General features: G+C 72.3%; 49 protein-coding genes and 6 tRNA genes (1 of these 55 only partly in view). 31 read left to right on the top strand and 24 right to left on the bottom strand.

Features of this window, described 5'->3' with window-relative positions:
• The first annotated feature begins 289 nt into the window (after positions 1-289).
• The 8 genes from ACWC5C_RS32865 to ACWC5C_RS32900 all read left to right on the top strand — a co-directional run bounded on the left by ACWC5C_RS32865 (position 290) and on the right by ACWC5C_RS32900 (position 9,277).
• On the top strand, positions 290-1,879 hold the full coding sequence (locus ACWC5C_RS32865; RefSeq protein WP_450881454.1) for a DHA2 family efflux MFS transporter permease subunit: 1,590 nt from the start codon (positions 290-292) through the stop codon (positions 1,877-1,879).
• 123 nt (positions 1,880-2,002) lie between these two features.
• Positions 2,003-2,416 (top strand): DUF3151 domain-containing protein, encoded by a 414-nt coding sequence (locus tag ACWC5C_RS32870; protein ID WP_450881456.1) that lies wholly within the window; start codon positions 2,003-2,005, stop codon positions 2,414-2,416.
• Between the two features lie 214 nt (positions 2,417-2,630).
• A complete protein-coding gene (locus ACWC5C_RS32875) occupies positions 2,631-3,506 on the top strand; it encodes a tryptophan 2,3-dioxygenase family protein (RefSeq protein ID WP_450881458.1) in 876 nt (291 codons plus the stop codon).
• Positions 3,499-4,731 (top strand): kynureninase, encoded by a 1,233-nt coding sequence (kynU, locus tag ACWC5C_RS32880; RefSeq protein WP_450881460.1) that lies wholly within the window; start codon positions 3,499-3,501, stop codon positions 4,729-4,731. Before ACWC5C_RS32875 ends, kynU begins: the two co-directional genes overlap by 8 nt.
• Before the next feature lie 3 nt (positions 4,732-4,734).
• Complete coding sequence (locus ACWC5C_RS32885; protein ID WP_450881462.1) at positions 4,735-5,823, top strand: alpha/beta hydrolase; 1,089 nt, start codon at positions 4,735-4,737, stop codon at positions 5,821-5,823.
• Positions 5,824-5,897: 74 nt separating this feature from the next.
• Positions 5,898-7,307, top strand: coding sequence for a sensor histidine kinase (locus ACWC5C_RS32890; protein WP_450881464.1), 1,410 nt, complete (start codon positions 5,898-5,900; stop codon positions 7,305-7,307).
• Complete coding sequence (locus ACWC5C_RS32895) at positions 7,304-7,984, top strand: response regulator (protein WP_450881466.1); 681 nt, start codon at positions 7,304-7,306, stop codon at positions 7,982-7,984. The genes ACWC5C_RS32890 and ACWC5C_RS32895 overlap by 4 nt, the downstream gene beginning before the upstream one ends.
• A 75-nt stretch (positions 7,985-8,059) precedes the next feature.
• Entirely contained in the window at positions 8,060-9,277 is a 1,218-nt protein-coding gene (locus ACWC5C_RS32900; RefSeq protein ID WP_450881468.1) for a cytochrome P450, read from the top strand.
• An 88-nt stretch (positions 9,278-9,365) separates the two neighbouring features.
• Here ACWC5C_RS32900 and ACWC5C_RS32905 read toward each other — a convergent pair whose 3' ends face one another.
• Both ACWC5C_RS32905 and ACWC5C_RS32910 read right to left on the bottom strand, forming a co-directional pair.
• The gene (locus ACWC5C_RS32905; RefSeq protein WP_450881470.1) at positions 9,366-11,015 is read right to left on the bottom strand and encodes an ABC transporter permease; all 1,650 of its coding nucleotides are present in this window, start codon (positions 11,013-11,015) and stop codon (positions 9,366-9,368) included.
• Complete coding sequence (locus ACWC5C_RS32910) at positions 11,012-11,968, bottom strand: ABC transporter ATP-binding protein (RefSeq protein ID WP_450881472.1); 957 nt, start codon at positions 11,966-11,968, stop codon at positions 11,012-11,014. Before ACWC5C_RS32910 ends, ACWC5C_RS32905 begins: the two co-directional genes overlap by 4 nt.
• Positions 11,969-12,069: 101 nt before the next feature.
• On the opposite strand from ACWC5C_RS32910, the gene ACWC5C_RS32915 reads away from it, so the two are divergent.
• Positions 12,070-12,585 (top strand): GbsR/MarR family transcriptional regulator, encoded by a 516-nt coding sequence (locus ACWC5C_RS32915; protein WP_450881617.1) that lies wholly within the window; start codon positions 12,070-12,072, stop codon positions 12,583-12,585.
• 20 nt (positions 12,586-12,605) lie between these two features.
• Here ACWC5C_RS32915 and ACWC5C_RS32920 read toward each other — a convergent pair whose 3' ends face one another.
• Positions 12,606-13,646 (bottom strand): hypothetical protein, encoded by a 1,041-nt coding sequence (locus ACWC5C_RS32920; RefSeq protein ID WP_450881619.1) that lies wholly within the window; start codon positions 13,644-13,646, stop codon positions 12,606-12,608.
• A gap of 214 nt (positions 13,647-13,860) precedes the next feature.
• On the opposite strand from ACWC5C_RS32920, the gene ACWC5C_RS32925 reads away from it, so the two are divergent.
• A complete protein-coding gene (locus ACWC5C_RS32925) occupies positions 13,861-15,144 on the top strand; it encodes an adenylosuccinate synthase (protein ID WP_385443978.1) in 1,284 nt (427 codons plus the stop codon).
• Positions 15,145-15,233: 89 nt separating this feature from the next.
• Here ACWC5C_RS32925 and ACWC5C_RS32930 read toward each other — a convergent pair whose 3' ends face one another.
• Positions 15,234-17,072 (bottom strand): protein kinase domain-containing protein, encoded by a 1,839-nt coding sequence (locus tag ACWC5C_RS32930; protein ID WP_450881474.1) that lies wholly within the window; start codon positions 17,070-17,072, stop codon positions 15,234-15,236.
• 53 nt (positions 17,073-17,125) lie between these two features.
• Positions 17,126-19,669, bottom strand: a complete 2,544-nt coding sequence (locus ACWC5C_RS32935; RefSeq protein WP_450881476.1) for a protein kinase domain-containing protein — start codon at positions 19,667-19,669, stop codon at positions 17,126-17,128.
• 245 nt (positions 19,670-19,914) lie between these two features.
• On the opposite strand from ACWC5C_RS32935, the gene ACWC5C_RS32940 reads away from it, so the two are divergent.
• From ACWC5C_RS32940 to ACWC5C_RS32950, 3 genes are all read left to right on the top strand, one after another.
• A complete protein-coding gene (locus ACWC5C_RS32940; protein ID WP_450881478.1) occupies positions 19,915-21,285 on the top strand; it encodes an aminotransferase class III-fold pyridoxal phosphate-dependent enzyme in 1,371 nt (456 codons plus the stop codon).
• A 177-nt stretch (positions 21,286-21,462) separates the two neighbouring features.
• A complete protein-coding gene (locus ACWC5C_RS32945; RefSeq protein WP_385443983.1) occupies positions 21,463-22,149 on the top strand; it encodes a GntR family transcriptional regulator in 687 nt (228 codons plus the stop codon).
• A gap of 126 nt (positions 22,150-22,275) precedes the next feature.
• Entirely contained in the window at positions 22,276-22,926 is a 651-nt protein-coding gene (locus tag ACWC5C_RS32950; protein ID WP_385443985.1) for a hypothetical protein, read from the top strand.
• Positions 22,927-22,952: 26 nt separating this feature from the next.
• Here the strand turns inward: ACWC5C_RS32950 and ACWC5C_RS32955 are convergent, their stop codons facing one another.
• A complete protein-coding gene (locus ACWC5C_RS32955) occupies positions 22,953-23,702 on the bottom strand; it encodes an SLATT domain-containing protein (protein WP_450881481.1) in 750 nt (249 codons plus the stop codon).
• A 255-nt stretch (positions 23,703-23,957) separates the two neighbouring features.
• On the opposite strand from ACWC5C_RS32955, the gene purD reads away from it, so the two are divergent.
• From purD to ACWC5C_RS32985, 6 genes are all read left to right on the top strand, one after another.
• On the top strand, positions 23,958-25,247 hold the full coding sequence (purD, locus tag ACWC5C_RS32960) for a phosphoribosylamine--glycine ligase (protein WP_450881621.1): 1,290 nt from the start codon (positions 23,958-23,960) through the stop codon (positions 25,245-25,247).
• A 226-nt stretch (positions 25,248-25,473) separates the two neighbouring features.
• The gene (locus ACWC5C_RS32965) at positions 25,474-27,330 is read left to right on the top strand and encodes a hypothetical protein (protein WP_450881483.1); all 1,857 of its coding nucleotides are present in this window, start codon (positions 25,474-25,476) and stop codon (positions 27,328-27,330) included.
• Positions 27,331-27,613: 283 nt separating this feature from the next.
• Complete coding sequence (locus ACWC5C_RS32970) at positions 27,614-29,077, top strand: N,N-dimethylformamidase beta subunit family domain-containing protein (RefSeq protein WP_450881485.1); 1,464 nt, start codon at positions 27,614-27,616, stop codon at positions 29,075-29,077.
• A gap of 61 nt (positions 29,078-29,138) precedes the next feature.
• Complete coding sequence (locus ACWC5C_RS32975; RefSeq protein WP_450881631.1) at positions 29,139-29,270, top strand: hypothetical protein; 132 nt, start codon at positions 29,139-29,141, stop codon at positions 29,268-29,270.
• 61 nt (positions 29,271-29,331) lie between these two features.
• Positions 29,332-29,463 carry a hypothetical protein gene (locus tag ACWC5C_RS32980; RefSeq protein ID WP_450881633.1) on the top strand — a complete coding sequence of 44 codons (132 nt, stop codon included), beginning with the start codon at positions 29,332-29,334 and terminating at the stop codon, positions 29,461-29,463.
• Between the two features lie 71 nt (positions 29,464-29,534).
• Positions 29,535-30,455: a phosphoribosylaminoimidazolesuccinocarboxamide synthase gene (locus tag ACWC5C_RS32985; protein ID WP_450881487.1), complete on the top strand. Its 921-nt coding sequence runs from the start codon at positions 29,535-29,537 to the stop codon at positions 30,453-30,455.
• 45 nt (positions 30,456-30,500) lie between these two features.
• On the opposite strand, the gene ACWC5C_RS32990 is transcribed toward ACWC5C_RS32985, so the two are convergent.
• The 8 genes from ACWC5C_RS32990 to ACWC5C_RS33025 form a co-directional block, all read right to left on the bottom strand.
• Positions 30,501-30,576: transfer RNA gene (locus tag ACWC5C_RS32990), tRNA-Gly, on the bottom strand.
• Between the two features lie 93 nt (positions 30,577-30,669).
• Positions 30,670-31,290, bottom strand: coding sequence for a response regulator (locus ACWC5C_RS32995; protein ID WP_450881489.1), 621 nt, complete (start codon positions 31,288-31,290; stop codon positions 30,670-30,672).
• Entirely contained in the window at positions 31,287-32,558 is a 1,272-nt protein-coding gene (locus tag ACWC5C_RS33000; RefSeq protein WP_450881491.1) for a sensor histidine kinase, read from the bottom strand. Before ACWC5C_RS33000 ends, ACWC5C_RS32995 begins: the two co-directional genes overlap by 4 nt.
• Before the next feature lie 22 nt (positions 32,559-32,580).
• Positions 32,581-33,399, bottom strand: a complete 819-nt coding sequence (locus tag ACWC5C_RS33005; RefSeq protein WP_450881493.1) for an ABC transporter permease — start codon at positions 33,397-33,399, stop codon at positions 32,581-32,583.
• On the bottom strand, positions 33,396-34,382 hold the full coding sequence (locus ACWC5C_RS33010) for an ABC transporter ATP-binding protein (protein ID WP_450881495.1): 987 nt from the start codon (positions 34,380-34,382) through the stop codon (positions 33,396-33,398). Before ACWC5C_RS33010 ends, ACWC5C_RS33005 begins: the two co-directional genes overlap by 4 nt.
• 139 nt (positions 34,383-34,521) lie before the next feature.
• Positions 34,522-34,597, bottom strand: a tRNA-Gly gene (locus tag ACWC5C_RS33015).
• A gap of 78 nt (positions 34,598-34,675) precedes the next feature.
• Positions 34,676-34,747: transfer RNA gene (locus tag ACWC5C_RS33020), tRNA-Gly, on the bottom strand.
• 115 nt (positions 34,748-34,862) lie between these two features.
• Complete coding sequence (locus ACWC5C_RS33025; RefSeq protein WP_361484002.1) at positions 34,863-35,180, bottom strand: histone-like nucleoid-structuring protein Lsr2; 318 nt, start codon at positions 35,178-35,180, stop codon at positions 34,863-34,865.
• 314 nt (positions 35,181-35,494) lie between these two features.
• Between ACWC5C_RS33025 and purS the strand changes: the two genes are divergently transcribed.
• From purS to purL, 3 genes are read left to right on the top strand one after another with little or no spacing between them, the layout of a single operon-like run.
• The gene (purS, locus tag ACWC5C_RS33030; RefSeq protein ID WP_385444003.1) at positions 35,495-35,773 is read left to right on the top strand and encodes a phosphoribosylformylglycinamidine synthase subunit PurS; all 279 of its coding nucleotides are present in this window, start codon (positions 35,495-35,497) and stop codon (positions 35,771-35,773) included.
• Positions 35,770-36,450, top strand: a complete 681-nt coding sequence (gene purQ, locus ACWC5C_RS33035; RefSeq protein WP_450881498.1) for a phosphoribosylformylglycinamidine synthase subunit PurQ — start codon at positions 35,770-35,772, stop codon at positions 36,448-36,450. Before purS ends, purQ begins: the two co-directional genes overlap by 4 nt.
• Positions 36,447-38,696, top strand: a complete 2,250-nt coding sequence (gene purL / locus ACWC5C_RS33040; RefSeq protein WP_450881500.1) for a phosphoribosylformylglycinamidine synthase subunit PurL — start codon at positions 36,447-36,449, stop codon at positions 38,694-38,696. The genes purQ and purL overlap by 4 nt, the downstream gene beginning before the upstream one ends.
• A gap of 58 nt (positions 38,697-38,754) precedes the next feature.
• Here the strand turns inward: purL and ACWC5C_RS33045 are convergent, their stop codons facing one another.
• Positions 38,755-39,153: a nuclear transport factor 2 family protein gene (locus ACWC5C_RS33045; RefSeq protein WP_450881502.1), complete on the bottom strand. Its 399-nt coding sequence runs from the start codon at positions 39,151-39,153 to the stop codon at positions 38,755-38,757.
• 105 nt (positions 39,154-39,258) lie between these two features.
• Here ACWC5C_RS33045 and ACWC5C_RS33050 point away from each other — a divergent pair, with 105 nt between their 5' ends.
• From ACWC5C_RS33050 to purM, 3 genes are all read left to right on the top strand, one after another.
• Positions 39,259-39,864 (top strand): sterol carrier family protein, encoded by a 606-nt coding sequence (locus ACWC5C_RS33050; protein WP_450881504.1) that lies wholly within the window; start codon positions 39,259-39,261, stop codon positions 39,862-39,864.
• Positions 39,865-39,958: 94 nt separating this feature from the next.
• Positions 39,959-41,518 (top strand): amidophosphoribosyltransferase, encoded by a 1,560-nt coding sequence (purF, locus tag ACWC5C_RS33055; RefSeq protein ID WP_450881506.1) that lies wholly within the window; start codon positions 39,959-39,961, stop codon positions 41,516-41,518.
• A gap of 48 nt (positions 41,519-41,566) precedes the next feature.
• On the top strand, positions 41,567-42,637 hold the full coding sequence (gene purM, locus ACWC5C_RS33060; RefSeq protein ID WP_385444013.1) for a phosphoribosylformylglycinamidine cyclo-ligase: 1,071 nt from the start codon (positions 41,567-41,569) through the stop codon (positions 42,635-42,637).
• A 134-nt stretch (positions 42,638-42,771) separates the two neighbouring features.
• Here the strand turns inward: purM and ACWC5C_RS33065 are convergent, their stop codons facing one another.
• Complete coding sequence (locus ACWC5C_RS33065) at positions 42,772-43,032, bottom strand: DUF3073 domain-containing protein (protein ID WP_385444015.1); 261 nt, start codon at positions 43,030-43,032, stop codon at positions 42,772-42,774.
• Positions 43,033-43,467: 435 nt separating this feature from the next.
• Positions 43,468-44,625 carry a Leu/Phe/Val dehydrogenase gene (locus ACWC5C_RS33070; RefSeq protein WP_450881509.1) on the bottom strand — a complete coding sequence of 386 codons (1,158 nt, stop codon included), beginning with the start codon at positions 44,623-44,625 and terminating at the stop codon, positions 43,468-43,470.
• 176 nt (positions 44,626-44,801) lie between these two features.
• Here ACWC5C_RS33070 and ACWC5C_RS33075 point away from each other — a divergent pair, with 176 nt between their 5' ends.
• A complete protein-coding gene (locus ACWC5C_RS33075; protein ID WP_385444018.1) occupies positions 44,802-45,638 on the top strand; it encodes a hypothetical protein in 837 nt (278 codons plus the stop codon).
• Between the two features lie 507 nt (positions 45,639-46,145).
• A complete protein-coding gene (bldC, locus tag ACWC5C_RS33080; RefSeq protein ID WP_003949541.1) occupies positions 46,146-46,352 on the top strand; it encodes a developmental transcriptional regulator BldC in 207 nt (68 codons plus the stop codon).
• 423 nt (positions 46,353-46,775) lie between these two features.
• On the opposite strand, the gene ACWC5C_RS33085 is transcribed toward bldC, so the two are convergent.
• The 3 genes from ACWC5C_RS33085 to hrpA form a co-directional block, all read right to left on the bottom strand.
• The gene (locus ACWC5C_RS33085) at positions 46,776-46,994 is read right to left on the bottom strand and encodes a DUF6274 family protein (protein WP_450881511.1); all 219 of its coding nucleotides are present in this window, start codon (positions 46,992-46,994) and stop codon (positions 46,776-46,778) included.
• Between the two features lie 121 nt (positions 46,995-47,115).
• Positions 47,116-47,190: transfer RNA gene (locus tag ACWC5C_RS33090), tRNA-Asp, on the bottom strand.
• Positions 47,191-47,323: 133 nt separating this feature from the next.
• The gene (gene hrpA / locus ACWC5C_RS33095) at positions 47,324-51,250 is read right to left on the bottom strand and encodes an ATP-dependent RNA helicase HrpA (protein ID WP_450881513.1); all 3,927 of its coding nucleotides are present in this window, start codon (positions 51,248-51,250) and stop codon (positions 47,324-47,326) included.
• A gap of 110 nt (positions 51,251-51,360) precedes the next feature.
• On the opposite strand from hrpA, the gene ACWC5C_RS33100 reads away from it, so the two are divergent.
• Positions 51,361-52,446 (top strand): ABC transporter permease, encoded by a 1,086-nt coding sequence (locus ACWC5C_RS33100; protein ID WP_450881515.1) that lies wholly within the window; start codon positions 51,361-51,363, stop codon positions 52,444-52,446.
• A 51-nt stretch (positions 52,447-52,497) separates the two neighbouring features.
• On the opposite strand, the gene ACWC5C_RS33105 is transcribed toward ACWC5C_RS33100, so the two are convergent.
• Together ACWC5C_RS33105 and ACWC5C_RS33110 are read right to left on the bottom strand one after the other, a co-directional pair.
• Positions 52,498-52,569: transfer RNA gene (locus ACWC5C_RS33105), tRNA-OTHER, on the bottom strand.
• A 40-nt stretch (positions 52,570-52,609) separates the two neighbouring features.
• Complete coding sequence (locus ACWC5C_RS33110; protein WP_450881623.1) at positions 52,610-52,912, bottom strand: helix-turn-helix domain-containing protein; 303 nt, start codon at positions 52,910-52,912, stop codon at positions 52,610-52,612.
• 495 nt (positions 52,913-53,407) lie between these two features.
• Here ACWC5C_RS33110 and ACWC5C_RS33115 point away from each other — a divergent pair, with 495 nt between their 5' ends.
• On the top strand, positions 53,408-53,815 hold the full coding sequence (locus ACWC5C_RS33115; protein ID WP_450881517.1) for an ATP-binding protein: 408 nt from the start codon (positions 53,408-53,410) through the stop codon (positions 53,813-53,815).
• 81 nt (positions 53,816-53,896) lie between these two features.
• Here the strand turns inward: ACWC5C_RS33115 and ACWC5C_RS33120 are convergent.
• A tRNA-OTHER gene (locus ACWC5C_RS33120) sits at positions 53,897-53,968 on the bottom strand.
• Complete coding sequence (locus ACWC5C_RS33125; RefSeq protein ID WP_450881519.1) at positions 53,954-54,988, bottom strand: LysR family transcriptional regulator; 1,035 nt, start codon at positions 54,986-54,988, stop codon at positions 53,954-53,956. Before ACWC5C_RS33125 ends, ACWC5C_RS33120 begins: the two co-directional genes overlap by 15 nt.
• Positions 54,989-55,240: 252 nt before the next feature.
• Between ACWC5C_RS33125 and ACWC5C_RS33130 the strand changes: the two genes are divergently transcribed.
• Positions 55,241-56,332, top strand: coding sequence for an aminotransferase class I/II-fold pyridoxal phosphate-dependent enzyme (locus ACWC5C_RS33130; RefSeq protein ID WP_450881521.1), 1,092 nt, complete (start codon positions 55,241-55,243; stop codon positions 56,330-56,332).
• A protein-coding gene (locus ACWC5C_RS33135) for a polyprenyl synthetase family protein (RefSeq protein ID WP_450881523.1) crosses the window boundary here: on the top strand, positions 56,329-56,589 show its 5' portion. Its footprint extends 765 nt past the window's final position; only the first 261 of its 1,026 coding nucleotides appear in the window; the start codon lies at positions 56,329-56,331; its stop codon lies beyond the right edge, outside the window. Before ACWC5C_RS33130 ends, ACWC5C_RS33135 begins: the two co-directional genes overlap by 4 nt.

Raw genomic sequence — 56,589 nt, forward strand, 5'->3', positions numbered from 1 at the left:
CCCGGCGGCCGTGGCACCGGTGATCCGTACGGTGTCGCCGACGACCAGTTCGTACCCCTCCGCGCCCAGATCCTTACGGGACGCGTCCACCCCCACCCGGGCCCGTGGGCTGTCCGGGGCCGTCGCCCGCCGCCTCGCCGCAGAGCGACTGGGGCCGCACCGGCCGGAGCCGCAGGGCGGCTGGGCCCGCAGCGGCCGGGCCACGCCGCGGGCGGGCGCGTGGGGCGCCCGCCGGACGCTTCGCGTCTGCGGGCTGGCCGCTTCCGGCGGCTGCGGGGATGATCCAGGTATGAGCGATCCCCCGCCCCGGCGGTCCGGGCGGGCGCGGAGGCGCGCGGGCGGGCCGCCGGGCGCCCCGGCCCCCACCGCCGTGCGGCTCTCCACCGCCGCCGGGCGGTGGGTCGTGCTCACCACCGTGCTGGGCTCCGCGATGGCGCTGCTCGACAGCACCGTCGTCAACGTCGCCCTGCCCCGCATCGGCCTCGACCTCGGCGCCGATCTCGCCGTCCTCCAGTGGACCGTCAACGCCTACCTGCTCACCCTCGCCGGGCTCATCCTCCTCGGCGGGGCGCTCGGGGACCGCTTCGGGCGGCGGCGGGTGTTCATCGTCGGCGTCGTGTGGTTCGCGCTCGCGTCCCTGCTGTGCGGGCTGGCGCCGAACGCCGGGATGCTCATCGCCGCCCGCGCCCTCCAGGGCGTCGGCGGGGCGCTGCTCACCCCCGGCTCGCTGGCGCTGATCCAGTCGGTCATCCACCCCGACGACCGGGCCCGGGCGGTCGGGCTGTGGTCCGGGTTCGGCGGGGTGGGGGCGGCGATCGGGCCGTTCCTCGGGGGCTGGCTGGTGGACGGTCCGGGCTGGCGCTGGGTGTTCTTCCTCAACGTGCCGCTGGCGGCCGTATGCGTCCCGGTCGCGCTGCGGCACGTACCGGAGTCCCGGGATCCGCGGGCGCACGGCCGGTTCGACGTGCTGGGCGCGGTGCTCGGCGCGCTCGCGCTCGGCCTGGTGACGTACGCGCTGATCGCCGCTCCGCAGCGGGGCGCGTCGCTCTCCGTGGTGCTGCCCGCCGTGGCCGGGCTGCTGGCGGGGGTGGCCTTCGTGTACGCGGAGCGGGTGCGCCCCGAGCCGATGCTGCCGCTCTCCCTCTTCTCGTCGCGCCAGTTCACCGCCGTGAACGCGGTGACGCTGTGTGTGTACGCGGCCTTCGGCGGCTTCTTCTTCCTGGTCGTGCTGAACCTCCAGGTGGTCGTCGGCTACTCCGCGCTGGTCGCCGGAACCGCGCTGCTGCCGACGACCCTGCTGATGCTGCTGCTGTCGGCCCGCTCCGGCGAGCTGGGCAAGCGCATCGGCCCGCGCATCCCGCTGACCGTCGGGCCGTTGCTGTGCGCCGCCGGGATGCTGCTGATGACCCGGGCCGGGGTGGGGGCCGTCTACTGGCGGGACGTACTGCCCGCGCTGGTGGTGATGGGGCTGGGCATGGTGGTGCTCGTCGCCCCGCTCACCGCGACCGTGCTGGCCTCGGTGGACGTCGGACGGGCGGGCCTGGCCAGCGGCATCAACAACGCGGCGGCGCGGGCGGCGGGCCTGGTGGCGGTCGCGGCGCTGCCGCTGCTGGCGGGCATGGGCGCGGAGGCGTACCGGTCGGCGGACCGGTTCTCGGAGGCGTTCCGGCGGGCGATGCCGATCTGCGCGGCGGTGCTGGTGCTGGGCGCGCTCATCGCCTGGCGGGCGGTACGGGCGGACGCGCTGGAGCGGGCCGGGGAGCCCGGGGAAGTGGAGGCGGCTGGGGAGCGCCCCTGCCGTCCCGAGTGCGCGTACCACTGCGGGGTGGGCGCCCCGCCGCTGGACCCGGGCGAGCGGCCGCGCAAGCCCCCGGCTTGATCACGCGCCTCGGCCCCCGGCTTGATCACGCGCCTCAGCCCCCCGGCTTGATCACGCGCCTCGCGGCAGTGGACCTTGGTGTGGGGCGGCGGGCGGGGCGGGCGGTCCGGCAGACTGGAACCCATGGCCATTCACGAGAATCTGCTCGGGGGACCGCCCCCGACCCATCTGCCCGACGACCCCGAGCCGCGAGAACTGCTCGCGTCCGGCGCGGCTCCCGCCGAGGTCGCCGCGAAGTACCCGGCCTCCTCGCTCGCCTGGGCCCAGCTCGCCGACGAGGCGTTCGAGAACGGCCGGGTGGTCGAGTCGTACGCGTACGCCCGCACCGGCTACCACCGGGGCCTTGACGCGCTGCGGCGCAGTGGCTGGAAGGGCCACGGCCCCGTCCCCTTCGAGCACGAACCCAACCGGGGTTTCCTGCGCGCCCTGCACGCGCTCGCCCGCGCCGCACAGTCCATCGGTGAGCAGGAGGAGTACGAGCGCTGCGCGTCGTTCCTGCGTGAGAGCTCGCCGACCGCGGCGGACACGCTTTCCTGACCCCTTCCGGGGTGTGGGCCTGCCGGGGCGTTCGTGCCCCGGCAGGCCCGTTGTGCGCCGGTGCGCGGGTGCGGAGCGCACTTGCGAGCGGCGCGCGCGGCACGCATGATGCGGGCAGGGACCACAGAAGTGGCCCCTGAGGGGACCGGGGCTCCGAGACCGAAGGGATGGGGCGGACCGCTACCCGGTGGCGAGCAGTACCTCAGGAGATGCGATGTCGCAGCAGCCTGCCCCGAAATCCGCCCCCGCGCCCGAGGAAGCCGTCCTGACCGACGGCGAACCGGAAGCGCCCCATCTGGACTTCCAGGGCACGACCCCGTACGAGGACTACGTCCGGGCGTCCGTCCTCACCCACCTCCAGCACCCGCTCTCCGACGACCCCGGCGAGATGGTCTTCCTGGTCACCACCCAGGTCATGGAGCTGTGGTTCACCGTCATCGTCCACGAGTGGCACACCGCCGCGCAGGCGCTGCGCGAGGACGACCTGCCCACCGCGCTGGCGGCGCTGGGGCGCTCCACGTACGAGCTGGAGTCGCTGAACGCGTCCTGGAAGCCGCTCGCGCACCTCACGCCCGGCCAGTTCAACGCGTACCGCTCCGCGCTCGGCGACGGCTCCGGCTTCCAGTCCGCGATGTACCGGCGGCTGGAGTTCCTGCTCGGTGAGAAGTCGGCGTCCATGCTGGTCCCGCACCGGGGCGCGCCGCGCGAGCACGCGGAGCTGGAGAAGGCGCTGACCGAGCCAAGCCTCTACGACGAGGTGCTGCGCTTCCTGGACCGCCGTGGCCACGCCATACCCGCCGCCGTGCTGGACCGCGACCCCACCCGCCGGTACGAGCCGGATCCCGGGGTGGAGCGGGTGTGGCAGGAGATCTACTCCGGCCGGTGCGAGGACGAGCTGATCCGGCTCGGCGAGGGGCTGACCGAGGTCGCCGAGCTGGTGTGGCGCTGGCGCAACGACCATCTGGTGGCCACCCGGCGGGCGATGGGCGCCAAGACCGGAACGGGCGGCTCCGCCGGGGTCGCGTGGCTGGAGAAGCGCGCCGCGAAGAACGTGTTCCCCGAGCTGTGGACGGCACGTAGCTATGTCTGAGACGACGCTCCCCCAGGAGCTGACCGCCGAGGCCGACGCGCTCGACGCGGCCGATGAACTCCGCGCCAAGCGCGACGCCTTCGCCCTCGACGACACCGTCTATCTGGACGGCAATTCGCTCGGCGCGCTGCCCCACGCCGTCCCCGCCCGGCTGGCCGATGTCGTGGCCCGCGAATGGGGGCAGCTGCGCATCCGCTCCTGGGAGGAGAGCGGCTGGTGGACCGCGCCCGAGCGGATCGGCGACCGCGTGGGGCGGATCGTCGGCGCAGCTCCCGGGCAGGTGGTGGTCGGTGACTCGACCAGCGTGAACGTCTTCAAGGCGGTCGTCGCGGCCGTACGCATCGCCCAGGAGCGCGGCGCCCACCGCGACCAGATCGTGGTGGACGAGTCCACCTTCCCCACCGACGGCTACATCGCCGAATCCGCCGCCCGCATGACCGGCTGCACCGTGCGGGCCGTGGCGGCGGGCGACGTACCGACCTCGGTCGGGCCGCGCACCGCCGTCGCGCTCGTCAACCACGTCGACTACCGGACCGGCCGCCTCCAGGACCTGCCCGGCACGACGGCCGCCATCCACGCGGCCGGGGCCCTCGCCGTCTGGGACCTCTGCCACAGCGCGGGCGCGCTGCCGGTGGGGCTCGACGCGCACGGGGTCGACCTCGCCGTCGGCTGTACGTACAAGTACCTCAACGGGGGCCCGGGCGCGCCCGCCTATCTGTACGTGGCGCGGGAGCACCAGCCGCGCTTCGACTCCCCGCTCCCCGGCTGGAACTCCCACGCCGACCCCTTCGGCATGACGCCCGCCTACACCCCCGCCGAGGGCGCGGTACGCGGCCGCGTCGGCACCCCCGACATCCTCTCCATGCTCGCGCTGGAGGCCGCGCTGGAGGTGTGGGACGACGTCCCGGTCGAGGCCGTACGGGCCAAGAGCCTGGCCCTGACGGACTTCTTCCTGCGGTGCGTCGAGCGGTACGTCCCGGCCGGGCGCGTCCAGTCCGTCACCCCGGCCGCCCACGCGGAACGCGGCAGCCAGATCGCGCTGCGCTGCGCGGAGGCGGGCCCGGCGATGGCCGAGCTGATCAGGCGCGGGGTCGTCGGCGACTTCCGCCGCCCCGACGTGCTGCGCTTCGGCTTCACCCCGCTCTACACCGGCTTCGCCGAGGTGGAGCGGGCGGCGCGGGTGCTGGCCGAGGTCCTGGAGGACGTACGGAGCGAGGTGGGCTGACCGATGAGCCGTGACGCGGCCGCCGAGGAGGCGTCCCTCTTCGGCCACGCCCCGGTGGCGCCCGACGCGACGGCCGCGTACGGCGAACACCCGGACCAGGTGGTGGACTTCCACCTGCCCCACGACCCGGCGGGCCCCGCCCCGCTGGTCATCCTCTTCCACGGCGGCGCCTGGCGCGCGCCCTACGACCGCCAGCACGTCTCCCCGCTCGCCGCCTACCTCGCGGAACGCGGCTTCGCGGTGGCCCTGGCGGAATACCGCCGAGGCGCGGCCACGGGCGGCGACGCCGAGGCCGGGAGGGCAGCCGCCGGGCGCGACGGCCAAGGCCCGCAGGGCGGGGCGCCGGGCGGCGACGCGGGGGTGTCGGCTGCCGGGCTCGGCGAGGCTGACGGCCCGCGCGTCGCGCAGGGGCGGCCCGGCGGGGCGCGTGCCCCCGGCCGGGAGGCCGGGGTGGGCGGCGACGGCGGGCCGGATCGCGGTGGGCCTCACCGGGAACACCCGCCAGGGGCGCAGCACCTGGCGGGCCGTTGGCCGGAGACCTTCGACGACATCGCCGCCGTGGTGGACCGGGTGCCGGGGCTGGTGCGGGAGTTGGGGCTCGGCGGGGTCGACGCCGGGCGCGTCGTGCTCGCCGGGCATTCCGCGGGCGGGCACGCCGCGCTGTGGGCGGCTGCCCGGCACCGGCTGCCGCCGGGCAGCCGGTGGCGGCTGCCCACGGCTCCTCCGGTGTGCGGCGTGGTCGCGCTCGCCCCGATCGCGGATCTCAACGCCGCCCGCGCGCTGCGGGTGTGCTCGGACGCCGTCGACCAGCTGCTCGGCGACCGGATCGCCGCCCGGCTGCCGCTCGCCGATCCCGCCGCGCTGCTGCCCACTGGCGTGCCCACCGTCCTGGTGCGGGGCGGCACGGACGTCGATGTTCCGCCGCAGGTCGCGGACTCCTTCGCGGCGGCCGGGGCGGTCGCCGGGCAGCCGCCCCGGGTGGTGCGCATCGCCGCCGTCGGGCACTTTCCGCTGATCGACCCGGCCACCGCCGCCGCCCGCACGGTCGCCGACGAGATCGCCCGGCTCACCGCGCGGTCGTCACCCTCGTAGTACCTGAGAGGGACGCCGGACAATCACTATCTGTGGGGACGACGCGGGCCCGCCCGCTCCCTACGGTATGAGGCGTGACCCAGACGATTCCGCGGACCGAACTCCGCATCGCCCGCAGTGCGTTGTCCGGCCTGCGGCAGGACTTGATCGACGACGCGTTCGCCATCCGCCCGCTGCCGCCGCTGAGTTCCGGGCATCCGCTGATGCGCCGGATCCCGGAGCGGGCCCGGCGGTACGTCGGCTGGCTGCCGCACGCCGCGCTCACGGTCTGCGCGTTCTACGTCATGTGCCAGTCGGTCTTCCTGGTGCCCGACGGTATGACCAGCCTGGTCCTGGCCCTGCTGAGTGCGGTGCCGCTGCTTCTGACGCTGTTCCGGCCGGCCGGCGCCTGGTGGCTCTCGTTCGGGGCGAGCGCCGCGACGGGGCTGGGGCTGCTGGGGCTGGATCAGACCGTGGGCTGGCCGTGGCCGATACCGCTGGCCATCTCCCACGTCCTGGTGATGGTGGTGGTCGCGGCCCGCTCGCGTCCCCGGGTGGCCACCGAGATATGGCTGCTCACCGCCCTCCTCGCGGTTGTCGCCGAGTACGTCGACACCGACAGCCGGTACACCTCGGACTCCCTCCAGATGCTGGCCGACAGCCAGATCACCTCGGACAGCGTCCAGATGCTGTTCGTCTCCGGGCTGGCGCTCTGCGCCGTCGTCACCGGGCGCACCCTTGGCGAGAGCAAACGGCGGATCGCGGTGCAGGAGTCGGTGACCGTCGAGGAGCGTTCCCGCCGCACCACGCTGGAGGAGCGCGCGACGATCGCGCGGGAGCTGCACGACGTCGTCGCGCACCACATGTCCGTCATCGCCATCCAGGCGGAGGCCGCCCCGTACCGGGTGGAGAACCCGCCCGAGGAGCTGACCAGGAGCTTCGCGACCATCCGGGAGAACGCGGTGATCGCCCTCACCGAGCTGCGCCGGGTCCTCGGGGTGGTGCGGGCCGATGACATCGGGACGGACACCGACCCCGAGGCGCCCCAGCCCACGCTGGCCGCGCTCGACGGCCTCTTCGCGGGGGTACGGTCGGCGGGCCTGACGGTCGACCACGTCACGACCGGCGCGGTGCGCCCGCTGCCGCAGGGCGTGGAGCTGTCCGCGTACCGCATCGTGCAGGAGGCACTGAGCAACGCGCTGCGCCACGCCCCGGGTTCCACGGCGCGCGTCGAAGTGTCGTATGTGCTGGGCGGTCTCGGGCTGCGCATCGTCAACGGGGCGCCCACCAAGGCGGTGCCGCCCTCGCCGGGCATGGGCCACGGGCTGCTCGGCATGCGGGAGCGGGTCACGATGCTGGGCGGGGAGATACGGGCCGGGGCGAGGGAGGAGGACGGCGGCTACGAGATCACCGTCTTCATCCCGGTCCCGGAGGAGCCGGACCCGGAGACGACAGCCCCGGACCCGGCGGCCTTGGAGGAGACGGCGGCGGAGCCAAAGATATGAAGGCCATCCGCGTGCTGATCGTCGACGACCAGATGATGGTCCGCGAGGGCTTCTCCGTGCTGCTGGGCGCCCAGCCGGACATCGAGGTCGTCGGCGAGGCGGTCGACGGCCGCGAGGCGATAGCCCAGGTCGCGGCGCTGCGCCCGGACGTGGTCCTGATGGACATCCGGATGCCCGAGCTGAACGGGCTGGAGGCGACACGGGAGATCGTCGCGGCGGACGCCGACGCCAAGGTCCTGGTGCTGACCACCTTCGACCTCGACGAGTACGTCTACCAGGCGCTCCGCGCCGGGGCGAGCGGCTTCCTGCTCAAGGACGCCTCGGCCCGTCAGCTCGGCGAGGCGGTGCAGGTGGTGGCGGCGGGGGAGGCGCTGCTGGCGCCCACCGTCACCAAGCGGCTCATCGCGACGTTCTCGCAGCTCGGCGAGTCCGCCCTGCCGGGCGCGGCGCGGCCGGGCCCGCAGGAGCGGCTGGACGAGCTGACCGAGCGGGAGAACGAGGTGCTGGTGCTGGTCGCGAAGGGCCGGTCCAACGCGGAGATAGCGGAGCATCTGGTGGTGGCCGAGTCGACGGTGAAGACCCATGTGAGCCGGGTCCTGGTCAAGCTCGGCCTGCGCGACCGCACCCAGGCCGCGGTCTTCGCGTACGAGGCGCGGCTCGTGACCCCGGGAGGCTGACCAAGGGACCATCGACCCGCCGACAACCGCCGAAGCCCTCTGGAGGACGGGCCGGTCCGGCGATACGGTCCGGTCATGACCAGCCCAGCCCCTGCCTTCGACCCGTGGCAGCCGTCGTTCGTCGCCGACCCCTACCCGGCCTACGCGAGCCTGCGCGAGCGCGGCAGGGCCCACTGGTTCGCGCCGTCCCGCCAGTGGCTGATCCCGCACTTCGAGGACGTACGCGCCCTGCTGACCGACCGGCGGCTGGGCCGTACGTATCTCCACCGCTTCAGCCACGAGGAGTTCGGCCGCACCGCCCCGCCGCCCGAGCACGAGCCGTTCCACACCCTCAACGGCAACGGCATGCTGGACTTGGAGGCGCCGGACCACACCCGGCTGCGGCGGCTTGTCTCCAAGGCGTTCACCCCGCGCACGGTCCAGGCGCTGGTGCCGACGATCCGGCGGCTGGCGGACGGGCTGGTGGACTCGTTCGTCGCCTCCGGCGGCGGCGATCTCATCGCGGCGGTCGCCGAACCGCTGCCGGTCGAGGTCATCGCCGAGATGCTGGGCATCCCGCCCGCCGACCGCCCGGCGCTGCGCCCCTGGTCGGCGGATATCTGCGGGATGTTCGAGCTGAACCCGGGCGAGGAGACGGCGCGCCGCGCGGTCCGGGCCTCGGAGGAGTTCTCGGAGTATCTGCGCGGGCTGATCGCCGCCCGCCGCGAGCACCCGGGCGAGGATCTGATCAGCGCGCTGATCGCCGCGCACGACGAGGGGGACCGGCTCTCCGAGCAAGAGATGGTGTCCACCTGTGTGCTGCTGCTGAACGCGGGCCACGAGGCCACCGTCAACACCACCGGCAACGGCTGGTGGACGCTGTTCCGCCACCCCGACCAGCTGGCCCGGCTGCGGTCCGCCCCGGACGCGCTGCTGTCCACAGCTGTGGACGAGCTGCTGCGCTACGACACCCCGCTCCAGCTGTTCGAGCGCTGGGTCCTGGAGGACATCCGGGTCGGCGACACCCTCATCCCGCGCGGCAGCGAGGTAGCCCTGCTCTTCGGTTCGGCCAACCGCGACCCGGCCCGCTTCGAGCGCCCCGACACCCTCGACCTCGCCCGCGCCGACAACCCCCACCTCAGCTTCGGCGCCGGGATCCACTACTGCCTGGGCGCCCCGCTGGCCCGTATCGAACTCGCCTCGTCCTTCGGCGCGCTGCTGCGCGCCGCGCCCGGGCTGCGGCTCGTCAGGGAGCCGGAGTGGCAGCCGGGTTATGTGATCCGCGGGCTGACGGAGCTGCTGGTGGAGGTCTGAGGTCTGAGGACCCCGGGACACGACTCGGCGCCGGACCCGCCACAGGGGGTGGGCGGGTCCGGCGCCGAGGCACGGAGGCTGACGGAGGTCAGCCGATGTCGCGGCGGCGCAGGGCCACCAGCCCTCCGGCGGTCAGCACGGCCGAGGCCAGCACCATCCACACGAACGGCGCCGCGGTGATGTCGTCACCGGGCAGCTTCGGCAGATGGCTGAACGGCGAGGTGTTCATGATGGACTGCGACACCTTCAGCGCCGGGCCCATCCAGCCGAGCGCGACCACCCAGCCGACCAGGCCCCAGGCGGCGGCCGAGTACTTCGGGAGCGCCCCGATGAGCAGCACCGTCAGGCTGGTGACCAGCCACACCGCGGGCGTCTGGGAGAGCGCGGCGCCCAGGACGCGCGGCAGCGAACCGCCCACGTCGCCCGACGCCAGCCCGTAGCCGAGGCCCAGCGCGAGACCGCCGATGGCCAGCACGGCGACCGGGCCGAGGTAGGAGATGACCAGGTGGCTGGCGGCCCACCGCACCCGGCTGACCGCGTTGGACAGCAGCGGTTCGGCCCGCTGGTCGGTCTCCTCGCCGCGCAGCCGCAGCACGGAGCTGGCGGCGTAGACGGTGAGGATGGTGCCGAGGACGCCGACCATGGAGGCCAGGAAGGCGTCGTTGAGCCCCTGGGCTCCGCCCATCCGCTCGATGATCTCGCGGGTCTGGTCGCTGTCGCCGAGGAAGTCGTCGGCGCCGTCCGAGATGGCGCCGAAGATGGCCCCCGCGAAGACGAACCCGGCGGCCCAGCCGACCAGGGCACCGCGCTGGAGGCGCCAGCCCAGGCCGAAGACGCCCTTCAGGAACGGCCCGGCGGCGGGCGGACCGGGGCGGGTCGCGTAGAAGCTGGCGCCGACGTCGCGGCGCCCGGCCAGCGAGTACGCGACGGAGATCGACGCGGCGGCCAGCACCGCGATCAGCAGCAGCGGCCACCAGCGCTCGGCCGCGAACGGCCGGGCGTACTCGGCCCAGCCCAGCGGCGAGAGCCAGACCAGCACATGGCCGGAGCCCTTGGAGCCGTCCTCGGCGGCGTCACCCGCCATGCGCAGCACGAACGCCACGCCGACCGCGGCCGAGGAGAGCCCCCGGGCGAGCCGCGCGCTCTCGGTGAGCTGGGCGGCGACGGCGGCCAGTCCGCCGAAGGCCATCCCGGACAGGCCCACGGCCAGCCCCAGCGCGACCGCCCCGCTGCCGCCCTGCGCCGCGAGACCGCCCGCGACGAGCAGGGTGACGGCGCCGTTGGCGATGGCCACGGTGAGCAGGGCCGAGGTGAGGCCCGCGCGGCGGCCGACCACACAGGAGGACAGCGCCTCCTGGCGGCCGGTCTCCTCCTCCTCGCGGGTGTGCCGGATGACGATGAGCAGGCTCATGATCGCGGCGAACACGGTGAGGAACGCGCCCACCCGCCAGACGGTGAGCGCGCCGAGCGAGTCGCCGAAGGCGGTGCCGAACAGCGCGCGGGTCGCCCCGTTGCCGTTCATGTCCTGGACGAGCTGGGTGCGCTGGGCGGGCGTCTCGTAGGCGCTGTCGAGGCGGCCCACGGTGCTGGAGGCGGTCAGCCCCAGGCACAGCACCCACACCGGCATCATGATCCGGTCACGGCGCAGCGCGAGCCGCAGCAGGGTGCCGGTGCCGGTCAGGTCGCGGGACGAGCCGCGGGCCCGGCCGGTGACCCGGGCGTCGGCTACGGCGGTCATCGCGCGATCGCCTCTTCGGTGTCGGTGCCGGTCCCGGCCTCGGTGCCCGATTCGGCGCCGGTGCGGGTGACGTCGTCCTGGTAGTGGCGGAGGAACAGCTCTTCCAGGGTGGGCGGGGTGGAGGTGAGGCTGCGCACGCCCGCCTCGGTGAGCCGCCGCAGCACGGCGTCCAGCTTGTCGCTGTCCACCTGGAGCTTGACGTGGCGGTCCTGGACGTCGAGGCCGTGGACGCCGGGCAGCCCGGTCAGCCCGGTGGGCGCGGCGGCCAGCTCGGCGGTCACCGACGTACGGGTCAGATGGCGCAGCTCGGTCAGGGTGCCGGACTCGACCCGCCTGCCCTTGCGGATGATGCTGACCCGCCCGCACAGCGCCTCGACCTCGCTGAGGATGTGGCTGGAGAGCAGCACGGTGCGGCCGCGGTCGCGCTCCTCGGCCACGCACTCGCGGAAGATCTCCTCCATCAGCGGGTCGAGCCCGGAGGTCGGCTCGTCGAGGATCAGCAGCTCGACCTCGGAGGCGAAGGCGGCGACCAGCGCGACCTTCTGGCGGTTGCCCTTGGAGTAGGTGTGGCCCTTCTTGGTCGGGTCCAGCTCGAACCGCTCCAGCAGCTGGGCCCGCCGGGTCTGGTCCAGCCCACCGCGGAGCCGCCCGTACAGGTCGATGACCTCGCCACCGCTCAGGCTGCGCCACAGGGTGACGTCTCCGGGGACGTACGCGATGTGCTGATGGAGGTCGACCGCATCGTGCCAGGGGTCCTTGCCGAGGAGCTGGACCGCACCGGAGTCGGCGCGCAGCAGACCGAGCAGGACTCGGATGCTGGTGGATTTCCCGGCGCCGTTGGGCCCGAGGAAGCCATGGACCTCACCCGCCTCGACTTCGAGGTCGAGGCCGTCCAACGCGTGGGTCCGGCCGAAGGACTTGTGCAGGCCGGACGCGGAGATTGCCGTCTTCATGGTTGCGAAGCTACGCTACTTTCACAAATTTGTGAAGTTAAGGAATCGTATAAACTTATGATGATGTGACGAAGAGAGGAGATGATGAGCCGGTGAGGGAGATGATCGAAGACATCGAAGAACACGACGTACGTGATGACGAGGCGGTGTCCCGGTTCGTCGAGCGGTTCGCCGCCGACCTCGTCGAGGCCGGAATGCAGCGGATGGGCGCCCGCGTCTTGGCGGCTCTGATCGTCTCCGACTCCGGCGCGCTCACCTCCGCCGAACTCGCCGAGCAGCTCCAGATCAGCCCGGCCGCGGTCTCCGGCGCGATCCGCTACCTCGCCCAGGTCGACCTGGTCGCGCGGGAGCGCGAACCGGGCTCCCGGCGCGAGCGCTACCGGCTCTACAACGAGGTCTGGTACGAGACGATGACCCGCCGCGACCAGGTGCTCACGCGCTGGGAGTCCACCATGCGGGACGGCGCGAAGGTCCTCGGCACCGGGACCCCGGCCGGACAGCGGGCCTCCGAGACCGCCGATTTCTTCGAGTTCATGCAGGTCGAGCTGCGCACGTTGCTGGAGCGCTGGCGTGCCCACCAGGCGGCGGCCCGCGCCGACGGGGCCGACGAGTCGTAAGCGGTACGAGCCGTAACCGGTCAGCGGCGGTGCGGCAGGGTCAGGCTCCACGCCCCGGCCAGCACCGTCCACGTCCGGCTGCGCACCGGGCCGCGTACCAGCGCGTCCGAGTGGTAGCGGAAGTCCTGGCCGGAGACGGTGACGGCCCGGGCCCGCGCCGTGACCGGCCCCCCGGCGCCGTCGCCCGCGTGCGGATGGACCACCACATCGGCCAGCCCGCCGCCCGGCGCGGCCGTCGACACCGAGACGCCCTCGACCCGCCGGTCCAGATCGGTCAGCAGCACCCCGTCCGCCTCGACCCGCAGCCGCTGCGGCGACGGCCGCTCCCGGCGCCCCCGGCCGCCCCCGCCGAGCCCCATGACCGGCAGCGACAGCAGGGTCAGCGCCGTCCGCGCGGTGCGCGCCGCCGGGGTCCACCAGGGGTGGTGGCCGCCGGTGGCACAGCCGCCCGCGCCCCGCGCCCCCGCCTCGCCGCCCGGCCCGGCGCCACCACCGGGCCCGGCCGCGCCGGTGGGGTCCACGGCGTACGGATCGCAGCCGCAGTCGCAGCCGTCCGCCGCCCCGCCCGGCGCGCCGCCGCCCGCGACACCGTTCGCGGCGACCGGCCCCGTACGCGAAGGCCCCGCCGGTGGCGCCGTACCGGCCGCGCCGTCCCCGCCGGGGATGCGCAAGGCCCCGAGGACCACCCCGCCGCTCTCGTCGACCAGCAGGTCACGCGGGCGGGCGGACCCGTCGAGCACCGTGCGCGCCGCCGCGACCGCGTCCGTCGGCACGCCGAGCGCGTGGGCGAGGGCGACCGTGGCCGCCCCGCCGACGGGCACGACCGACAGCGCCGCGTCCGCCAGCTCGCGCTGCCGGTGCAGCAGCTCCACGACCCGCAGCAGGGCCCGGTCGTCGCCCACCACCACCGGCCGCCGTCCGCCGCGCCGGGCGAGTGCCCGCTCGACTTCCTCGGGGCCGTCCGGCAGGCAGATTTTCGTTTGCGCGCCCGCACACAGCACATCTTTCGCGATGCGCACCGACTCCCCGTCCGTTCGCCGGGCGGTGGGGTCGATGACCATGAGCAGGCGGCGCCCCCGGACGGTGTCCGGCGGAGAGTGCCAGGGGTCTGGAGCCGACACCTCGGTCCTTCCTCAGGTAATCTCTCGGTGCAAGAGCCCCTGTCGCTGTTGCGCCAGGGGCTTCGTCTATCCGGGGCACCGGTTCGACGGCTCTTGTGGTGACGCACGCCACCACGCACGTTGGACATGCCCCGCCCGGAAGGGGTGTACGCCTGTGCCCGCACTTGTGCTGCTCGGTGCTCAGTGGGGTGACGAGGGCAAGGGAAAGGCCACCGACCTGCTCGGTGGCTCGGTCGACTATGTGGTCCGCTACCAGGGCGGCAATAACGCGGGTCACACGGTGGTGGTCGGCGACCAGAAGTACGCCCTGCACCTGCTCCCGTCCGGCATCCTCTCGCCCGGATGCACCCCCGTCATCGGTAACGGCGTCGTCGTCGACCCCGCGGTCCTGCTCTCCGAGCTGAGCGGGCTGAACGAGCGCGGCGTCGACACGTCCAAGCTGCTGATCAGCGGTAACGCGCACCTGATCACGCCGTATCACACGACGATCGACAAGGTGACGGAACGCTTCCTCGGGAAGCGCAAGATCGGCACCACCGGCCGTGGCATCGGCCCGTCCTACGCCGACAAGATCAACCGCGTCGGCATCCGGGTCCAGGACATCTTCGACGAGTCGATCCTGCGGCAGAAGGTCGAGGCCGCTCTCGACTTCAAGAACCAGGTGCTCGCCAAGCTCTACAACCGCCGCGCCATCGCCGTGGAGCAGGTGGTCGAGGAGCTGCTGGGGTACGCGGACCAGCTCGGCGGCTACGTCGCCGACACCACCCTGATCCTCAACAACGCCATCGACCAGGGCCAGGTCGTGCTCTTCGAGGGCGGCCAGGGCACCCTGCTCGACGTCGACCACGGCACGTACCCCTTCGTCACCTCCTCCAACCCGACCGCGGGCGGCGCCTGCACCGGGACCGGCGTCGGGCCGACGAAGGTCAACCGCGTGATCGGGATCCTGAAGGCCTACACCACGCGCGTCGGCGCGGGCCCCTTCCCGACCGAGCTGCTCGACGAGGACGGCGAGAAGCTGCGCACCATCGGCGGCGAGCGCGGTGTGACCACCGGCCGCGACCGGCGCTGCGGCTGGTTCGACGCGGTGATCGCGCGCTACGCGACCCGGGTCAACGGGCTCACCGACTTCTTCCTCACCAAGCTCGACGTGCTCACCGGCTGGGAGCGGATCCCGGTGTGCGTGGCGTACGAGATCGACGGGAAGCGGGTCGAGGAACTGCCGTACAGCCAGACCGACTTCCACCACGCCAAGCCGATCTACGAGACGCTGCCGGGCTGGTCGGAGGACATCACCCAGGCCAAGACCTTCGACGACCTGCCGAAGAACGCGCAGAAGTACGTGCAGGCGCTGGAAGACATGTCCGGCGCGCCGATCTCGGCGATCGGCGTCGGCCCGGGCCGGGACGAGACGATCCAGATCAACTCGTTCCTCTGAGGCCCCCGGGCCCCGGCCCACTGCGTACGGCCCGCACGAACGGCGTCATCGCGCCGCGTGCGGGCCGTCGTACGTAAGGCGCCTCAGCCTCAGCCGACGGGCGGGCCGAAGACCCCCGCGGGCACGGGCGGTTGTTGCTGCTGCTGCCGCTGCGCCGCCCGGCGCCGCTCCTGCATCCCGGTCAGCTTCACCACCACGGTGATCGCCAGCACCGCGGTCAGCAGCGAGATGCCGTCGTCCGCGATGTGACCGGCGACCCCGATCCGCTCGTCCACGCTCCTGGTGTTGTCGACGGTCACTTCCAGGATCCCGGCGGACGGGGCGGAGAAGCACATCAGCACGAACCCCATCCACCACCAGTGCAGCGCCGCGCGGGGCACCCGGCCGGGGCCCGGGCGGGCGCTGGCGGTCCAGATGTCGTTCGCGATCTGCTTGGGGATCCACAGCAGGGCGATCGGGATGAACCACGCCCCGATGGCGTAGCCGCTGCCGAAGCGCAACCGGCCGGGGGACAGCGCCGTGGCGTTGACGTACGTACGCCGGAACCACACCAGCCACAGCACGACCAGCGCCACCACGCACATGCCCAGCGCGCCGTCCAGCGAGGCGACCGCCTCCGCCCTGCGCTCGACCGCGGCGCTGGACCCCTCGTCCTCGGCCAGGTCGCGCAGCGCGCCGAACTGCGACATCCGCAGATACAGATCGCTGATCGTCAGCAGCATCCACACGACGAACACGGCCACCAGGGTGTTCCCCAGCGCGCGCACCGAGCGCACCTTCTGGCCCCCGGCCGTGGGGCCGCTCGGGGTCTGGTAGCCGCCCGCCTGCGGCCACGGGCTGCCCGGCTGCTGCTGTGCGCCGTTCATCGGGTACCCGTACGCCGCCGGGGCGCTGGGCGCGCCGTACGCGGACGGGGGGTTCGGAGTGGAGGGCCCGGCCGCTCCCGCCGCCGCGCCCGCGCTCGGCGTGGCGTACGCGCTCTGCGGCGTGGCGGGCGCCGGGGCTGTCGCCTGCTGATGCGGGTTCTCGGCCTCCAGCAGCTGCAGCGCGTCCCGCCCGAGCCGGGCCAGCAGCCCGCCCGGCAGCCACGGCTCGGCGGCGTCGGGCGCGGCCGCCTCGGTGTACGCGATCAGGTCCGGCACCGAGGGCCGCTGCGCCGGGTCCTTGCTCAGACAGGCGGTGACCAGGCCGAGCAGCCCCTCGGGCAGCCCCTCAAGATCCGGCTCCTCCTGGGCTATCCGGTACATCAGCGCGTGTATGCCGCTGTCCACCCGGCCGAACGGCTGCCGCCCGGTGGCCGCGAACGCGAGCACCGACCCCAGGCAGAACACATCGCTCGCCGTGGTCACCGTCTCGCCGCGCACCTGCTCCGGCGACATGAACCCCGGCGAGCCGACGACCGCGCCCGTCGCCGTCAGATTGCTGTTGCCGCTCACCGCGTCCAGGGCGCGGGCGATGCCGAAGTCGATGACCCGCGGGCCGTCGATCGTGATCAGGATGTTGGACGGCTTGAGATCGCGGTGGATCAGCCCCGCGCCGTGGATGTCGCGCAGCGCCAGCGACAGACCGTGCGCCAGGACCCGCACCGACTGCTCGGGCAGCGCCCCGAAGTCGTCGGCCACCACCTCGTGCAGCGACGGTCCCCCGATGTACCCCGTGGCCACCCAGGGCACCTCGGCCTCGGTGTCGGCGTCGAGCACGGGCGCGGTCCACTGGCCGCCCACCCGTCTCGCCGCCTCCACCTCACGCTTGAAGCGGCCCCGGAAATCCGGTTGCCGGGCGAGTTCGGCCTGCACCAGCTTCACGGCGACGGTCCGGCCCCGGGCCGAACGGGCGAGGTACACCTTGCCCATTCCGCCCTCGCCGAGCCTGCCGAGCAGCTGGTACTCGCCGATCCACCGCGGGTCCTGGGCCCCGAGGTTCTCCATCGCGGTGTGGCTCCTGTCCCTGTGCCGATGGTCCCCGTACGCCGATCGGCCGATCAGTTCAGACGGGTGAAGGTCTGGATCATCGTCTCATCGCTAAAGCTGTCCGGGTCTTCATACACGACCCGGAGCTTGTCCTTTCCAGACGCGGTGAATGTGAGCGAGGTTCCCGGCTCGCACAGATCCTCCGGTGTGGCCTTCGTGACCTTGACGGGGCTGAGTACCAGGCCCTTCTCGACCGAGGCCAGCATCCGCTGCCCCTCGCAGTGGTACTTGCTGCTGTCGCCGACCTCCTCGGCCACCGAGGTGCCGTACGCGCCCTGACCGATCGTCAGTTTCCGGGTGGCGCCCGCCTCCCCGAACGCGTCCTTGGCCAGCCACGTGCCCTCGTAGGCAGCCGGTATCGGCGTGTCCCCGGTCTTCGACGGGCGCAGCGTCGCCTCCGCGGAGCCGTCCGTGGTGCTCCACGCCAGCGAGCCGTCGTCCCCCAGCCGCAGGGTCTGCTCCCCGACGGCGCCGCACGCCTCCTCGGGCACGCTGGCCGTCACAGACTCGTCCTCGATGACCAGCAGGCTGTCCGCCGACGTGAGCGTCGCCGAACTCCGGCAGAACTCATCCGGCGCCGACATCTGCGTGTCCGCCACCGCTGAGCCGACCGCGCCCTGCGAGAGGACGATCCGGCGGATCTTGCCGGTGGAGTCGCCGTCGTCCCCCTTGATCTCGCCCTCCCAGGCGCCCAGATAGCTCTGCGGCACATCGCCGGTCGTGCCCAGCTTGGTGGACGAGGGCCCCGGCGACCCCGAACCCCCGCCGGGCGCCTTCGACTTCCCGGCGCCTGTGCTGGGCGGGGTGTGGGTGGCCTTGTCGTAGTCGGTGGCCTGCTCGGTCTTACCGTCCCCGCCGCCGCTGTACTTGACGACGGCGACGGCCGCCCCGGCGATGAGCAACGTGGCGAGCACGGCCGAGCCGACGACGAGCGTCTTGCGCCGCCGAGGTTTGCCCTGCGGCGCCCCGCCGGTGGGCCCGTTGGCCCCGCCGGGCGGCGTAGGCGGCCCGAACGACGTGACGTCAGGCGGCCCGAAGGCCTGCGGCGTGGCGCCCGGGTCCGGCCCGGCGTGCGGCGGGGTGTTGGCCTGCGGCCCGGCGGCAGCCTGCGCCGCGCCTTGCGGGCCTGCGGCCGCGCCCCCGGCGGCGTACGGCCCGGCGCCCTGCGGTGCGCCGTGCGGCGTCGCCCCGACCGGGCCTTGCGGTTCGGCAGCCGGGCCTCCGGGGGCGTAGCGCCCCGCGGCCTGTGGCCCACCCTGCGGTGACGTAGCTGGCCGGGCGGCGCCGTGTGGGGGTGTTGCGGCCTGCGGCGCGCCGTGCGGCGGGGTGTTGGCCTGCGGTCCGGCGGGGTCCTGCGGCCCTGCGGCAGCCTGCGCCGCGCCCTGCGGGCCTGCGGCCTGCGGCGCGCCGTGCGGCGTTGCCCCGGCCGGGCCCTGCGGTGGTGTCTCGGCGGCGGGTGCCTCCTCCCGCGCGGGTGCCGCCTGCGGCGGGTCGGACGCGGGGCGCGGAGGCGGGGGCGGGGTGATGGGCGGGGGTGGAAGCAGGGGGTACGACGTGGCCGACGGTGGGGCGGTCGGGGGCGGCGGTACGGCGGGGCCCGCCGTCGGCGGGAGCGACGGCCGGGCGGGCACCGGGGACGCGGGCGTCTCCACGTCGAGCAACTGCACCGCGTGGCGGCCGAGCTGGGCGACGAGCCCGCCCGGCAGCCAGGGTTCGGCGTCCGCGCCCGCCCCGTCCTCCCCGGGACCGGCGGTGCGCTCCAGCAGCCCGTCCAGCGTGGGGCGTTCCTCCGGGGCCTTCCGCAGGCAGTCGGTGACCAGCTCGCGCAGTCCGTCCGGCAGCCCGGTCAGGTCGGGCTGCTCCTGGGCTATGCGGTACATCACCGCGTGCACACCGCTGTCGGCCGTACCGAAGGGCTGGCGGCCGGTGGCGGCGAAGGCGAGCACCGAGCCGAGGCAGAACACATCGCTGGCGGGGGTGACGCGTTCGCCGCGCACCTGCTCGGGTGACATGAAGCCCGGTGAGCCGACGACCGCGCCGCTGCGCGTGAGGATGCCGTCGGTGACGGTCTCCAGGGCGCGGGCGATGCCGAAGTCGATGACGCGCGGGCCGTCGATGGTGATGAGGACGTTGGAGGGCTTGAGGTCGCGGTGGACGAGACCGGCGCCGTGGATGGACCGCAGGGCGCGGGTGAGGCCGTTGCCGAGGATGCGCACGGTCCGTTCGGGCAGCGGACCGGACTCGGCGACGATGGCGTGGAGCGAGGGCCCGGCGATGTAGCCGGTGGCGACCCACGGGGTGGCGGCCTCGGTGTCGGCGTCGAGGACGGGGGCGGTCCATTCGCCGCCCACCCGCTGGGCGGCCCGCACTTCCTGGGTGAAGCGCCGCCGGAATTCGCTTTGCCGGGCGAGTTCGGGCTGGACGAGTTTCACCGCGACTGTCCGGCCCCGCGCCGAGTACGCCAGGAACACCCGCCCCATGCCACCCGCGCCCAGCCGCTTGAGGAGTCGGTACTCGCCGATCCAGCGTGGGTCTTCCGCCCCCAGGTCTTCCATGGTGTCGAACGTCCCTTCCCTGATCCCCCTGATCAGCCCCTTGGAGAGAATAAAGGCGGCCGGGAGGGAAGGGGATGACGAGGGCGATCCGTTACCGGTTCCGTATAGACCGCGATACGCGGCCGGGCCCGACACCCTGCCGGGTCAGCGGGCCGAAGCTGTACACCTTGGCGGTGTGCGGCCGGTCCGGGGGCTCCGTACGCTGGGGGGCGCCCCAGACCCGCGAGCGATCCGAGGTAGCGAACGTGTCCGTGCAGCCCACGCACCCCACCCCCGATCCCGCCGCCGGCGCCGCCGTCAAGGCCGCTGACCGCGCGCATGTCTTCCACTCCTGGTCCGCGCAGGGGCTGATCGACCCGCTCGCGATCGCGGGCGCCGACGGCTCGTACTTCTGGGACTACGAGGGCAACCGCTACCTCGACTTCAGCTGTCAGCTGGTGAACACCAACATCGGTCACCAGCACCCCAAGGTCGTCGCCGCCATCCAGGAGCAGGCGGCGAAGATGTGCACGATCGCGCCCGGCTTCGCCGTGGACGTACGGTCCGAGGCGGCGCGGCTGGTCGCCGAGCGCACCCCCGGCGACCTGGACAAGATCTTCTTCACCAACGGCGGCGCCGAGGCGGTCGAGAACGCGATCCGCATGGCCCGGCTGCACACCGGCCGCCCCAAGGCGCTCTCCGCCTACCGCTCGTACCACGGCGCCACCGCCGCCGCGATCAACCTGACCGGTGACCCGCGCCGCTGGCCCTCCGACACCGCCTCGGCCGGGGTCGTCCACTTCTGGGCGCCGTTCCTCTACCGCTCGCCGTTCCACGCCGAGAACGAGGCGCAGGAGTGCGAGCGCGCGCTGCGCCACCTCGAGGACACCATCGCCTACGAGGGCCCGGCGACCATCGCCGCGATCATCCTGGAGACCATCCCCGGCACCGCCGGGATCATGGTGCCGCCGCCCGGCTATCTGGCCGGGGTCCGGGAGATCTGCGACCGGTACGGGATCGTCTTCATCCTGGACGAGGTCATGGCGGGCTTCGGCCGCACCGGCCACTGGTTCGCGGCCGACCACTTCGGCGTCACCCCGGACCTCCTGACCTTCGCCAAGGGCGTCAACTCCGGCTATGTGCCGCTCGGCGGCGTCGCCATCTCCGCCGAGATCGCCGCCACCTTCGACCAGCGGCCCTACCCGGGCGGCCTCACCTACTCCGGGCACCCGCTCGCCTGCGCCTCCGCCGTCGCCACCATGAACGCGATGGCGGAGGAGGGCATCGTGGAGAACGCGGCCGCGATCGGCAAGGACGTGATCGGCCCGGCCCTGAAGGAGATCGCCGAGCGCCACCCGTCGGTCGGCGAGGTGCGCGGTCTGGGCGTCTTCTGGGCGCTCGATCTGGTCAAGAACAAGGAGACGCGCGAACCGCTCGTCCCGTACAACGCGAGCGGCGCCGCCAACCAGCCGATGGCCGACTTCGCGGCCGCCTGCAAGCGCGGCGGGCTGTGGCCGTTCGTGAACATGAACCGAACGCATGTGGTGCCGCCGTGCACGGTCACCGAGTCCGAGGCCAAGGAGGGTCTGGCCATCCTGGACGAGGCGCTGAACGCGGCGGACGCCCACACCGCGTAGCCGCGTCCTCACCATGGCGTCACGTCCCCTTCACACCCCATAGCCACATATAGGCGTCCGGTGTAGACCACCACCTGACTCTGCGTACTTTGCGCAACGGCCCTCGCATATCGTGATGCGAGGGCCGTCCGCTTCCGGATGACATGACACGACGGCCGCGGAAGGAGACGGTCCTCGATGCCCGTGCCCGGCACCAGCCCGGTCAAGCGGAACACCCTCCGGCAGCAGATCGCCGACGCGCTGTGTGACGAGGTGCTCGCGGGCAGACTGCCGGCGGGACGGCAGTTCACCGTCAAGGAGATGGCCGACCACTACGGCGTCTCCGCCACCCCGGTCCGCGAGGCCCTGCTCGACCTGTGCTCACAGGGGCTGCTGGACGTCGAGGAACACCGTGGCTTCAAGGTCCACGAGTTCACCATCAAGGACTTCCGGCACATGGTCGACGCCCGCAACATGGTCGTCGAAGGGCTGTTCCGGCACGCCGTCGAGCAGACGCTGAGCACCATGAACCCGCAGTCCCTGGGCTCGGTGCGGCGCCGCGCCGAGGCCGCCGAGCGGGCCGCCCGCTGCGGCGACCTCGACATCCTCATCGGCTACGACCTGCGCTTCTGGCGCGAGATATGCGGGCTGGTCGGGAACCCCTACATCACCGACTTCCTCCAGCGGCTGCGCATGCAGACCTGGGTCTTCACCGTGCCCTATCTGCGCCGGGTCCCCGATCTGCGCGGCGAGCTGTGGGCGGGCCACTGCGAGCTGACGGCGGCCGTCACCCGCGGTGACCCCACGGGGTCCGAGCGGCTGATAGCGGCGTACAACGCGCACTTCCGTGCGCTCATCGAGCGGTTGGTCACCGACGCCCCCTGAGCACCCGCCCGAGCACCCGCCCGAGGGTGACAGCTGCCGTCTGCGCTCTTCGCGCCGCGTATCCGGGGCACTACGCTGAACCGACCAGCGACCATACGGATACGACGGATACGAGAGTGAGATCGCGTGGCCTGTGACCTCTGGCTGGTCCCCCTCGTCGATGTGCTGTGCCACAGCCCCGACAATCCCTTCGCCGACGAGATCGCAACCTACGACAAGGCACTCGGTGAAGCCGGTCTGCCGCCGGTGCCCGTTCTCGGCTACATGCCCGGCCTCTCCGGGGACGTCGCCCCGGTAGCCGGATTCGACTACGACGCACTCCACTTCCTCCGCCGCGCCTACCTCCTGCAGCTGTGCGGACTCGCGGTCACCCCGGTAGACGAACTCGGCGGAGACTACGAGCAGTTGCTGGAGATGTTCGAGCCCACGGCCCAGCAGTCGCACCTGGTGTGGCACTACGACCACGCGGGCGCCTACGTCCCGGTCGACTTCCCGAGCCCGCTGTCCAACGACGAACTCATGGAGGGCGGCGGCCCGCTGGGGTCCAGCCATGGGCTGCTGCGCGAACTGGAGGCGGTCGCCCCGGCGCTCGGCATCGACCCGGCCAACCCCCCGGCCGCCCCCACGCCCCCCGCCCGGCCGACCAGCCTGGAGGAACCGGCCACGCCCGGACCGTACGAGGACAGCCCGTTCGCACGCGAACGCCATGTCTGGCTGGGGCTGCACGCGGCCGCGACCCGCAGCCTGGGCCAGGGCTCGATGATCCTCTTCAGCTGATCCCCGGCCCCGTGGCGTCTCGCGTCTCAGCGGGGCGGCTCGGGAGGACGCTGCCGCGGCATGTTGGGACGGGTGCTTCCTGGCGGCAGCGGAAAGCGGTGCGCGGGGCTCCCGCTGTCCGGGCGGGAGCCCTGGGCCACCAGCGACTGGGTGAACAGCGAATGGGTGAACATCGGCGCCGAACCCGAGCCGAAGTCCACCATCCAGCCCGCGGTCTCCATCCGCACCAGCTCCGACACGTCCTCGCAGAAGCGCCGCAGCACCGCGAGACACCGCTCCACGGCCTCGGACGCGGTGCCCTCGGTCGGGCCCAGCACCTCCCGGACGCTCTCCGACGCCCAGTCGAACTGCAGCGACTCCAGCCGCCGCTGCACGGCCTGCGCCGTGGCCACGTCCCGCATCCAGCCGGACGTCAGCCCGAAGTACCGGTCGCAGCCCACGCACGCGACGGCCAGCAGCAGCGCCAGCGCGCCCCATCCGGCCCCGCCGCCCAGCACCCCGTTCAGCTCCAGCAGCGCCAGTACGACCCCCGCCACCGCGCCCGCCGCGGCCCCCGCCCGCAGCACCCGGGCGGCCCGGCGCTTCCACAGCCGGTCGGCCAGATACCAGTCGCCCACCCGCAGCGCGCCCTCCTCGACCCACTGGTACAGCTCGTCGAGGCGCTCGGCGGGCTCCCCCCAGTCGCCGTGCGGGAACGACCGGCCGAGCAGGTCCTGCTGCGGCCTCGCCCCCTCCTGCCGAGGGAGTTCCTCGGGCTGCATCTCCGGCTGACTCACCCGTGCACTCCCTCTGCGGCGGTGTATCTCCTGGCACGCCGCTGAGGCGCGACGACCATTCCTACCGCCGAACGGCTGGCCACGCGGCCACGATCACGGGTATTCCGCCCATAAGTGGTGGACATCGGATATAGAGCCCCATCCCCGCTCACCCGAAAGAGTGCCCGCCCGCCCCGGGCCACGCCCCCTGCGGCGGTGCCCGGCGGAGCGGGGGCGCGGGGCCACCCGGACGGGGGAGGCCGTAGGGTGCCTACCGTGAAGGTCCTCGTCATCGGCGGCGGCGCCCGCGAACACGCCCTGTGCCGCTCCCTCTCCCTCGATCCCGACGTCACCGCTCTGCACTGCGCGCCCGGCAACGCCGGGATCGCGGAGGTCGCCGAGCTGCACGCCGTCGACGCCCTCGACGGCGCCGCCGTCGCCGACCTGGCCGCCACGCTGGAAGCGGACCTGGTCGTCGTCGGCCCGGAGGCGCCGCTCGTCGCGGGCGTCGCCGACGCCGTGCGCGCCCGGGGCATCCCGGCCTTCGGGCCGTCCGCCGAGGCGGCCCAGCTGGAGGGGTCGAAGGCGTTCGCGAAGGACGTCATGGCGGCGGCGAACGTGCCCACCGCCCGCGCCTACGTCTGCACCACCCCCGCCGAGGTCGACGAGGCCCTGGACGCCTTCGGCCCGCCGTACGTGGTCAAGGACGACGGCCTCGCCGCGGGCAAGGGCGTCGTGGTGACCAGCGACCTGGCGGCCGCCCGCGAGCACGCGCTCGCCTGCGGACGCGTGGTGATCGAGGAGTTCCTCGACGGCCCCGAGGTGTCGCTGTTCGCGGTGACCGACGGCGAGACCGTCGTACCGCTCCAGCCCGCCCAGGACTTCAAGCGCGCGTACGACGGTGACGAGGGCCCGAACACCGGCGGCATGGGCGCCTACTCCCCGCTGCCGTGGGCCGACCACGCCCTGGTGGACGAGGTCGTGGCCACGGTCTGCCAGCCCACCGTCGACGAGCTGCGCCGCCGCGGCACGCCCTTCTCCGGGCTGCTGTACGCGGGGCTCGCGATCACCTCGCGCGGGGTGCGGGTCATCGAGTTCAACGCGCGCTTCGGCGACCCGGAGACCCAGGTCGTGCTGGCCCGGCTGAAGACCCCCCTGGCCGGTCTGCTGAAGGCCGCCGCGACCGGTGCGCTGGCCGCCGAGCCGCCGCTGCGCTGGAGCGACGGCGCCGCGGTGACCGTCGTGATCGCCTCGCACAACTACCCCGGCACCCCGCGCACCGGCGACCCGATCACCGGCCTGGACGAGGTCGCCGCCGAGGACGCGCCCACGGCGTACGTGCTGCACGCGGGCACCCAGCGGGACGGCGCGTCCGGCGACGTGCTGAGCGCGGGCGGACGGGTGCTGTCCGTCACCGCCTCCGGCTCCGACCTGGCCAAGGCCCGGGAGCGGGTCTACCGGGCGGTCTCCCGGATCGGGCTCGACGGCTCCCACCACCGGACCGACATCGCCGCCAAGGCGGCCACCGAGGGTGCGGGCGGCGCAGAAGGCGCAGTCGGCGCCTGAGCCCGGGCCCCGGGCCGGAGTTCCCGGTTCTCCCCAAGGCCATTCCATCGGGTGAGGGCTTCCGCATCCTGCTGACGCACGCCCCGCCTCCAACTACTGTGCCGCTCAGGCGAGGTGCGGCAACTGGCCCATCGGCATTGCGGAGCGGGCGGCCGGTGCCACAGTGGGGGGATAGACAACGCCGCCGTCGTCCGCTGTTCAACCACAGGCCGGACAGTTGGGGGTGATGAGAACCGTGGCAGGTCCGGAAGCAGGTGCACTGGCGGCACGCGCCCGTGCCCTCGCCGTACTGCGTATCCGGGGCGCCGCGCTCGCGGTCGCCCTCCTTCCGGCCGCGGTGGCGGTCGTGCTGCTGGCGGGCAGCGCCACCGGGCGCATCGGCGGCGGATCGCACGACGAGGGCTGGTCGGCGCTGCGCTGGGCGGTGATCGGCGGTGCCCTGCTGGTCCTGCTCCTGGCGGCGGGGGTGGCCGCGGTGGTCGTCCGGGCGAAACCGGCCCTGACCCCCACGGTGCCCATCGCCGAGGAGACGGCCCCGGATCTGTACCGGCTCGTCCGCGACCTCGCGGAGCGGCTGGAGGTGCCCGCGCCGTCCGCGATAGCGCTCACCCCGGACTGCGACAGCTGGCTGGAGGACCGCGCCCATCCGGCACACGGCCGTGACGGCGAGGACCGGCCCCCGTCCGGGGAGTCCCGCGCGGTGCACACCGTGGGCCCTCCGGCTCCCACGGACGACCGCGTCGCCGGACGGTCCCGGGCGGACCGGCGGGAGCGCCATGCCCCCCGGCCCCCGGTCCTGGTGATCGGATCGCCGTTCCTGTGGTGGATGCGGGTCGCCGAGCTGCGCGCGCTGCTCGCGCCCGTGGTGGCGGGCACCGGCCCCTCCGTCCACCCCGACATAGCCGCCGCCCGCCGCTTCGTGCGCGGGCTGGACGCCGCCGTGGCGGTCGCCGCCTCCCGCGACGACGACCCGGCGAGCGGCGGCACCCCCGGCCCGCTGGGCCGGGCCGTCCGCCGCCCCGCCCTCGCCTTCGTCGGCTGGACCGCCCGACTGCTGCTGCGCGGCTGCCGGGACCACGCCGCCCAGATGGAGCGCGCGGTCGCCGCGGCCGCCTCCGAGCGGGCCCAGGCGGTCGACTACGGGCTGCGGATCGTCGCCCAGGAGCAGGTGGGCCTCGCCTACGCGGGCTGGGACCGGCTGCTCACCCGGGTCGCGCTGCCCGCCTGGCGGATGGGCCGCTGGCCGTCCCGGCTGGACGCGGGCGTGGTGGCGGCGCTGACCGAGCTGTCCCGCCGGGACCGGCTCGCCGAGGGCTTCGCCTCCCGGCTCAGCGAGCGGCCCGCCTGCGATCTGCTGGAGGAGCCCGGGCTGATCGACGAGGCCACGTCGCTGCTGGCCGCGCGGCTCTTCCACGGCGGCCCCCCGGAACCGGGCCCGGACTGGTCCCCGGTCGACTGGGCGCAGTATCCGGAGGAAGTCGTGGACCGCAAGTGGCGCCAGGAGGCCGCCCGCCTCCACCGGGTCCTCGACGAGCGCACCGACCCGTCAGGACCGCCGCCGACCCCCGCGAGCACCCCCACGCCGCCGACCCTGGCCCGGGTCATGGACCGGCTCACCGCCACCGACCCCATCCCCGAGCCCGACCCCGAGGGCGAGGCCCCCGACCCCGAAGGCCTCGGCGATGACCTGGCCGCCCGGCTCACCGTGGAGCTGGCCCGCGAGGAGGCCGCCGCCCACCGGGCCACCGCACAGGCCCGCCAGGCCCGTACGGCGGAGGGCGCGGGCGGCGATCCCTGGATCGACGGGTTCGCGCCGCTGCTCCCGCTCCAGCCGCCCCGTACCGGCCGTGAGCTGCTCGCCGACCATGTGACCGCGATGGTCTGCTGCGCCGCCGTGGACACCGCGGGCGCGGCCCCCGGCCTGGACTGGCTCGACGGCCCGGTGCTCCTGGTGGCGGGCCGCCGCCGCGCCGATCTGTCCCATCCGGTGCTGACCCTCGTGGAGGACGGCGACGCGGCCCCGCTGCGCAGCTGGCTCGCCGAGGTCGGCGTCCGCCCCGAGAAGCCGGTCCGGCTCGTCTGAACTCGTCCCGACTCATCCGAACTCCTTCCGAACCACAACGGATTCGTCGGTTCCAGTAGGTCCCGTCCCGAAAAATTCACGACGATCGGTGACGGAGTGGGTGCGTAATGTGATGTGCTGGGACCGGTCGCTGCCACCCGGCCCAGCGGACCCGGCCCACCGGCCCGGTCCGACCGAACCGGACCCGCGGAACCGGACCCACAAGGTCCGGCCCGGCGGGACGGGAACGCACGGCAGCGAGGCGGGGAGACGCCGCCGGGGCACGCAGGGGAGGGGAACGAGGATGGGGACGGACCAGATCCGGCGCTGGGAGTCCGGTGCGCTGGCCCACGGGGTGACGGATCCTTTCGGCCAGGGCCCGCTGCCCTGGCTGCGCACCAGCGAGAACTACGTCGACGACACGGGCCATGTGGTCCCCTGGTACGTGGACCAGGCCCACGCCCCCGGGGCCACCGTCAGGATCCCCGGCCCGCGCACCGCCGACGATGTGCGCCGCCAGATCAAGGGCTTCGCCTCGACCTCCGCCGCCGCCCCCGGCGAGGCCATCGACTTCCGCATCACGGTCGACCCTCCGCAGCAGTTCGGCGTGGACATCTACCGCATCGGCCACTACGGCGGCCACGGCGCGTCGAAGATCACCACCAGCCCGCGGCTGTCCGGCATCGTGCAGCCGCCGCCGCTCACCGCCGACCGCACCGTCTCCTGCCACCACTGGTGGCTGTCCTGGCGGCTGCAGATCCCCTCGTACTGGAAGCTCGGCGCGTATGTGGCCGTGCTCACCACCGTGGACGGCTACCGCAGCCACATCCCGTTCACGGTCCGCGACCGCCGCCCCGCCGACCTGCTCCTGGTCCTGCCCGACTTCACCTGGCAGGCGTACAACCTCTACCCGGAGGACGGCCGCACCGGCGCCAGCCTCTACCACGCCTGGGACGAGCGGGGGCGGCTGCTCGGCGAGTCCGAGGCGGCCGTCACGGTCTCCTTCGACCGGCCGTACGCGGGCGCGGGGCTCCCGCTCCACGTGGGCCACGCGTACGACTTCATCCGCTGGGCCGAGCGCTACGGCTACGACCTGGCCTACGCCGAGACCCGCGATCTGCACGCCGGAAGCGTCGACCCCTCCCGCTACCGAGGCCTGGTCTTCCCCGGCCACGACGAGTACTGGTCGGCCGGGATGCGGCGCACCGCCGAGCGGGCCCGGGACGGCGGCACCTCACTGGTCTTCCTCTCCGCGAACACCATGTACTGGCAGGTCGAGCTGGCCCCCTCGCCCTCCGGCCCGGACCGCCTGCTGACCTGCCGCAAGCGCCGCGGCCCCGGCCGCCCCGCGCTGTGGCGCGAGGCGGCGCCCGAGCAGCAGCTGATGGGCATCCAGTACGGGGGCCGGGTGCCCGAACCGAGACCGCTGATCGTGCGCAACGGCGGCCACTGGCTGTGGGAGGCCACCGGCGCGGCCGAGGGCGACGAGCTGCCCGGGCTGGTCGCGGGCGAGGCCGACCGCTACTTCCCGCGCACCCCGCTCCCCGACCACCTGCGCCGCATCCTGCTCGCCCACTCCCCGTACGAGGACGGCGAGGGCACCACCCGCCACCAGGACACCTCCCTCTACCGCGCCCCGAGTGGCGCTCTGGTCTTCGCCTCCGGCACGTTTGCCTGGTCTCCGGCGCTGGATCGGCCGGGGCATCGGGACGAGCGGGTGCAGCGGGCCACGGCGAATCTGCTGGACCGCATCTGCAAGCGGGGATGATGTGGTCGTCCGGCTCGGGCGGGTCGGTGCTGGTTGTCGCTCGGGTGCGCGCCGCAGGCGGATGGGCGGTGCCCTGGTCTTCGCCTCCGGCACGTTCGCCTGGTCTCCGGCGCTGGACCGGCCGGGGCACCGGGACGAGCGGGTGCAGCGGGCCACGGCGAATCTGCTGGACCGCATCTGCAAGCGGGGATGATGTGGTGGTCCGGCTCGGGCGGGTCGGTGCTGGTTGTCGCTCGGGTGCGCGCCGCAGTCGGATGGGTGGCGCGCTGGTGTTCGCCTCCGGCACGTTCGCCTGGTCTCCGGCGCTGGACCGGCCGGGGCACCGGGACGAGCGGGTGCAGCGGGCCACGGCGAACCTGCTGGACCGCATCTGCAAGCGGGCGTGAGGGGCAGCGCGGCGCGATCGAGGACGTGGGGCAGAATCGTGGTGGCTTGGACAGAACCACCAGGAGGCAGCGTGTCCGGATTCGTCGAAAAGCCCGAACCGGTGGAGGTTCCGGGGCTTGAGCACCTGCACACCGGCAAGGTGCGCGACCTCTACCGGACCGAGCGGGGCGAACTCGTCATGGTCGCCAGCGACCGGATGTCCGCCTACGACTGGGTGCTGCCCACCGAGATCCCCGACAAGGGCCGGGTCCTCACCCAGCTCTCGCTGTGGTGGTTCGACCTGCTCGCCGACCTGGTCCCGCACCACGTCCTGTCCACCGAGCTGCCCCCCGGCGCCCCCGCCGACTGGCAGGGCCGCACCCTGGTCTGCCGCTCGCTGCGGATGCTCCCGGTCGAGGCCGTGGCCCGCGGCTACCTCACCGGCTCGGGCCTCGCCGAGTACGAGCGCAGCCGCACGGTCTGCGGTCTCGCCCTGCCCGAGGGGCTGACCGACGGCTCCGAGTTGCCCACTCCGATCTTCACCCCGGCGACCAAGGCCGAGGTCGGCGAGCACGACGAGAACGTGCCGTACGAGGAGGTCGCCCGCCGGATCGGCGCCGAACCCGCCGCCAACCTGCGCCAGATCACCCTCGCCGTGTACGCCCGGGCCCGCGACATCGCCCGCGAGCGGGGCATCATCCTCGCCGACACCAAGTTCGAGTTCGGCTACGCGGAGGCCACCGCCGGCACGGAGGGCGCCGAGCTGGTCCTCGCCGACGAGGTGCTGACCCCCGACTCGTCCCGCTTCTGGCCCGCCGACACCTGGCAGCCGGGCCGCGCCCAGCCGTCGTTCGACAAGCAGTACGTCCGCGACTGGCTGACCTCCCCGGCCTCCGGCTGGGACCGCCACAGCGAGCAGCCCCCGCCGCCGCTCCCGCAGGAGGTCGTGGAGCGGACGCGGTCGAAGTACATCGAGGCGTACGAGCGGCTGACCGGCATCAGCTGGTCGTAGACGGCACGACGAAGGCCCCGGTCGATGTGACCGGGGCCTTCGATCTGGAGCGGACGACGAGGCTCGAACTCGCGACCTCAACCTTGGCAAGGTTGCGCTCTACCAACTGAGCTACGTCCGCACGCGCCGCCGGTTTCCCGTTCGGTGCGCCTCTACTATAACCAAACCTCCGGCCGCCGCCACCACCACCCGGAGCAAACCCCCACAAGACCCCCTAGAGCCACCCGCGCTCGCGCGCCGCGCGGGACGCCGCGTGGCGGTTCTCGGCGTGCAGCTTCGCCGCCGCCGCGGACAGATAGTTCCGTACCGTCCCCGGGGACAGCGCGGCCCGCCGGGCGATCTCCGCGATGGACGCCCCGTCGGCCGCCAGATCCAGCAGCTCCGTCTCGCGCGCGGTGAGCGGGGAGTCGCCCGCGCTGATCGCGTCCGCGGCCAGGTCGGGGTCCACGTACCGGCTGCCGCCGTGCACCGAACGGATGATCTCGGCCAGCCGCTGCGCCGAGGCCGTCTTCGGTACGAACCCCCGCGCCCCCGCCTCCAGCGCCCGCTTGAGGTGGCCCGGTCTGCCATGGCTGGTCACGATCATGGTCCGGCAGTCCGGCAGCTCGGACCGCAGCTCCGCCGCGACCCCGACCCCGTCCCGGCCCGGCATCTGGAGGTCCAGCACCGCCACATCGGGCCGGTGCGCCCGCGCCATCGCCAGCGCCTCCGGACCGGACGCGGCCTCGGCGACCACCTGCAGATCGTCCTCCAGGGACAGCAGCGCGGCGAGCGCGCCGCGGATCAGATGCTCGTCGTCGGCGAGCAGCACCCGGATCACCCCGGCGTCGTTCATGCGGTGCCCTCCAGCGGGAGTTCGGCCCGCAGCCGGTACGTCCCGGCGCCGTCGCCGGGACCGGATTCCAGCGTGCCGCCGAGCGCGGCGAGCCTCTCCCGCAGCCCCTTCAGCCCGCTGCCTCCGCCGGCCCCGGCCCCGGCTTCCGCAGCCCCGTTCCCCGCCGCCCCGGTACCGGCCCCCGTACCGGTCCGGGAACCCGTGGGCACCCCGTCGTTCTCCATCTCCAGCACCGCCGTCCCCGCCCGCACCCGGACCCGGACCGCGCACCGCGCGGCGTCCGCGTGCCGCAGCACATTCGTCGTCCCCTCACGGACCACCCACCCCAGCGCGGACCGCACCGCCTCGGGCAGCGGCGCCTCGCCGCCGTCCTCGGCCGGGCAGTCGATGCGGCAGTCGACCCGGGCCGCCCGCAGCACCGAGCGCGCCCCGGCCAGCTCCACCTGCAGATCCGCCTCCCGGTAGCCGCGCACCACGCCCCGGACCTCCATCTGGGTCTCGTGCGCGATCCGCTGCACCTCCACCATCTGGGTCACCGCCTCGGGCCGCTCCCGGCGGGCCAGCTGCACCGCCAGCTCGCTCTTGAGGGCGATCACCGCCAGGTTCCGGCCCATCACATCGTGCAGGTCACGGCCGAACCGCAGCCGTTCCTCCGCGACCGCCAGCCGCGCCTGCACCTCCCGGCTGGCGTCCACCTCGTACATCACGTGCAGGATCCACCCCGAGCAGCGGACCGTGAACAGACTCAGGCCACTGGTGATGGCGAGCCCGAAGACGGACCCCACCGCGGCGGCGGCCCCCGGCAGGACCGCGGCCTCCGCCACGGCCACCGCCGCCGCGATCCCCGCGTGCAGGGCGACGAAGGTACGGACCGGCATCAGCAGCGCGCTTCCCAAGGCGAACGGCCCCACGCTGAGCACGGCGAACCGGATGGCCGACGCCGAGTCGTACGGCTCGCCGGTCGCCTGGAGCACCAGCCCGGCGGCCAGCCCCACCGCGGCCAGGAGGGCGGAGAGCGCGGGCAGTCGCGGGCCCACCGGGCGGCCGTGCAGATAGTGGTCGAGCCCCTGCCGGAACAGCGCCATGGTGAGCAGGTTCTGCGCCACGGACAGCCCCAGCAGCGACCACATCAGCGGGGGCGGCGCGTCCCGCAGCCTCAGCACGTCGGTCGCCCCCAGCTGGAAGAACCACGGGACCGCGTACAGCGTCCACCGGGTGAACAGCTCCACCCGCGTCAGCCGGGTGCCCCTGCGCCATCGCCCTATCACGAACCCCGAATCCCCTCGCTCGTCAGCGCCGCGGTTCCCAGGGGAACCGCTTCCGCACGGCCCACCCTGCCAGCACCGTCCAGGCCAGCGCCGTCGCGAGGGCGCCCAGGGCCTCGCCCGCGCTCATGTCGCCGGTCCAGCCCGCCCGTACGAGGTCGATCACCGGGGTCAGCGGCAACCGCTCGCACACCGAGGCCACCTGGTCCGGCATCACCTCAAGCGGCACGAACATTCCGCAGGCCACCATCGAGATCATCATCATCGGCACCGGGGTCAGCTGCGCGGATTCCGCGGTCTTGGTGAACGCGGCGGTCGCGGCGGCCAGCATCACCATCTGCACCACACCGGCCGCGATACCGATGACGGCCAGCTGCGGGGCCTTCGGCGCGGAGATGTCGAGCGCGACGCTCACCGAGACCACCAGCAGCACGCATTGGGCGAGCCCGAGCAGAACGGCGGGGAGCGCGGACCCGGCCAGGATCTCCTGATCGGTCAGCTCCCCGGCGCGCAGCCGCTTCAGGACGCGTTCCTCACGGCGGATCACATAGACGCCGACCAGGTTCATGTAGACGGCCAGGACCAGGGCCATGCCGATCGAACCGGGCAGCAGCATCGTGCCCAGGTCCAGCCCGGTCCCCTTGAGGTCGACCTCGTCGACGGCCGTCTTCATGCTGTACGTGAGCATGCCGGGCAGCAGCAGCGCGTACGTCAGCGCGGCCCTGTTGCGGGCCAGCAGGGTCAGTTCGCCGCGGGCCAGCGCGAACACCCGCCGCCGCGCGGTGACTGGTGCGGCGGTGGCGGTCGTGGCGCCCGCGGCTCGCGTGGTGGTCGTGGTGGTCACTGCGCTACCCCCTGTGCCGTGCTGACCTGTGCCGTGTCGTCCTGTTCGGTGTCGACGGTGCTCGCGATGTGCAGGAACGCCTCCTCCAGCGAGGCCGACCGGGCGTCGAGCCCGCTCAGCCCGATCCGCCGCTGCCGCGCCCACAGCAGCAACTCGGTGGCGGTCTGCTGCAGATCGTGGGTGCGCAGCCGTACGGCCTGGCCCATCGAGTCCCGTTCGAGGGCGCCCAGCGCGACGGGCGGGGGCAGTTCGCCGGGGGAGACACCGTCGGGAAGGGTGAAGGAGAGCCGCGAGGGCCGCGCGGCCACGATGTCCGCGACCCGCCCCGAGGTGGCGATCCGCCCCGCGTGCATGATCGCGAGCCGGTCGGCCAGCGCCTCGGCCTCCTCCAGGTAATGCGTGGTCAGCAGCACCGTGGTGCCCTGGTCGCGGAGGGCGCGCACCAGCGCCCAGGTGTCCCGGCGGCCCTCGGCGTCCAGCCCGGTGGTCGGCTCGTCGAGGAACAGCACCTCGGGGCGGCCGAGCAGCGCGAGCGCCAGGTCCAGCCGCCGCCGCTCGCCGCCGGAGAGCATCTTGACCCGTACGTCCGCCCGGCCCGACAGCCCCACCAGCTCCAGGCTCTCCCCGACCGGCCGGGCGCCGCTGGTGCAGCCCGCCCACATCCGCGCGGTCTCGGCGACCGTCAGTTCGGAGGGCAGGCCGCCCTCCTGGAGCATCATCCCGATCCGGGGCCGCACCTTCCCCCGCTCCCGGTACGGGTCGTGGCCGAGGACCCGGACCGCGCCGCCGGTCGGGGCGGCGAGCCCCTCCAGCAGTTCGACGGTGGAGGTCTTGCCCGCGCCGTTCGTCCCCAGCAGCGCGAACAGCTCCCCGCGCGCCACCGAGAACGAGACGCCCCGCACCGCGTCGTACCCCCGGGCTCCGCTCGGCCCGTACCTCCGCCGCAGCCCGTCGACCGCGATCGCGCTCTCTGTCACATCCATGGATCCAGGCTGTCGCCGCCCGGGGAGCGCTTGTAGTGCGCGCTGTCATCAGCCCCGATGACAAATGTCATCGGGGCGCGGGGCCGGACACCAAAAGGCTTGAGGCGCCGGTCGATTCGACCGGCGCCTCAAGCCTCTGTGGAGCGGACGACGAGGTTCGAACTCGCGACCTCAACCTTGGCAAGGTTGCGCTCTACCAACTGAGCTACGTCCGCATGCCTCCGACCGGCTTTCACCGATCGGCGCGCGCAACACTCTACCGGATCTCCCGAAGGTGAACGAAGAGTGATGAGAGCGGGTGACAGGGATCGCACACTGCGCCTCCCCCTTGGAAAGGGGGCGCTCTACTACTGAGCTACACCCGCATGGTGTGTTCCTCGGGGCTTTGGCTTTTCGGCCTCGCCCCTCGGCGTGCTCCAGACTCTAGCGGACCACCCGGGGTGTTGTGCAACTCGGCTGAACGCCGCCTGAACGAGTGGTTCAGCGGGACTCGTTGAAGGCTTCGTAGACCTTCTTGGGGATGCGTCCGCGCGGCGGCACCTCCATGCCGTGCGACCGGGCCCAGGCGCGCACCGCGGCCGGGTCCGGGGCCACCGAGGTGCGGCGGTAGGTCTTGCCGGAGCGGGACCGCTTGCGGCCCGCCTCCACGAACGGGGCGAGGGTGTCGCGAAGTTTCGACGCATTGGCGGAGGTGAGGTCGATCTCGTACGACTTGCCGTCCAGACCGAACGTGACCGTCTCCTCGGCAGCCCCTCCGTCGATGTCATCGGAGAGCGTGACTACTACGCGCTGTGCCACGGATATCGGTCCTTTCGGGCTGCATCGTTGCGTTGACGTGCAAAGATGTCAGCTGTCCAGTTGTTAGCGAACAATGCTTTTTCATTTGTACAGCGACCGGCATTGCATTGTGAAGCCCCGGTAATTCCGTCAGCGTGTCACATCACAATCCGGACGACGTGTTTTTGCTGGATCTTTCCCTGGTAGTTGTCGCGGTTGAGTCTCCGATGATGCGCGAGCGTGACCTCGAAAGGTTATCTACTCGCGTAGATTTTGTCGCGGGGTAGGCTTGGGCCACCGCCTTACGCACCAGCACCACACCATCGGGAGTGCCAGTGGCACGCGTCGTAGTCGACGTCATGCTCAAGCCGGAGATCCTCGACCCCCAGGGCCAGGCGGTGCAGCGCGCACTGCCCCGCCTCGGTTTCGAGGGCATCGCCGACGTCCGTCAGGGCAAGCGCTTCGAACTCGAAGTGGAGGGTCCGGTCGACGACGCCGCCCTCGCCCGTATCCACGAGATCGCCGAAACCTTCCTCGCCAACACCGTGATCGAGGACTTCGATGTGAAGGTCGAGGCCGCCGAGGCCGACGCCACCGCAAAGGCGGAGTCGTGACCGCACGCGTCGGAGTCGTCACTTTCCCCGGAACCCTCGACGACCGCGACACCCAGCGCGCGGTCCGTATCGCCGGTCTCGAACCCGTACCGCTGTGGCACCGCGACAAGGGCCTCCAGCAGGTCGACGCGGTGATCCTGCCGGGCGGCTTCTCGTACGGCGACTATCTGCGAGCCGGCGCGATCTCCCGCTTCTCCCCGGTAATGGAGACCGTCATCGCCCAGGCGAAGGCGGGTATGCCGGTGCTTGGCATCTGCAATGGGTTCCAGGTCCTCACCGAGACCCATCTGCTGCCCGGTGCGATGCTGCGGAACAACCATCTGCACTTCATCTGCCGCGACCAGAAGTTGCGAGTGGAAAACGCGGAGACGGCCTGGACCCGCTCGTATGAGCAGGGCCAGGAGATCAACATCCCGCTGAAGAACATCGACGGCCGCTATGTCGCCGACGAGCGCGTCCTCGATGAACTCGAGGCCGAGGGGCGCGTCGTCTTCCGCTATGAGGAGCTGAACCCCAACGGCTCCCTGCGCGACATCGCCGGGATCTCCAATGCGGAGGGCAATGTCGTCGGCCTCATGCCGCACCCCGAGCACGCCGTCGAGCCGCTGATCGGCACCGGTCGCACGGACGGTCTCGGCTTCTTCACCTCGATCCTCAAGAGGCTGGTCAGCGCATGACCCTGGACACCACCAAGCACGCCGCCCAGACCCCGGACACCGCGCAGCCCTGGGCCGACCTGGGACTGAAGCAGGACGAGTACGAGCGCATCCGCGCCATCCTGGAGCGCCGGCCCACCGGCGCCGAGTTGGCCATGTACTCCGTCATGTGGTCCGAGCACTGCTCGTACAAGTCGAGCAAGGTCCATCTGCGGCAGTTCGGCGAGAAGGCCCCGGAGACCGACGCCCTGCTCGTCGGCATCGGCGAGAACGCGGGCGTGGTCGACGTCGGCCAGGGGTACGCGGTCACCTTCAAGGTCGAGTCGCACAACCACCCCTCGTACGTCGAGCCCTACCAGGGCGCGGCCACCGGCGTCGGCGGCATCGTCCGCGACATCCTCGCCATGGGCGCCCGCCCGGTCGCCGTCATGGACCCGCTGCGCTTCGGCGCCGCCGACCACCCCGACACCAAGCGGGTGCTGCCCGGCGTCGTCGCGGGCATCGGCGGCTACGGCAACTGCCTGGGCCTGCCCAACATCGGCGGCGAGGTCGTCTTCGACCCCTGCTACCAGGGGAACCCGCTGGTCAACGCCCTGTGCGTGGGTGTCATGAAGCACGAGGACATCCACCTGGCCAAGGCGTCCGGCACGGGCAACAAGGTCATCCTCTACGGCGCCCGCACCGGCGGCGACGGCATCGGCGGCGTCTCCGTGCTCGCCTCTGAGACCTTCGACGACTCGAAGCCCACCAAGCGCCCCGCCGTCCAGGTCGGCGACCCGTTCCAGGAGAAGCTGCTCATCGAGTGCACCCTGGAGATCTTCAAGGAAGACCTGGTCGAGGGCATCCAGGACCTCGGCGGCGCCGGTCTGTCCTGCGCCACCAGCGAGCTGGCCAGCGCCGGTTCCGGCGGCATGCGGGTCGAACTCGACACCGTGCCGCTGCGCGACTCCTCGCTCTCCCCCGAGGAGATCCTGATGAGCGAGTCGCAGGAGCGCATGTGCGCGATCGTGACGCCGGAGAAGGCCGACCGCTTCCTGGAGATCTGCGAGAAGTGGGACGTCATCGCCACCGTGATCGGTGAGGTCACCGACGGCGAGCGGCTGGAGATCTTCTGGCACGGCGAGCAGATCGTGGACGTACCGCCGCGCACCGTCGCCCACGAGGGCCCGGTGTACGAGCGCCCGTACGCCCGCCCCGACTGGCAGGACACCCTCCAGGCCGACGACGCGGGCAAGCTGCCCCGCCCGGCCACCGGGGACGAGCTGCGCGCGCAGGTGCTGCGGGTGATCTCCTCCCCGAACCAGGCGTCCAAGTCCTGGGTCACCGACCAGTACGACCGCTTCGTGCAGGGCAACACGATCCTCGCCCAGCCCGAGGACTCCGGCATGGTCCGGGTCGACGAGGAGACCGGGCTCGGCGTCGCCGTCGCCACCGACGGCAACGGCCGCTACGCCAAGCTCGACCCGTACGCGGGCGCGCAGCTCGCCCTCGCCGAGTCGTACCGCAACGTCGCCGCGTCCGGCGCCAAGCCGCTCGCGATCTCCAACTGCCTCAACTTCGGCTCGCCGGAGGACCCCGCGGTCATGTGGCAGTTCGCGGAGGCCACCCGGGGCCTGGCGGACGGCTGCCAGACCCTGGGCACCCCGGTCACCGGCGGCAACGTCTCCCTCTACAACCAGACCGGGGAGACCGCCATCCACCCGACGCCCGTCGTCGCCGTCCTCGGCGTGATCGACGACGTCGCGCGGCGCACGCCGATGGCGTTCGCCGAGGAGGGCCAGCTGCTCTACCTGCTCGGCGACACCGCCGAGGAGTTCGGCGGCTCGGCCTGGTCGCAGGTGGTCCACGACCACCTCGGCGGACTGCCGCCGAAGGTGGACCTGGAGCGCGAGCGGCTGCTCGCTGAGATCCTGATCTCGGCCTCCCGCGACGGCATGGTGGACGCGGCCCACGACCTGTCGGACGGCGGCCTCATCCAGGCCGTGACCGAGTCGTGCCTGCGCGGCGGCAAGGGCGCCCGGATCGTCGTCCCCGACGGCACGGACCCCTTCGTGCTGCTGTTCTCCGAGTCCGCGGGCCGGGCCGTGGTGTCCGTGCCGCGCAGCGAGGAGATCCGCTTCAACGACATGTGCGGTGCGCGCGGGCTCCCCGCGACCCGGATCGGTGTCGTGGACGGCGAGACGATCGACGTCCAGGGCCAGTTCTCGATCCCCCTGGCGGAGCTGCGGGAGCCCTACGAGGCGACCATCCCGGCCCTGCTGGCCTGAGGCTGAGCACCCGCGCGTGGCCCCGCCCCGGCGGCGGGGCCACGCGCGTGCTCCGGGGTCACTTCCCCCAGAAGGCGTTGGCGGCGTCGATGTCCTCGACGCACTGGTCGATGTCGGTGATCTTCCCGTCCACGATGGTGAAGAACAGCCCGGTTTCCATGTCCATCGTGCGGTTGCCGCGCTCGGCGCGGACGTGGTGGCCGGAGATCACGTGCCCGCGCCCGTCGGGCATCACCGTCTGCAGGTCGACCCGCAGCGTGCCACCGGTCTCCTCGTACTCGGTGCGCCACAGGTTCATACACGCGTCGCGGCCCTTGTGATGTCCGGAGATCGCGTTGTCACCGGGCACATGCTGGACGACGTCCGCCGTCACCAGCGTGGAGAGGGTGTCCAGGTCGCCCTGCTGGAACGCGGTGCACGCACGCCGCACCACGGTGGCATCGGGGTGCTCGGCCATGGTCATTCACACCTTTCGTACCCATAGATGGCTCTTTATCCCCTCTATCCATCCTCCGTCGGCCACGCCCGGCTGTCGACATCCTCGGGGGCTAGGCTCGGCGCCATGCCGCCCCGTGCCCGCGCCCGCGCCCGTACGTACGACCCCGCCAAGACCCGCGCCGCCGTGGCCGCGCAGCTGCGGCACATCCAGGACGCCGTGCGCGGGCTGGACGAGGAGCGGCTCGGGGCGCCCACCCGGACCGGCGGCCGAACGGTCCGCGAGCTGATCGCGCGGCTGCCGACCGAGGCCGAAGACGATGACCGGCCGGCCGCCCGCTGCGCCGAGCTGGTCGTCCGTACCGACGATCTGGCGGCGGCCACGGGCCTGGACGTGCCGTACGACCGCCAGGCGCTGGCCACCGCCGTCCGGGTGCTGGCCGACGCCCTCGCGGCGGAGGCGCCCGGCGGGTCGGTCGAGCTGCGCGTCCCGCCGTTCGCCGTCGTGCAGTGTGTGGAGGGGCCCCGGCACACCCGCGGCACCCCGCCGAACGTCGTCGAGACGGACCCGCTGACCTGGGTCCGGCTGGCCGCCGGACGGATCGGCTGGGCCGAGGCGCTGGAGGCCGCCGACGTCATGGCGAGCGGCGAGCGCGCCGACCTCTCCGGATATCTCCCCGTGCTCGGTCCGGATGGAGACATCGCAGGTCAGGGCGGGTCCGGCGGGCGCTGAACGGGGCCGGGCGCGGGCATCGGTAAATGTGACATACGCCCCCCATCGGGTCCCTCGTTCGGCCGCACCGCCGAACTGGCCTAGACTCGATGCCGTGCCACGTGGTGACGGACGACTCAGCCACGACCTGCTCCCCGGTGAGAAGGGCCCCCAGGACGCTTGCGGCGTCTTCGGAGTCTGGGCGCCGGGTGAAGAGGTCGCCAAACTCACCTATTTCGGGCTGTACGCGCTGCAGCACCGCGGTCAGGAGTCCGCGGGTATCGCAGTGAGCAACGGCTCCCAGATTCTCGTCTTCAAGGACATGGGTCTGGTCTCGCAAGTCTTCGACGAGACCTCCCTCGGCTCCCTGCTGGGCCACATCGCGGTCGGTCATGCCCGCTACTCCACCACCGGAGCCTCGGTGTGGGAGAACGCGCAGCCGACGTTCCGGGCGACCGCCCACGGCTCGATCGCGCTGGGCCACAACGGGAATCTGGTCAACACCGCCGAGCTGGCGGAACTGGTCGAGGCCCTGCCCAGAGACAAGGGCCGGGCCACCCAGGTCGCGGCCACCAACGACACCGACCTGGTCACCGCCCTGCTCGCGGGGCAGGTCGACGAGGACGGCAAGGCGCTCACCGTCGAGCAGGCCGCCCCGATCGTGCTCCCGAAGGTCAAGGGCGCTTTCAGCCTCTGCTTCATGGACGAGCACACGCTGTACGCCGCCCGGGACCCCCAGGGCATCCGCCCGCTGGTGCTCGGCCGCCTGGAGCGCGGCTGGGTGGTGGCGTCCGAGTCGGCGGCCCTCGACATCGTGGGCGCGTCCTTCATCCGGGAGATCGAGCCCGGCGAGATGGTCGCGATCGACGAGAACGGCCTGCGCTCCACGACCTTCGCCGACGCCCGGCCCAAGGGCTGCGTCTTCGAGTACGTGTACCTGGCGCGCCCCGACACCGACATCGCGGGCCGCAACGTCTACCTCTCGCGCGTCGAGATGGGCCGCAAGCTGGCCAAGGAGGCCCCGGCCGACGCGGACCTCGTCATAGCGACGCCGGAGTCCGGCACCCCGGCCGCCGTCGGGTACGCCGAGGCGAGCGGGATTCCGTACGGCTCCGGGCTGGTCAAGAACAGCTACGTCGGCCGGACCTTCATCCAGCCCTCGCAGACCATCCGGCAGCTCGGCATCCGGCTGAAGCTGAACCCCCTCAAGGAGGTCATCCGGGGCAAGCGGCTGGTGGTCGTGGACGACTCGATCGTCCGCGGCAACACCCAGCGCGCCCTGGTGCGGATGCTCCGCGAGGCCGGTGCGCTCGAAGTGCACATCCGGATCAGCAGCCCGCCCATCAAGTGGCCCTGCTTCTTCGGCATCGACTTCGCGACCCGCGCCGAGCTGATCGCCAACGGTCTGTCGACCGAGGAGATCGGCAAGTCGCTGGGGGCCGACTCCCTCGCGTACATCTCCACGGACGGCATGATCGAGGCGACCACGATCGCCAAGCCGAATCTGTGCCGCGCCTGCTTCGACGGCGAGTACCCGATGGACCTGCCGGACCCGGAGCTGCTGGGCAAGCATCTGCTGGAGGCCGAGACCTCGGTCCCGAGCAGTGCCGACGCCGACGGTGTGCGGACGCTGACCGCCGGTGTCGGCGGTGCCGACGCGCTCCGCCGGCCTTAAGGCCGCCGGCCTTCGTACGCGCTTCCCGAAACGAAAGATCCCAAGGTCATGTCTGAGACCACTGGTGCCAGCTACGCCGCCGCGGGCGTCGACATCGAGGCGGGCGACCACGCCGTCGAGCTGATGAAGGAGTGGGTCAAGAAGGCCACCCGCCCCGAGGTCGTGGGCGGCCTCGGCGGCTTCGCGGGCCTCTTCGACGCCTCCGCGCTCGCCCGCTACCGCCGCCCCCTGCTGGCGTCCGCGACGGACGGCGTGGGCACCAAGGTGGACATCGCGCGCCGCATGGGCGTGTACGACACGGTCGGCCACGACCTGGTCGGCATGGTCGTGGACGACCTCGTGGTGTGCGGCGCCGAGCCGCTGTTCATGACCGACTACATCTGCGTCGGCAAGGTCCACCCGGAGCGGGTCGCCGCCCTCGTCAAGGGCATCGCCGAGGGCTGTGCCCTCGCGGGCTGCGCGCTGGTCGGCGGCGAGACCGCCGAGCACCCGGGGCTGCTGGGCGCCGATGACTTCGATGTCGCCGGGGCCGGTACGGGCGTGGTCGAGGCCGACCAGGTGCTGGGCGCGGATCGCATCCGTACGGGGGACGCGGTGATCGCCATGGCCTCGTCCGGACTTCACTCGAACGGGTACTCACTCGTCCGCCATGTGCTCTTCGACCGGGCCGGCTGGGCGCTGGACCGCGAGGTTCCGGAGCTGGGCCGGACGCTGGGGGAGGAGCTGCTGGAGCCGACCCGGATCTACTCGCTGGACTGCCTGGCGCTCACCCGGACGACCGAGGTGCACGCCTTCTCGCACATCACCGGCGGCGGGCTCGCCAACAACCTGGCCCGGGTCATCCCGGACGGCCTGCGTGCGGAGGTGGACCGCTCGACCTGGACCCCAGGCCCGGTCTTCGACCTGGTGGGGCGGCTCGGCTCGGTGGAGCGGCTGGAGCTGGAGAAGACCCTCAACATGGGCGTCGGCATGATGGCCGTCGTGCCGGGCGAGTCGGTGGACGCCGCGCTCACGACCCTGGCGGACCGCGGGGTCGACGCCTGGGTCAGCGGTGAGATCACCGACCGTTCGGCCGGTGACACGGAAGCGGTGACGCTGACCGGTGACTACGCGAGCTGAGCTGGCCCGCGCCGGGTGCGCGGACAGCACAGAAGCCGGTCCGAGGCGGGATGCCCCGGACCGGCGGAGGTGCGGCGATTGCCGAGCGCCCGGAACGGTGTGTGGATCAGCCCCGCGGTTGCGGGGATACACCGTCAGGCGCGGCGACGTTGCGCGGACGGATCCGACCGGTCGTCGTCTTCGTCGTCATCGTCGTTGTACAGATCCGCGTACTGTGCGTACGGGTCATCGTCCAGCTCATCGTCATCCTCGAACGGCTCGCCATTCGGCGGCTGGTTCGATTGCGGCGATGCGCCCAGCTCCTCGGCCAGGCGTGAGAGGTCCGTCCCGCCGCTGTTGTACTTCAGCTGGCGGGCGACCTTCGTCTGCTTGGCCTTGGCCCGGCCGCGCCCCATGGCTCGACCCCCTCAACGACGGGGCTCGACGGCCCCAGAGTCTTGACACGCGTTCACGTTCATGAATCGGAGCGGACTCCCCTAAGAGAGACCGGTCCGTAGGGCTTCAACGGTACCTGCTTCTGTGGCCATACGGTACGTCGCCCACACGACGTGCCACGGTGCAGAACCCGCGGGGAGCCCCGTCCCCGCTGGTCAGCTGCGATTTTAACCTGTCTCCGGGGCCGACCCGCCGACGGGCCGTGAGGGATCTCTCGCCGAGGCCCCCCGCACGGGGCGTTACGGCCCGCTCCGAGGGGCGTTCTCCCGTTTCCCGCACGGCCTGTCGAACCATCCCGAGAGCATCCCCGAGCGTCACTCAAGCGGCGCCCGGGCGACGCCCAGGTGTCCCCCGGGCGGCGCTCAGGCCGTGCTCAGGCGCTGCTCAGGCACCTCTCAGGGGGCGTTGCGGCCCTCCGCCATCCGGTGTTCGGCGAGCCGGTCGGCGGCGGCCGCGGGCGGAATCCCGTCGGTCCGGGCCCGATCAAAAATGGCCAAAGTTGTGTCAAAGATCTTTGACGCCTTGGCCTTGGCCCGCTCGAAGTCGAAACCGTGCAGTTCGTCCGCGACCTGGATCACACCGCCCGCGTTCACCACGTAGTCCGGCGCGTAGAGGATCCCGCGGTCGGCGAGGTCCTTCTCGACGCCCGGGTGGCCGAGCTGGTTGTTGGCCGCGCCGCACACCACCTTCGCGGTCAGGGCGGGCACCGTGTCGTCGTCCAGCGCGCCGCCGAGGGCACAGGGCGCGTACACGTCGAGGTCGGCGCGGATCAGCGCTCCGGTGTCCCGGACCGCCTCGATCCGGGGGTGGCGGGCCAGCACGCGGTCGACCGACTCGGCGCGCACATCGGTGACGACGACCTCGGCGCCGTCTTCGAGGAGGTGCTCCACCAGGTGGTGACCGACCTTGCCGACGCCCGCGATGCCCACCCGGCGGCCGCGCAGCGTGGGCGCGCCCCAGGAGGCCTGGGCGCTGGCCCGCATGCCCTGGAAGACGCCGTAGGCGGTCAGTACGGAGGAGTCGCCCGCGCCGCCGTTCTCGGGGGAGCGGCCGGTGGTCCAGGGGCACTCGCGGGCGACCACGTCCATGTCGGCGACGTAGGTGCCCACGTCGCAGGCGGTGACGTAGCGGCCGCCGAGGGAGGCCACGAAGCGGCCGTAGGCGAGCAGCAGCGCTTCGGTCTTGATCTCCTCGGGATCGCCGAGGATCACGGCCTTGCCGCCGCCGTGGTCGAGCCCGGCCAGCGCGTTCTTGTAGGACATGCCGCGGGCGAGGTTGAGGGCGTCGAGGACCGCCGCTTCCTCGGGGTGCTCCTCGGCGCTGTAGGCGTGGAAGCGGGTGCCGCCGAGGGCGGGGCCCAGGGCGGTCGAGTGGAGCGCGATGACGGCCTTCAGGCCGCTCTCCCTGTCCTGGCACAGCAGGACCTGCTCATGGCCGCCCAGATCGGAGCGGAACAGTATCGACAGGGGTGAGAGAGGGTTCGGCACGCGACTCTCCGTCGGACCGTCGACGCTGACGGTGTGACGTACGTCGGTCACGGTGGTGACTCCCATAGGTCGGGTAAGGCGCCCTCCGTGCTGGTGGGGAGGGCCGGTGGGCACGAGCGTAAGCCCTGGGAGGGCGCGGGAGCGGCCATGTCCCCGACGAGTCCGGATGGTGGTCGTGGGACGATGCCGTGAGCAGGGGGTAGGCAACTCCTGGCGGTGGTATCGGCCTTGAGGGAGCGCGTGTGACCTTGGCGTCTTCGGTGATTGTCCCGTATGCGGCGTATCTCCGCGTCTATGAGCCACTGGCCGCTTTTCCCGAGCCGGAGCGCGCCCACTGGGCGCGCTACGCCAAGCGCGACGACCTCCCCGGCTCGCAGGACGAGCTGCGGCGCTCGCTCGCGGACCTGCTGCCGGTGCCGCCGGTGCCGGTTCCGGTGCACGAGAGCGCGGACGCCTTTGTGGCGCTCGTGGACGGCGTCACATGCGTCTGTCCGTGGAGAACGCGGCTGCGCGGCTGGTTGGCCCTGGAAGAGCTGTCCGAGCGCCTTCCCGGCCCTCTCCTGGACGCCGCGCTGCCTCCCGTGGTGCGCCGGCAGGCCGCCTCGGACTACGAGCAGTGGCTGGAGCGCAACCCGGACGCCCGTCCGTGGATCCGCTCGGCGACCTGGCATGTCCCGGTCCGCTGGTTCGTGCTCTTCGCGGACGAGGAGCGCGAGTACACCAAGGGTGACGAGGGTCTCATCCTGCGTTACCGCACCCCGATGGTCCAGGCCAGGAGGCGGGTCGCCCGCGGGCTTAAGGTGCTCAAGGAGGCTCTCGGTGAGGGGCCGCTCATCGATGGCCTGGTGGACGTGGGCCGGTGGCTGGAGGAGTTTCATCCGCGGTCGCTGGTCGAACTGGACTACGGCGGTCTGGTGCACGTGGTGCCCGCCGGACAGCTGGAGGAGGACCGCTCGGCGGCGGACGTGGCGGAAGGGCTCGCGGCACTGAGGGACGGGGACGGGGAGCGCGCTGGCAGCGCGTACGAGCGGCTGACCGACCGGTGGAGCGAGATCAGGAACCGGCAGAACGCCAGCTGAGACGGACCGGATCCGGGGAAAGCGGATCCATCGGGCGGCCGGGTGCGTCAGAACCGGAGCGGGGGGACGTAGGTCCCGATCCGGGCCATTACGTCAATGGTGATCTAAAGCACTGACTTCGGGTCTTGCGGCAATCCCCCATCCTCGTGTCAAAATAGGACAAGGAGTCCGGGAAGTTCTCCTTCCGCCCAAGTATGGGCGGATTCATCGGTATTGCACTCCTTGGCGGATCTGATACCCCTGATCCTGTTGTGACTGATCGTCACGGCCGCGTGACTGTCCGTTATGGCATGGTCCATCGGCTTCCGTCGAGGTTGGACACCTGAGAGGGCAATTCCATCGGTTTGGCCGACGGGGCTGGACAGATGGTGTAGTTGTAGTGCCGAGGACAAGCCGTTCGTCCTATAACCGACTCGGCCCGCGTCCGCCATTTCGGGCAACGCGGGTCAAGGTGCAGAATTTAGAGGAAAGAACCGTGATGGTTCGGTTCTCCCGAGGAGGCCGCTCATGACCGCTCGCACCCCTGATGCCGAGCCGCTGCTGACCCCGGCTGAGGTTGCCACCATGTTCCGTGTGGACCCGAAGACGGTCACGCGCTGGGCCAAGGCAGGCAAGCTCACGTCCATCCGCACGCTTGGAGGGCACCGGCGCTACCGCGAAGCGGAGGTCCGTGCACTTCTCGCGGGCATCCCGCAGCAGCGCAGCGAGGCCTGAATAACCGCATAACCGGGCATATCCGGGCCCCCCAGCCCGGCTTTCGCCTGTATGGCTCCACCACGACGGGTGCCTGCCCCAACAGGCCATCACCGCTCGACATGGGTGCGTCGTCGATCGCGCTGGACTCCGCCGGGTCCAGCGCGATCTTTTTTATGCCCGCGTTCTGCCCGGCCGTGGCCGGGTCGCGGGCCGCCCATGGGGGTCGGGACGGGGCTGAGGAGGGTCTTGACGGCCCCGCGCGGGGTGTCGGACCGGGGGTACTGGGAAGGTCCGGGAATGGCCCGGACAGAGGGTGCAATTGCACATATTAAATTGACCTGTTGTGAGGCGGGTGTAAGTTACCCCACTCTCAGGACGCGGTCGGTGACTCCCGTCACACGGTTCAACGCTTGTCGATTTCCGGATAACTGCGGTAAGGGCTTACTGAGTTGATGGCCCATCGGAGCCCACCGGCCCGGACGGCTCCCCGGGCGCCGGCTCGGCCGATGCCTGGGGCTCGGCGGCCGGTGCGGGCTCCATCGCGAGCCGCAGCAGCCGATGGCAGACCGGGCAGTGCCGGGTGAAGTGGCGGTAGCCGGAGGCGGCCGCCAGATGGGCCCGCAGAAGCGCCCTGGTCTCATGTTTCGCGGTCGTCGTCATGTGCCGCACCTCCCGGCCAGCCCCACGCCACCTTCTAGTCTGGGTACCGCCGCGCGCGGGTCGCCGTCAAGACGACCGAAGGCCCGGATCCTTGTGCGGATCCGGGCCTTCGGGTGTTGTGCGGTCCTGACGGGATTTGAACCCGCGGCCTCCACCTTGACAGGGTGGCGAGCACTCCAAACTGCTCCACAGGACCATCAGTGACGCTCCACAGCCTTTTCGCTGTGTGCTTCGCTGTGGTGCGTCACAGACTCTACAGCAGGTCAGGGGGTGCGGTCGAACTCGCGCCCGGCCGGCCCGTCCGGCGCGTCAGGACGGGCCCGACACCCCTACGGCGCCACCGCGTCGATGGCCTTCACGATGCGCTTGTCGGAGACCGGATAGGCCGTGCCCAGGGCGTGCGCGAAGTAGCTGACCCGCAGCTCCTCGATCATCCAGCGGATCTCCAGCGCCTCCTGCGGCACCGGGCGGCCCGCCGGGAACTGCTCCAGCAGCCAGGCGTACTCGTCCCGCATCTCCTTCACCTTCGCCATCCGGCTGCGGTCCCGCTCGGCGTTGGTGGGGAGCTGCTGGAGGCGGCGGTCCACGGCCACCAGATAGCGCATGAGGTCCGGGAGGCGGCGTACCCCGTGGGCGGTCACGAAGCCCGGCTTCATCAGCTCCGAGAGCTGTTCCCTGACGTCCGTGAGGGACGGCAGCAGCACCGGGCTCTTGATGCCCTTCAGCCGCCGCTCACACGCCTGCCAGGCCGCCAGCACCTCCTGGACCTTCCGGACGGTGTCCAGCGTGGCGTCCGCGAGGTCGGCCCGGACCGCGTCGAAGAGCTTGCGGAACGATTCCTCGTCCCACGCCGGTCCGCCCCGGGCCGCGATGAGCCGGTCGGCGGCCGCGGCGACGCAGTCGTCGAAGAGCGCCGGGATGCTGCCGTGCGGGCTGCTGGACAGGGCCAGCTTGGCCTGGTTGGTCAGCTTGCCCTGAGCGAACTTCGCCGGGCTGGACGGCAGCTGGAGCAGGATCAGCCGCCGGGTCCCCCGCCACATCGCCTGCCGCTGCTCGGGCTCGGTGTCGAAGAGCCGCAGCGCCACCGACGCGCCCTCGTCCACCAGCGCCGGGTACGCCTTGACCGGCTGGCCGCCCCGGCGGGTCTCGAAGGTGCGCGGCAGCGTGCCGACCGTCCACGAGGTCAGCCCGGCGCGCTGCTCGATACCGGCGGACTCCTTCGAGGACTCGAACGCTTTGGAGATCGCCGCCCGGGTCTTCGGCCTCAGCCGCTGCTTCAGCGCCTCCAGGTCCTTGTCCTCGGCGAGCTTGCGGCGCCGCTCGTCGACCACCCGGAACGTGATCTTCAAGTGGTCGGGGACCTTGGCCGGGTCCCAGTCCTCCGGCTCGATCCGCACCCCGACCATCCGGTGCAGCTCCCGGCCCAGCGCCGACGTCAGAGGCTCCTGGAGCGGCACGGCGCCGTCCAGGAAGCGGGTGGCGTAGTTCGGCGCCGGGACATAGTGGCGGCGCACCGGCTTGGGTAGCGACCGGATCAGCTCGGTGACCAGGTCCTCGCGCAGCCCCGGGATCTGCCAGTCGAAGCCGTCCGGGGTGACCTGGTTGAGCACCTGGAGCGGGATGTGGACGGTCACGCCGTCCGCGTCCGCCCCCGGCTCGAACTGGTACGTCACCGTGAACTTGAGCTTCCCCTGACGCCAGGAGTCCGGATAGGCGTCCTTGGTGACGCCCTGCGCCCGCTCGTTGATGAGCATCGACTTCTCGAAGTTGAGAAGCTCCGGCTCGTCCCGGCGTTTGTGCTTCCACCAGGAGTCGAAGTGCGCGCCCGAGACCACGTGTTCCGGGATGCGCTGGTCGTAGAAGTCGAACAGCGTCTCGTCGTCCACCAGGATGTCGCGGCGCCGGGCGCGGTGCTCCAGCTCCTCCACCTCGCCCAGCAGCTTCCGGTTGTCGTGGAAGAACTGGTGGTGGGTGCGCCAGTCGCCCTCGACCAGGGCGTTGCGGATGAACAGGTCGCGGCTGGTCTCCGGGTCGATCCGGCCGTAGTTGACCTTCCGCTGGGCGACGACCGGGACGCCGTAGAGCGTGACCCGCTCGTACGCCATCACCGCCGCCTGCTTCTGCTCCCAGTGCGGCTCGCTGTAGGTGCGCTTGACCAGGTGCTGGGCCAGCGGCTCGATCCACTCCGGCTCGATCTTCGCGTTGACCCGCGCCCACAGCCGGGACGTCTCGACCAGCTCCGCCGACATCACCCAGCGCGGCGGCTTCTTGAACAGCGCCGACCCGGGGAAGACGGCGAACTTGGCGCTGCGCGCGCCCAGGTACTCGTTCTTCTCCGTGTCTTTCAGGCCGACGTGCGACAGCAGCCCGGACAGCAGCGACTGATGGATGGGGTCCGGCGCCGCGTCCTGCTCGGACAGCTGGATGTCCATGGTCTTGGCGACCGTGCGCAGCTGGCTGTAGATGTCCTGCCACTCGCGTATGCGCAGGTAGTTCAGGTACTCGTTGCGGCACATGCGGCGGAACGCGGACGAGGACAGCTCCTTCTGCCGCTCCCTGATGTACTTCCACAGGTTGAGGAAGGCCAGGAAGTCGCCCGACTCGTCCTTGAACCGGGCGTGCTGCTGGTCCGCCTGCGCCTGCTTGTCGGAGGGGCGCTCGCGCGGGTCCTGGATGGAGAGCGCCGCGGCGATCACCATGACCTCGCGGACACAGCCGTTGCGGTCCGCCTCCAGCACCATCCGGGCCAGCCGGGGGTCCACCGGCAGCTGGGCGAGCTTCCGGCCGACCGGGGTGAGCCGCTTGCGCGGGTCCTTCTGCTTGCCGTCCAGCGCGTGCAGCTCCTCCAGGAGCTGGACGCCGTCCTTGATGTTGCGCCGGTCCGGCGGGTCGATGAACGGGAACTTCTCGATGTCGCCGAGCCCCGCCGCGGTCATCTGGAGGATGACGGAGGCCAGGTTGGTACGGAGGATCTCGGCGTCCGTGAACTCCGGGCGGGTGAGGAAGTCGTCCTCGGAGTACAGCCGGACGCAGATGCCGTCGCTGGTCCGGCCGCAGCGGCCCTTGCGCTGATTGGCGCTGGCCTGGCTGACCGGCTCGATGGGCAGTCGCTGGACCTTGGTGCGATGGCTGTAGCGGGAGATCCTGGCCGTGCCCGGGTCGATCACGTACCGGATGCCGGGGACGGTCAGCGAGGTCTCCGCGACGTTCGTGGCGAGGACGATCCGGCGGCCGCTGTGTCTCTGGAAGACCCGGTGCTGTTCGGCGTGCGACAGCCGGGCGTAGAGCGGCAGCACCTCGGTGGATCTCAGCTGCTTCTTGTTCAGCGCGTCGGCCGTGTCCCGGATCTCCCGCTCGCCGGAGAGGAAGACCAGGACGTCCCCGGGGCCCTCGGCCTGCAGCTCGTCCACGGCGTCGCAGATCGCGGTGATCTGGTCCCGGTCGCTGTCCTCGCCGCCCTCCTCCAGCAGCGGCCGGTAGCGCACCTCGACCGGATACGTACGCCCGCTGACCTCGACGATCGGCGCGTCCCCGAAGTGGCGGGAGAAGCGCTCCGGGTCGATGGTCGCGGAGGTGATCACGACCTTGAGGTCGGGGCGGCGGGGGAGGAGCTGGGCCAGATAGCCGAGCAGGAAGTCGATGTTGAGGCTGCGCTCATGCGCCTCGTCGATGATGATCGTGTCGTACTGGCGCAGCTCGCGGTCGGTCTGGATCTCGGCGAGCAGGATGCCGTCGGTCATCAGCTTGATGTGGGTGTCCTGGCTCACCTGATCGGTGAAGCGGACCTTCCAGCCGACGGACTCGCCGAGCGGCGTCCCGATCTCGTCCGCGATGCGCTCGGCCACGGTGCGGGCCGCGATCCGGCGGGGCTGGGTGTGGCCGATCAGTCCCTTGACGCCGCGGCCCAGCTCCAGACAGATCTTGGGGATCTGCGTCGTCTTCCCGGAGCCGGTCTCGCCCGCGACGATCACCACTTGGTGATCGCGGACGGCCGCGAGGATGTCGTCCTTCTTCTGGCTGACCGGCAGCTCTTGCGGATAGGTGACGTCCGGTACGGCGGCGCGGCGGTCCGCGACCCGCAGCTCCGCCCGCTCGAAGTCCTCGGCGATCTCGCCGAGCACGGCCGTACGGGCCTCGGGCTTACGGATCCGGCGGGCGCCGTCGAGTCGGCGCCCCAGCCGCTGCTGGTCGCGCAGCATCAGCTCGGGGAGCCGCTCCAGGAGGGCGGGCAGGGCGGGGGCAGGAGTCGTGGACATACGGACCCCAGGATCTCACCTCGGCAAAACGACTGGCGAACCATTTCCGCCGGGTGTTGTCCGGGCCACGTCGCGCGATATGCCGGGAGTGTCCGATCTAGCGTGGGCGCATGGCGGACGACGACTCCCCGGAGGCCCGGTCTCCCGAGGCCCGGTCCCCTGACGCCCGGTCTCCTGAGGCCCAGCCCCTGGAGGCCCGGTCACCGTGGACCCGGTTCAAGCACAGCCCGTTCTTTCCGGCCACGGTCATCGTGCTGATCATCTCGGCGGGCGCGGGGCTCTTCGCGGGCTCGTACACCTTCGCCTTCGCCAACCCCACCCCGCGCCAGATCCCCGTCGCCGTCGTCAGCGCCCACCCGGGCGACGCCCCGCCGCCGCGCTTCCTCGCCGGGATGGAGAAGGCCCTGGACACATCGCTGCGGCTGCGCCGCGAGCCCTCGTTCGGCCGGGCCCGCTGGGCCGCCGAGGAGCAGCAGATCTTCGGGATCCTGCGGACGCGCGGGCGCGGCGTCGAGCTGGACCTGTCCTCCGCCGCGGGCGCCAGCGTCGCCGAGGTGCTCGGCTCGGCCGGTACGAAGGTGGGCCGGGCGGTGGGCGTGCCCGTCGCCGTACGGGACCTGAACCCGCTCCAGCCGGGCGATCCCCGGGGGCTGGCGGTCTTCTACATCTCGCTGGCCGCGGTGATCATGGGCTTCCTCGGCGCGGTCCAGCTGAGCGTCAACGCCGCCGCCCTGAGCCCGGCCGCGCGGATCGCCTTCACCGTCGCGTATGCCCTGCTCGGCGGCTTCGTCATCGCCGCGATCGTCGACTGGGGGCTCGGCGCGCTGGACCTGCCCTTCGCCGGGTCCTGGGGGATCCTCGCCCTGACCATGTTCACGTCGGGGATGGTCTTCTCCATGTTCAACGTCCTGTTCGGACGCTGGGCGCTCATCCCGACCTGGGGGCTGATGGTCCTCCTCGGCAACCCGTCGTCGGGCGGCGCGGTCTCCTGGCCGCTGCTGCCGTCGCTGCTCGGCACCGTGGGCCGCTGGCTTCCGCCGGGCGCCTCCGTCAACGCCCAGCACACGGCCGTCTACTTCGGCGAGCACCAGCACGCGTTCCCGTTCCTGGTGCTGACCGGCTGGTCGCTCGTCTCCGCCACCGTCTTCTGGACCTGGCGCCACCGCCACCCGGGCGGGACCACCCCGTCCGCGTGAGCGCCCGGACGCGAAAAATCCCCCTCCTGGCAGCAGGAGGGGGATCTTCTATGGAGCGCCGAGCAGGCCTTGCACCTACATCCCTCGTTTGGAGACGAGTATCTTGCCTTAGACGACCGACGCATCAACTCCCGCCCCTCGGGGCGGCGTTGCAAGATCTACTTTAACCCATCCGGGGGCCCGTCGCGCAATCGCCGTCGCGCCGGGGCTCCACGGCGCCGCGCCGCAGATCGTCGTTGGTGCGCCGGGCCTCTTCGAGCTGGTCTTCCAGCATGACGATGCGGCACGCGGCGTCGATCGGGGTGCCCTGGTCGACGAGCCGGCGGGCGCGGGCGGCGATGCGCAGCTGGTGGCGGGAGTAGCGGCGGTGGCCGCCCTCCGAGCGCAGCGGTGCGACCAGACCGGCTTCGCCGATGGCCCGCAGGAAGGCCGGTGTGGTGCCGAGGAGGTCGGCGGCACGGCCCATGGTGTACGCGGGGTAGTCGTCGTCGTCGAGCCGGTTGTGCTGACTGTCTTCGGCCACTGACACCTCTCATCCGTCCTGTCGTCGGTCGCGCGTCGAGGGGCCCTGGTGCCGTTTCGGCTCCAGGGCCCCGAGGGGTTCAACACCATTTTCCGCGGACTCGTCTGCGCAGACGAGTGTGCGGGGATCGCGGATTTCTGACCGGGGACCACCTTCCCTTCCGGGGCGTGCGGTACCCGAGCGGCCTCAGCTCTGCGCCCGGGCGATCCTGATGGTGTCCGCCTCCTTGTCGTCGGTGTGCCGCGCCTCATCGGGCGCCGTGACTACGACAGGGAATCTAACTCCGGTGTCCCGTCGATGTCTACAGCCGCCACGACAGATTTTTGTCGGTACGGACGACCGAGGGCCTGGTGTGCCCGGACCAAGCGTGCGAAGCGGCGGAGCGGGCAGACGAGCCTCTGCAAAGGGCACATCCGAAGCAACCAGGGGTGTACGCGTATGAACGCCACGAAGATCGCCAACGCTCGGCCCACGGCCTCCACCGTGGTGCGGGGTGACAGCCCTGGCGGCATTCACCGCGCCCGCGCCGTCGCCCGGGCCTTCACCCGGGGGCTCAGCCCGGCCCCGGCCCCGGACGCGACCGACGCGATACTCCTGGTGGTGTCCGAGCTGGTCACCAACGCGCTGCGGCACGGGGGCGGCCGGTACACCCTCGAACTCTCCGCCGGTCCTGACGTGGTGACGGTCGCCGTCAGCGACCCGAACCCGGCGGCTCCCCGGGCCCGTCCGCCCGATCTGAACACCGGCACCGGCGGCTTCGGCTGGCATATGGTCCGGCGGCTGGCCCAGGAGGTGACGATCACCCGGGGCCAGGGCAAGACGATCTACGCGAGCCTCGCCCGCTGACCGTGACCGTGGCCCGCGACGCCGCCCGCGCGGGCGCGCGCAAAAAATCCCTCCCCTGGCGAACAGGAGAGGGATCTTTCATGGAGCGCCGAGCAGGCCTTGCACCTACATCCCTCGTTTGGAGACGAGTATCTTGCCTTAGACGACCGACGCATCAACTCCCGCCCCTCGGGGCGGCGTTGCAAGATCTACTCTACCCCATCGCGGCACCCCGCTGTCCCCGTCCGCCGCGAGGTGGTCCTCCACCGCCTCTCGCAGGGCCGCGAGCAGCGCCTCCACCGCGGGGGTCCGCCGCGCCTCCGCCCGCAGCAGGGCGTGCACGCGGCGCGGCGGCCAGCCGCGCAGGGGGCGGGCCACCACCCGTGGGTCGGGCCTCGGCGGCAGCGCCAGGCCCTCCGCGACGGCCGCGCCCACACCGTGTGCGACCAGGTCGTGGGCGGTGGCCGGGTCGTTGGTGATGGCGACGGTGCGGGGCTCGAAGCCCGCCCGGGCGCAGGCGGCGGTGAACTCCTCGCGGTCCTCGTCCAGTACCCAGGCCTCGTCGGCCAGCGCGCTGAGGGGGATCGTCCGCAGGTCGGCCAGCGGATGGTCGTACGGGAGCAGTACGCAGCGCGGGTCGCTGATCAGCGGGAAGTCCACCACATCGGCGTCGGGGTCGGCTTCGGCTTCGGAATCGGTTCCGGTGCCGGGGCCGGGGCCGGGCTCGTCCGGGCGGGAGCCGTCGCGGACGCTCACCAGGGCCACGTCCGACGTCCCGTCCCGCAGCGAGCGGTACGCGTCCGGGGAGGTGGCCCGCTCCAGGACGATCTGTACGTCGGGCCGGGCGGACCGCAGCCGCGCCACCGCGCCGGGCAGCAGCGAGGCGCAGGCGCTGTGGATCGCGGACACCCGCACCATGCCGCGCGCGTGGGCGGCGTACGTACGGAACTCGTCCTCGACGGCGCCCAGCGCGGACAGCACCGCCTCGGCGTGCTGGGCCAGACGGCGGCCCGCCGGGGTGAGCCGTACTCCGCGCCCCGACCGGACCGCGAGCTGCACGCCGATGGTGCGTTCCAGCGCGCGCATGCGGTAGCTGACGGCGGGCTGGGTGTAACCCAGCAATTCGGCGGCGGCGGTGTAGGAACCCGCGCGCGCCACACCGGCTATGACAGCTAACTGATGGATGTCGAGCACATGAACCACTGTAAAAGGCGTTTATGGATGCCGGGAAGATCCTTATTGGACGTAGCGTCCTGGCGCCTCCACACTCATGGAGGCGGCTGAGCGACGGCCGCTGGTCAACACGCTGTTCGCGTGGGCTGGGCCCGCTGAGCCCATTTTCGTATTCTCCGCCGCTTCCACCACCGACCACCCCCATCATTCGGTGTGCTGCCGATCCAAACCTTGCGGGATTTCCCTAGAATTTCCGCGGATTGGAATGGAACAATGTCTGACAAAGACGGCTGGAACAGAATGCAGCCGGTGCTCGCCCAGGGCGCCGTACAGCATCAGATGTCGCTGAACGAGACCTTCCACCCACCCCTTCCAGCCGTCTTGCGGGCCGTCCAGGACACCGCCGCCGACGCCCACCGCACCCTTGACGCGCTGGGGTTCGGTCTGTCCCGGACCATCGCCGAGCACCTGGGGGTGGAGCCCGGGGACGTCGCCGTGGGGCCCGGCTCCGGCGCCCTGCTCCAGCTGCTGTTCACCGCCCACACCGGGCCGGACACCCACACCGTGCACGCCTGGCCGTCCTGGGAGGCGTACCCGATGATGGCGGCCAACGCCGCCTCCGGCACCGTGCGGGTGCCGCTGCGGGACGAGACCCACGACCTGGCGGCGATGGCGGCAGCCGTCACCGAGCAGACGCGGCTGGTCATCGTCTGCAACCCCAACAACCCCACCGGCACCGCCGTCGGCCAGGCGGCGCTGCGGCGCTTCCTCGACCTGCTGCCCTCCCATGTCACCGTGCTGATCGACGAGGCGTACATCGACTTCGCCGACCCGGACGCCGCCGCCGTCGCCCATGGCATCGAGCTGTACCGGGAGGACGAGCGGGTGTGCGTGGTGCGCACCTTCTCCAAGTCGTACGGCCTGCTCAGCCTGCGCGTCGGCTATCTCGTGGGGCATGAGCGCGCCCTCGCGCCGCTGCGTGGCGCCCTGACCTTCTACCGGGTCGGCGCCGCCGCCCAGGCCGCGGCCGTCGCGGCCCTCGCCGAGTCCGCCGCGATCCGCCGCCAGTGCGAGGAGACCGCCCGCGAACGGGAGCGGCTGCACGGCGCCCTGGCCGAACAGGGCTGGCAGGTGACGCCCAGCCAGGCCAACTTCCTGTGGCTGCCGATGGAGTCCGGCGTCGAGCGCTTCACCCAGTTCTGCGCGGACCACGGCGTCCTGGTGTGCGGCAAGCCGGGCGAGGGCGTACGGGTGACCATCGCCGAGCCCGCGGCCAACGACGCGTTCGCGCAGCTGGCAGCCAAGGCGCGGGACACCGGCGGGCCCCCGGGAGGCGCGGCCCCCTCCGGCGGGGAGACCCCGTGACGGCCGCCCCGCACACCACGGTGACCGCCCCGGCGGATCCGCTCTCCCCCGCCCACCCCACCCTCGCCCGGCTGCTGCGCGACCTCGAATCCCGCTGGCCGTCCGGCGACGAGCGGGTCCACCGGATATCCCGCTACGCCCTGCTGCCCGCGGGCAAACTGCTGCGCCCGCTGCTGCTCGTGGAGTCGGCCAGGGCTGTGGGCGGCGGCTACGAGGAGAGCCTGCCCGCCGCGCTCGGCGTGGAGTACCTGCACACC

Source organism: Streptomyces sp. NPDC001700 (assembly GCF_053596435.1).

Coding starts and splice junctions, on each gene's coding strand:
- ACWC5C_RS33100 (WP_450881515.1), top strand. CDS start 51,361: ATGGCGGACGACGACTCCCCGGAGGCCCGGTCTCCCGAGGCCCGGTCC.
- purL (WP_450881500.1), top strand. CDS start 36,447: ATGACCCTGGACACCACCAAGCACGCCGCCCAGACCCCGGACACCGCG.
- ACWC5C_RS32910 (WP_450881472.1), bottom strand. CDS start 11,968: ATGAAGACGGCAATCTCCGCGTCCGGCCTGCACAAGTCCTTCGGCCGG.
- ACWC5C_RS33130 (WP_450881521.1), top strand. CDS start 55,241: ATGTCTGACAAAGACGGCTGGAACAGAATGCAGCCGGTGCTCGCCCAG.
- ACWC5C_RS32980 (WP_450881633.1), top strand. CDS start 29,332: ATGGGTGGCGCGCTGGTGTTCGCCTCCGGCACGTTCGCCTGGTCTCCG.
- ACWC5C_RS33070 (WP_450881509.1), bottom strand. CDS start 44,625: ATGGGAGTCACCACCGTGACCGACGTACGTCACACCGTCAGCGTCGAC.
- ACWC5C_RS32920 (WP_450881619.1), bottom strand. CDS start 13,646: ATGGTCATCGACCCCACCGCCCGGCGAACGGACGGGGAGTCGGTGCGC.
- ACWC5C_RS33085 (WP_450881511.1), bottom strand. CDS start 46,994: ATGACGACGACCGCGAAACATGAGACCAGGGCGCTTCTGCGGGCCCAT.
- ACWC5C_RS33065 (WP_385444015.1), bottom strand. CDS start 43,032: ATGGGGCGCGGCCGGGCCAAGGCCAAGCAGACGAAGGTCGCCCGCCAG.
- ACWC5C_RS32885 (WP_450881462.1), top strand. CDS start 4,735: ATGAGCCGTGACGCGGCCGCCGAGGAGGCGTCCCTCTTCGGCCACGCC.
- ACWC5C_RS33110 (WP_450881623.1), bottom strand. CDS start 52,912: ATGGGCCGTGCCGCCGACCTCCTCGGCACCACACCGGCCTTCCTGCGG.
- ACWC5C_RS32975 (WP_450881631.1), top strand. CDS start 29,139: ATGGGCGGTGCCCTGGTCTTCGCCTCCGGCACGTTCGCCTGGTCTCCG.
- ACWC5C_RS33115 (WP_450881517.1), top strand. CDS start 53,408: ATGAACGCCACGAAGATCGCCAACGCTCGGCCCACGGCCTCCACCGTG.
- kynU (WP_450881460.1), top strand. CDS start 3,499: ATGTCTGAGACGACGCTCCCCCAGGAGCTGACCGCCGAGGCCGACGCG.
- ACWC5C_RS32895 (WP_450881466.1), top strand. CDS start 7,304: ATGAAGGCCATCCGCGTGCTGATCGTCGACGACCAGATGATGGTCCGC.
- ACWC5C_RS32965 (WP_450881483.1), top strand. CDS start 25,474: ATGAGAACCGTGGCAGGTCCGGAAGCAGGTGCACTGGCGGCACGCGCC.
- ACWC5C_RS33050 (WP_450881504.1), top strand. CDS start 39,259: ATGCCGCCCCGTGCCCGCGCCCGCGCCCGTACGTACGACCCCGCCAAG.
- ACWC5C_RS32945 (WP_385443983.1), top strand. CDS start 21,463: ATGCCCGTGCCCGGCACCAGCCCGGTCAAGCGGAACACCCTCCGGCAG.
- ACWC5C_RS32905 (WP_450881470.1), bottom strand. CDS start 11,015: ATGACCGCCGTAGCCGACGCCCGGGTCACCGGCCGGGCCCGCGGCTCG.
- hrpA (WP_450881513.1), bottom strand. CDS start 51,250: ATGTCCACGACTCCTGCCCCCGCCCTGCCCGCCCTCCTGGAGCGGCTC.
- ACWC5C_RS32935 (WP_450881476.1), bottom strand. CDS start 19,669: ATGGAAGACCTGGGGGCGGAAGACCCACGCTGGATCGGCGAGTACCGA.
- ACWC5C_RS32930 (WP_450881474.1), bottom strand. CDS start 17,072: ATGGAGAACCTCGGGGCCCAGGACCCGCGGTGGATCGGCGAGTACCAG.
- bldC (WP_003949541.1), top strand. CDS start 46,146: ATGACCGCTCGCACCCCTGATGCCGAGCCGCTGCTGACCCCGGCTGAG.
- ACWC5C_RS32900 (WP_450881468.1), top strand. CDS start 8,060: ATGACCAGCCCAGCCCCTGCCTTCGACCCGTGGCAGCCGTCGTTCGTC.
- ACWC5C_RS33045 (WP_450881502.1), bottom strand. CDS start 39,153: ATGGCCGAGCACCCCGATGCCACCGTGGTGCGGCGTGCGTGCACCGCG.
- ACWC5C_RS32915 (WP_450881617.1), top strand. CDS start 12,070: ATGATCGAAGACATCGAAGAACACGACGTACGTGATGACGAGGCGGTG.
- ACWC5C_RS32865 (WP_450881454.1), top strand. CDS start 290: ATGAGCGATCCCCCGCCCCGGCGGTCCGGGCGGGCGCGGAGGCGCGCG.
- ACWC5C_RS32970 (WP_450881485.1), top strand. CDS start 27,614: ATGGGGACGGACCAGATCCGGCGCTGGGAGTCCGGTGCGCTGGCCCAC.
- ACWC5C_RS32870 (WP_450881456.1), top strand. CDS start 2,003: ATGGCCATTCACGAGAATCTGCTCGGGGGACCGCCCCCGACCCATCTG.
- ACWC5C_RS32875 (WP_450881458.1), top strand. CDS start 2,631: ATGTCGCAGCAGCCTGCCCCGAAATCCGCCCCCGCGCCCGAGGAAGCC.
- purM (WP_385444013.1), top strand. CDS start 41,567: ATGTCTGAGACCACTGGTGCCAGCTACGCCGCCGCGGGCGTCGACATC.
- ACWC5C_RS33010 (WP_450881495.1), bottom strand. CDS start 34,382: ATGGATGTGACAGAGAGCGCGATCGCGGTCGACGGGCTGCGGCGGAGG.
- ACWC5C_RS32995 (WP_450881489.1), bottom strand. CDS start 31,290: ATGAACGACGCCGGGGTGATCCGGGTGCTGCTCGCCGACGACGAGCAT.